The 45,312-nt window shown below is 60.3% G+C and carries 40 protein-coding genes and 2 tRNA genes; 22 read left to right on the forward strand and 20 right to left on the reverse strand.

The window, feature by feature from the left end; all coding sequences use genetic code 11:
• The first annotated feature begins 184 nt into the window (after nucleotides 1-184).
• The 3 genes from NW851_RS11260 to NW851_RS11270 all read left to right on the forward strand — a co-directional run bounded on the left by NW851_RS11260 (nucleotide 185) and on the right by NW851_RS11270 (nucleotide 3,723).
• Complete coding sequence (locus NW851_RS11260) at nucleotides 185-967, forward strand: TVP38/TMEM64 family protein (RefSeq protein WP_414338582.1); 783 nt, start codon at nucleotides 185-187, stop codon at nucleotides 965-967.
• A 139-nt stretch (nucleotides 968-1,106) separates the two neighbouring features.
• Nucleotides 1,107-2,837 (forward strand): DNA mismatch repair endonuclease MutL, encoded by a 1,731-nt coding sequence (gene mutL, locus NW851_RS11265; RefSeq protein WP_414335323.1) that lies wholly within the window; start codon nucleotides 1,107-1,109, stop codon nucleotides 2,835-2,837.
• A gap of 28 nt (nucleotides 2,838-2,865) precedes the next feature.
• The gene (locus tag NW851_RS11270) at nucleotides 2,866-3,723 is read left to right on the forward strand and encodes a vitamin K epoxide reductase family protein (protein ID WP_414338585.1); all 858 of its coding nucleotides are present in this window, start codon (nucleotides 2,866-2,868) and stop codon (nucleotides 3,721-3,723) included.
• Here the strand turns inward: NW851_RS11270 and NW851_RS11275 are convergent.
• The 10 genes from NW851_RS11275 to NW851_RS11320 form a co-directional block, all read right to left on the reverse strand.
• Entirely contained in the window at nucleotides 3,693-4,811 is a 1,119-nt protein-coding gene (locus NW851_RS11275) for a diguanylate cyclase (RefSeq protein WP_414338587.1), read from the reverse strand. The two genes, NW851_RS11270 and NW851_RS11275, sit on opposite strands and share 31 nt — an antisense overlap.
• A 49-nt stretch (nucleotides 4,812-4,860) precedes the next feature.
• On the reverse strand, nucleotides 4,861-5,748 hold the full coding sequence (gene btpA / locus NW851_RS11280; RefSeq protein WP_414335318.1) for a photosystem I biogenesis protein BtpA: 888 nt from the start codon (nucleotides 5,746-5,748) through the stop codon (nucleotides 4,861-4,863).
• A 31-nt stretch (nucleotides 5,749-5,779) separates the two neighbouring features.
• Nucleotides 5,780-6,913 (reverse strand): quinone-dependent dihydroorotate dehydrogenase, encoded by a 1,134-nt coding sequence (locus NW851_RS11285; protein ID WP_414338589.1) that lies wholly within the window; start codon nucleotides 6,911-6,913, stop codon nucleotides 5,780-5,782.
• A 111-nt stretch (nucleotides 6,914-7,024) separates the two neighbouring features.
• The gene (locus NW851_RS11290; protein ID WP_414338592.1) at nucleotides 7,025-8,326 is read right to left on the reverse strand and encodes an O-antigen ligase family protein; all 1,302 of its coding nucleotides are present in this window, start codon (nucleotides 8,324-8,326) and stop codon (nucleotides 7,025-7,027) included.
• On the reverse strand, nucleotides 8,323-8,706 hold the full coding sequence (locus tag NW851_RS11295) for a 2Fe-2S iron-sulfur cluster-binding protein (protein ID WP_414335312.1): 384 nt from the start codon (nucleotides 8,704-8,706) through the stop codon (nucleotides 8,323-8,325). Before NW851_RS11295 ends, NW851_RS11290 begins: the two co-directional genes overlap by 4 nt.
• 85 nt (nucleotides 8,707-8,791) lie before the next feature.
• Nucleotides 8,792-11,299, reverse strand: coding sequence for a sigma 54-interacting transcriptional regulator (locus tag NW851_RS11300; RefSeq protein WP_414338596.1), 2,508 nt, complete (start codon nucleotides 11,297-11,299; stop codon nucleotides 8,792-8,794).
• Between the two features lie 104 nt (nucleotides 11,300-11,403).
• Nucleotides 11,404-13,008 (reverse strand): DUF6930 domain-containing protein, encoded by a 1,605-nt coding sequence (locus tag NW851_RS11305; RefSeq protein WP_414335308.1) that lies wholly within the window; start codon nucleotides 13,006-13,008, stop codon nucleotides 11,404-11,406.
• 163 nt (nucleotides 13,009-13,171) lie between these two features.
• Nucleotides 13,172-13,244 (reverse strand) — tRNA-Thr (locus tag NW851_RS11310).
• A gap of 367 nt (nucleotides 13,245-13,611) precedes the next feature.
• The gene (locus NW851_RS11315; RefSeq protein ID WP_414333758.1) at nucleotides 13,612-14,307 is read right to left on the reverse strand and encodes a TPM domain-containing protein; all 696 of its coding nucleotides are present in this window, start codon (nucleotides 14,305-14,307) and stop codon (nucleotides 13,612-13,614) included.
• Between the two features lie 251 nt (nucleotides 14,308-14,558).
• Entirely contained in the window at nucleotides 14,559-15,713 is a 1,155-nt protein-coding gene (locus NW851_RS11320) for an FAD-binding oxidoreductase (protein ID WP_414333714.1), read from the reverse strand.
• Nucleotides 15,714-16,026: 313 nt separating this feature from the next.
• Here NW851_RS11320 and NW851_RS11325 point away from each other — a divergent pair, with 313 nt between their 5' ends.
• From NW851_RS11325 to NW851_RS11355, 7 genes are all read left to right on the forward strand, one after another.
• Entirely contained in the window at nucleotides 16,027-17,016 is a 990-nt protein-coding gene (locus tag NW851_RS11325; RefSeq protein ID WP_414338599.1) for a cytochrome c oxidase subunit II, read from the forward strand.
• A 56-nt stretch (nucleotides 17,017-17,072) separates the two neighbouring features.
• Complete coding sequence (gene ctaD / locus NW851_RS11330; protein WP_414338602.1) at nucleotides 17,073-18,773, forward strand: cytochrome c oxidase subunit I; 1,701 nt, start codon at nucleotides 17,073-17,075, stop codon at nucleotides 18,771-18,773.
• A gap of 131 nt (nucleotides 18,774-18,904) precedes the next feature.
• Nucleotides 18,905-19,516, forward strand: coding sequence for a cytochrome c oxidase subunit 3 (locus tag NW851_RS11335; RefSeq protein WP_414338605.1), 612 nt, complete (start codon nucleotides 18,905-18,907; stop codon nucleotides 19,514-19,516).
• A complete protein-coding gene (locus NW851_RS11340) occupies nucleotides 19,516-19,665 on the forward strand; it encodes a hypothetical protein (RefSeq protein WP_414333721.1) in 150 nt (49 codons plus the stop codon). The genes NW851_RS11335 and NW851_RS11340 overlap by 1 nt, the downstream gene beginning before the upstream one ends.
• A 121-nt stretch (nucleotides 19,666-19,786) precedes the next feature.
• On the forward strand, nucleotides 19,787-20,365 hold the full coding sequence (locus tag NW851_RS11345) for a DUF2062 domain-containing protein (RefSeq protein WP_414338607.1): 579 nt from the start codon (nucleotides 19,787-19,789) through the stop codon (nucleotides 20,363-20,365).
• A gap of 191 nt (nucleotides 20,366-20,556) precedes the next feature.
• A complete protein-coding gene (gene map / locus NW851_RS11350; protein WP_414333759.1) occupies nucleotides 20,557-21,345 on the forward strand; it encodes a type I methionyl aminopeptidase in 789 nt (262 codons plus the stop codon).
• 7 nt (nucleotides 21,346-21,352) lie between these two features.
• A complete protein-coding gene (locus NW851_RS11355) occupies nucleotides 21,353-23,167 on the forward strand; it encodes a chloride channel protein (protein ID WP_414338609.1) in 1,815 nt (604 codons plus the stop codon).
• 16 nt (nucleotides 23,168-23,183) lie between these two features.
• On the opposite strand, the gene NW851_RS11360 is transcribed toward NW851_RS11355, so the two are convergent.
• From NW851_RS11360 to NW851_RS11375, 4 genes are all read right to left on the reverse strand, one after another.
• The gene (locus NW851_RS11360; RefSeq protein ID WP_414338612.1) at nucleotides 23,184-23,834 is read right to left on the reverse strand and encodes an endonuclease III domain-containing protein; all 651 of its coding nucleotides are present in this window, start codon (nucleotides 23,832-23,834) and stop codon (nucleotides 23,184-23,186) included.
• A gap of 145 nt (nucleotides 23,835-23,979) precedes the next feature.
• A complete protein-coding gene (gene murG, locus NW851_RS11365; protein ID WP_414338615.1) occupies nucleotides 23,980-25,068 on the reverse strand; it encodes an undecaprenyldiphospho-muramoylpentapeptide beta-N-acetylglucosaminyltransferase in 1,089 nt (362 codons plus the stop codon).
• 30 nt (nucleotides 25,069-25,098) lie between these two features.
• On the reverse strand, nucleotides 25,099-26,097 hold the full coding sequence (locus NW851_RS11370) for a photosynthesis system II assembly factor Ycf48 (protein ID WP_414338618.1): 999 nt from the start codon (nucleotides 26,095-26,097) through the stop codon (nucleotides 25,099-25,101).
• The gene (locus tag NW851_RS11375; protein ID WP_414333732.1) at nucleotides 26,097-26,513 is read right to left on the reverse strand and encodes a rubredoxin; all 417 of its coding nucleotides are present in this window, start codon (nucleotides 26,511-26,513) and stop codon (nucleotides 26,097-26,099) included. Before NW851_RS11375 ends, NW851_RS11370 begins: the two co-directional genes overlap by 1 nt.
• A 195-nt stretch (nucleotides 26,514-26,708) precedes the next feature.
• Here NW851_RS11375 and NW851_RS11380 point away from each other — a divergent pair, with 195 nt between their 5' ends.
• The 3 genes from NW851_RS11380 (at nucleotide 26,709) to tpiA (ending at nucleotide 28,812) form a co-directional block, all read left to right on the forward strand.
• Nucleotides 26,709-27,119 (forward strand): FHA domain-containing protein, encoded by a 411-nt coding sequence (locus NW851_RS11380; RefSeq protein ID WP_414333734.1) that lies wholly within the window; start codon nucleotides 26,709-26,711, stop codon nucleotides 27,117-27,119.
• 85 nt (nucleotides 27,120-27,204) lie between these two features.
• Nucleotides 27,205-27,888, forward strand: coding sequence for a hypothetical protein (locus NW851_RS11385; RefSeq protein ID WP_414333735.1), 684 nt, complete (start codon nucleotides 27,205-27,207; stop codon nucleotides 27,886-27,888).
• A gap of 159 nt (nucleotides 27,889-28,047) precedes the next feature.
• On the forward strand, nucleotides 28,048-28,812 hold the full coding sequence (gene tpiA, locus NW851_RS11390) for a triose-phosphate isomerase (protein ID WP_414338621.1): 765 nt from the start codon (nucleotides 28,048-28,050) through the stop codon (nucleotides 28,810-28,812).
• Here tpiA and treY read toward each other — a convergent pair.
• Nucleotides 28,798-31,611, reverse strand: coding sequence for a malto-oligosyltrehalose synthase (gene treY / locus NW851_RS11395; RefSeq protein ID WP_414338624.1), 2,814 nt, complete (start codon nucleotides 31,609-31,611; stop codon nucleotides 28,798-28,800). The two genes, tpiA and treY, sit on opposite strands and share 15 nt — an antisense overlap.
• Nucleotides 31,612-31,886: 275 nt before the next feature.
• Here treY and NW851_RS11400 point away from each other — a divergent pair, with 275 nt between their 5' ends.
• Entirely contained in the window at nucleotides 31,887-32,732 is an 846-nt protein-coding gene (locus tag NW851_RS11400) for a M48 family metallopeptidase (protein WP_414333740.1), read from the forward strand.
• A 6-nt stretch (nucleotides 32,733-32,738) separates the two neighbouring features.
• The gene (locus tag NW851_RS11405) at nucleotides 32,739-33,644 is read left to right on the forward strand and encodes a carbohydrate kinase family protein (RefSeq protein ID WP_414338628.1); all 906 of its coding nucleotides are present in this window, start codon (nucleotides 32,739-32,741) and stop codon (nucleotides 33,642-33,644) included.
• A gap of 3 nt (nucleotides 33,645-33,647) precedes the next feature.
• On the opposite strand, the gene NW851_RS11410 is transcribed toward NW851_RS11405, so the two are convergent.
• Nucleotides 33,648-35,372 (reverse strand): ABC transporter ATP-binding protein, encoded by a 1,725-nt coding sequence (locus NW851_RS11410; RefSeq protein WP_414333744.1) that lies wholly within the window; start codon nucleotides 35,370-35,372, stop codon nucleotides 33,648-33,650.
• Nucleotides 35,373-35,408: 36 nt separating this feature from the next.
• On the reverse strand, nucleotides 35,409-35,558 hold the full coding sequence (locus NW851_RS11415) for a hypothetical protein (RefSeq protein WP_414338631.1): 150 nt from the start codon (nucleotides 35,556-35,558) through the stop codon (nucleotides 35,409-35,411).
• Between the two features lie 335 nt (nucleotides 35,559-35,893).
• Here NW851_RS11415 and NW851_RS11420 point away from each other — a divergent pair, with 335 nt between their 5' ends.
• The 4 genes from NW851_RS11420 (at nucleotide 35,894) to NW851_RS11435 (ending at nucleotide 39,782) form a co-directional block, all read left to right on the forward strand.
• A complete protein-coding gene (locus NW851_RS11420) occupies nucleotides 35,894-36,244 on the forward strand; it encodes a hypothetical protein (protein ID WP_414333746.1) in 351 nt (116 codons plus the stop codon).
• Nucleotides 36,245-36,389: 145 nt separating this feature from the next.
• Nucleotides 36,390-37,310: an L-lactate dehydrogenase gene (locus NW851_RS11425; protein ID WP_414338647.1), complete on the forward strand. Its 921-nt coding sequence runs from the start codon at nucleotides 36,390-36,392 to the stop codon at nucleotides 37,308-37,310.
• Between the two features lie 89 nt (nucleotides 37,311-37,399).
• Complete coding sequence (gene trmB, locus NW851_RS11430) at nucleotides 37,400-38,107, forward strand: tRNA (guanosine(46)-N7)-methyltransferase TrmB (protein WP_414338634.1); 708 nt, start codon at nucleotides 37,400-37,402, stop codon at nucleotides 38,105-38,107.
• 67 nt (nucleotides 38,108-38,174) lie between these two features.
• Nucleotides 38,175-39,782 (forward strand): type II CAAX prenyl endopeptidase Rce1 family protein, encoded by a 1,608-nt coding sequence (locus NW851_RS11435; RefSeq protein WP_414333750.1) that lies wholly within the window; start codon nucleotides 38,175-38,177, stop codon nucleotides 39,780-39,782.
• Nucleotides 39,783-39,794: 12 nt separating this feature from the next.
• Here the strand turns inward: NW851_RS11435 and NW851_RS11440 are convergent, their stop codons facing one another.
• The 3 genes from NW851_RS11440 to NW851_RS11450 are packed head-to-tail and all read right to left on the reverse strand — an operon-like array spanning nucleotide 39,795 to nucleotide 42,605.
• On the reverse strand, nucleotides 39,795-40,817 hold the full coding sequence (locus NW851_RS11440; RefSeq protein WP_414338638.1) for a J domain-containing protein: 1,023 nt from the start codon (nucleotides 40,815-40,817) through the stop codon (nucleotides 39,795-39,797).
• Nucleotides 40,775-41,701, reverse strand: coding sequence for an ABC transporter substrate-binding protein (locus NW851_RS11445; protein ID WP_414333753.1), 927 nt, complete (start codon nucleotides 41,699-41,701; stop codon nucleotides 40,775-40,777). Before NW851_RS11445 ends, NW851_RS11440 begins: the two co-directional genes overlap by 43 nt.
• Nucleotides 41,702-41,753: 52 nt before the next feature.
• Nucleotides 41,754-42,605, reverse strand: a complete 852-nt coding sequence (locus tag NW851_RS11450; RefSeq protein ID WP_414333754.1) for an inositol monophosphatase family protein — start codon at nucleotides 42,603-42,605, stop codon at nucleotides 41,754-41,756.
• 280 nt (nucleotides 42,606-42,885) lie between these two features.
• Between NW851_RS11450 and NW851_RS11455 the strand changes: the two genes are divergently transcribed.
• The 3 genes from NW851_RS11455 (at nucleotide 42,886) to NW851_RS11465 (ending at nucleotide 45,224) form a co-directional block, all read left to right on the forward strand.
• Nucleotides 42,886-43,464, forward strand: a complete 579-nt coding sequence (locus NW851_RS11455; protein ID WP_414338643.1) for an FHA domain-containing protein — start codon at nucleotides 42,886-42,888, stop codon at nucleotides 43,462-43,464.
• 52 nt (nucleotides 43,465-43,516) lie between these two features.
• Nucleotides 43,517-43,588: transfer RNA gene (locus NW851_RS11460), tRNA-Gln, on the forward strand.
• Nucleotides 43,589-43,766: 178 nt separating this feature from the next.
• A complete protein-coding gene (locus NW851_RS11465; RefSeq protein WP_414333762.1) occupies nucleotides 43,767-45,224 on the forward strand; it encodes a cobyric acid synthase in 1,458 nt (485 codons plus the stop codon).
• Nucleotides 45,225-45,312: the final 88 nt, after the last annotated feature.

A 45,312-nucleotide genomic window follows, 5' to 3' on the forward strand; every position in this document is an offset into this window, starting at 1 on the left:
CTGATCAATCCATCCTGCTTCCGAAGTTGGTTTGCTAAGTGTTGCTACTGTACCCCTTGATTACTTAACAGGCTGTATCTGGCAGAGAAAGTAGAAACCCTTGGTGTTCCTTTGCCCTATGCAGCCACCTTCAGGTATTCGACAAAGAGAGCTTTGCAAGCTACTGGGCCTAGACTATAAAACCGTGGCCGAAGAAGCAAGGCACCTGGGACTGAGCACGCATGCCTACTTACAGCAAAAAACAGGCTGGATTTTGAGGAATGAGCTCTACTATCCCCCCGGCACTGCCTTTGGCGAGTCAGCAGGATCGTCTCCTACCTCCTCAGAAAAGCTACCCTCCAGCAGCAGAACCAATTCTAGGAAAAGGAAGGATATCCTCTCACTGCTGTTGTTGCTTGTTGTCCTGGTAGCTGCTATCTTGCTGGCCCGTCGCTTAGATCCAGACACAACTCGAGAATTTATAGCAAAACTAGGCCCATGGGCACCCCTTGCTCTGATCGGATTACGCTCCTTGAGTATTATTATTCCTGCCATACCTAGCACTGTTTACTCCATCCTGGCAGGAGCACTCTTTGGATTTGGGGCAGGAATCCTTTACATTGCAATTGCCGATTTTACCTCTTGTACACTTAACTTTTATCTGGCCAGAAAGTTCGGTAGAGGCCTAGTACAGCGAATGGTTGGGCGACAATGGATGTATAAAGTCGATGCCCTTTCAGCCAACTATCTGGAAAACAATATTTTCCTTACGGCCGGGTTTTTAATGACGGGCCTATTCGACTTTGTCGCCTACGCTGCCGGCCTAACCCAAATGAAATGGCAGAACTTTCTTCTCGCGCTAGCTTTGGGCATTGCCGTCTCTACACCCCCAGTAGTAGCTCTGGGGGCAGGGATCCTAGAGCAGGGAAGGTGGCTGCTGGGCTTTGCTCTGCTGGGAATGTTTGCTTTAATCCTTCCCTTTGCCTGAGAGGGCCCTTGAAGTTAATGAAAATTATTAGCAAGGCGCTGTCCACCGGCAACAGAGAGAGAGCTAAGCTAAAGCTCGACGCTGTTGGCCTTTCGGCGACAGGCTGGCAGGAAGAGGGTCTGCTTTCTCAACTCACTCCATGTCCAAAATCCAGCCCCTGAACCCAGAGCGGATCGCCCAAATGGCGGCGGGAGAGGTGATCGACTCGCTGGGGGCTGCTCTGCGGGAATTGCTGGAAAATGCCCTCGATGCTCAGGCCACCCGCATTCAGGTGGAGATTTGGCCCAGTCGCTGGCAGGTGCGGGTGGCCGATAATGGGCAAGGGATCCCAGGTTCGGAGCTGGAGCAGGTGGCTCGCCGCCACACCACCAGCAAGTTGGACGGTTGCAGCCTGGGATTTCGTGGGGAAGCGCTGCACAGCCTGGCCCGCTTGGGATCCTTGACCATTCAGACCCGCCATGCTGACGATGCCCACGGCTGGCTGGCCGCCTACAACCGACAGGGGGAGCTGGCCCACCAGCAGCCGGCGGCCACTGCCTTGGGAACGGTGGTGACGGTGGCGGATTTGTTTGCCGACTGGCCTCTGCGCCGTCGAGGTGTGCCCCCTATTGCCCCGCTTCTAACCCTGGTGCAGAATGCGGCTTTGGCCCATCCTTGGGTCAGTTGGCAGGTGCATCGGGAGGGACAACTGCTGCTCAGCCTCTGGCCGGGAACATCTCTGCAAGATCTGCTGCTGCAGGTGTTGCCGCAGTTGGATCTTTCGGATCTGCGCTATCAGCGGATCCAGGAGGGGGATAGCGATTGGGAAGTGGTGCTGGGCCTACCGGATCGTCTGCATCGCCCCCGCCCCGATTGGATCCGCCTGGCCGTCAACGGGCGATTTGTGCAGATGCCAGACTGGCAACGGGTGATCCAGTCAGTCTTTCAGCATGCCTTGCCCCGCCACCGCCATCCTCTAGTGGTGGTACATCTGCGCCTGCCACCTGAGCAGGTGGACTGGAATCGCCATCCTGCCAAGAGTGAGCTCTATCTACGGGATCCGGAGATCCGACAGGAGCAGTTGCGCCAACACCTACACGCTCTTCTGCAATCGGGATCCGGGCAAGCCAGCCGCCGCTCTGTGCATCTCATCCGCGCCAGCGAGGCCAAGTCGATCTACAGGGTTTCCTCCCTGCAAAGTCCGGCTCTCCCCGCTGCCGGTTGCTCCCTGCCGCCTCTGAAGGCCCTGGCCCAACTGCACCGGATTTACATTTTGGCGGAACACCCTCAGGGGCTGTGGCTGGTGGAGCAGCACCTGGCCCACGAGCGGGTGCGCTACGAGTACATCCAACAGCATTGGCAGCCGGTGGAGCTGGAGACGCCGGTCATGCTGGAGGGATTATCCTCCCAAGCAATGGAGCAATTGGGTCTGGAGCTGGAGCCCTTTGGCCCCAACACCTATCTGGTGCGCCGCGTGCCTCTGGCCCTGTGGTCGGAAGACCCCAAGGAGATTCAGGGATCCCTGCGAGAATTGAGCCGCTGTGCTGACCTCGAATCAGCTCAAGTGGCGGTGGCCTGTCGCGGCGCCCTGCGCAACGGGATCCCTCTGACCCTGGAGCAGATGCAACAGTTGCTGGAGGCCTGGCAGCGCACCGCCAATCCCCACACCTGCCCTCATGGCCGGCCAGTGTATCTGGCTCTGGCCGAAAAAGATCTGGCCCGTTACTTTCGTCGCCGCTGGGGGATCTGCGACCGGCCCATCTCCGACTCCAAGATGGGATCTTTTTGGGAGCTGGAGCCGCTGGGAGACAGGTTTGCCGCCCAAGTGCGGCGCTCGAGCAGCGCTTCTGCCTCGGAGCCCAGGGACGAGACCCGCTCCGCCCCACTATAATCGGGGATGTCCAACTGCTGACCCCCCCATGGCCTCTTATCTCAAACTCAAAGCCCAAGAAGAGACCTGGCTGCAGCGCCATGCCCGTCTGATCTTGGCAACCTTGGCCAGCTTGGGATCCCTGTTGACGGCCTACCTCACCTACACCAAGCTGACCGATCAGCCTGCCGCTTTCTGCACAGGGGATGGGGGGTGCGACCTGGTGCTCTCCAGCCGTTGGGCAGAGTTTTTGGGGATCCCGACGGCAACAGTTGGCCTGCTGGGCTTTTTGGGGGTCTTGGCGCTGGCGGTGCTGCCGGATGGGATCCCGCTGGTGAAGCGGTGGCGCTGGCCGGCCCTGTTTGGTCTGGTTTCCGCCATGACCGCCTTTGAAATGTACATGCTCTACCTGATGGTGGGGGTGCTGCGGCAATTTTGTCTGTATTGCACCACCGCCATAGTCTTGGTGGCCAGCCTGTGGGCGGTAACCCTGCTGGGCCACCGCTGGCTGGATGGGGGCAAGCTGGCCTTCAGCTACATTCTCGTGAGCTTTCTCACCTTGGTGACCACCATTGGGGTGTATGCCAACCAAGTTCCTCCCCCCAGCCCCCTGGCGGCAGGGTTGGCGGCCCACCTGCGGCAGATCGGCGGCACCATGTACGGGGCCTACTGGTGCCCCCATTGTCAGGAGCAGAAAGAGCTGTTTGGGTCGGCCTTTGCCCAAGTGCCCTACGTGGAGTGCTCCCCCAACGGTCCCGGTACGCCCCAAGCCCAGGCATGCACAGAAGCAGGGATCACCAGCTATCCCACCTGGATCATCAACGGCCGCACCTACGTGGGGCTGCGCTCGCTGGAAGCCTTGGCGGCAGCTTCCGGCTACCCTCTCGAGTCCGGCGGAGGACAGTAGTTCTCCAGGAGCGATGGCAGGAAGAGGCGTACACAGTTTCGCCCGGCTTGCTTGGCCTGGTAGAGGGCCTCGTCCGCTCGCTGGAGAGCAGCTTCTGGATCTAAGGGGTCATCTTCGCTGATAACGATCCCGCCAATGCTAATGGTGACAGGCAGGCTGCGTTTGGGCGAAACGTCAATTGGCCGGCTGGCGATGGCCCGGCGCAGAGACTCGGCGTAGCGGTGGCAGTGGGCGGGGTTGAGCCCAGGGGTGACGCAGACAAATTCTTCGCCGCCGTAGCGGTAGAGCAGGCTGGAGGGACGCAGTTGATTGTGCAGCCGCCCAACGAGGGCCTGCAACACGCAGTCGCCGATGAAGTGGCCGTAGGTGTCGTTGACCTGCTTGAAGTAATCCACATCCATCATCAGCAGGCAGAGATAGCGATAGCGGGCTTGCCCACGGGGCCCCACCTGCTTGAGCAAATGGGGCAACGCCTGGTCGAGAGCGCGGCGGTTCAAGGCTCCGGTCAAGGGATCCGTCAAAGACAGAGACTCCAACAGCTCGTTGCGGGCCCGCAGTTGCCGGTTGGCCTGGGCCAAAGCTCGGGTGAGCCGCTGCAGGCGCAGCCCCGCCCGTATCCGGGCCCGCAGCTCCTCAGCCTCGACCGGCTTAACGATAAACTCGTCCGCCCCTGCATCCAGCCCCTGCACCCGATCCTCAACTTCGGAGCGGGCGGTGAGCAAAAGGAAGTAGACAAACTGGCCGGCAGCGGAGTTCTTCAGACGGCGACAGAACTCTACTCCAGACAAACCCGGCATGACCCAGTCGCAGATGATCAAATCCGGCCATTCGCTTTCATCCAGGGTCTGCAGGTGCTCCCAGGCCAACTGGTCGCTTTCCCAGCTTTCCACCCGGTAGTTGGAGCTTTTGAGGACTTCGCCGATGTAGCGACGGCTCACCGGGTCGTCGTCGATGACCCAAATGCAGGGAACCTGAGCCGGCACCTGGCTCCACGAAACTTCCTCCAAGGGCAAGGGCTCCGTCCCACCAACGGGAGCGGAAACCAAGCTGGGGGAAGGCTGCCAGCCTTCGAGTTCAGCCGACAACATGAGGAGAAACCCTGATACGGCGAAGTAATGCCAATTCTATCCCCGAGGTCTAGCTGCAGCTAGAGCTGGGAGTGGCCAGGCAAGCCGGATTGGCGGGCTGTTCGCCCAGGCCAAGGTGCAATGCTTCCACAAACTGCCGCACCCGGATGGGGTCAATGAGGGGAAAGGGATCCGCACAGCGCACCGGCATGCCGGCGGAACGGGCCGGCCGTTTCAGAGAACTGGCCACAATCACGCCATCCGCATGGCGGATCAGGGTGCCGATGTTTTCGGCGGTGGCCCCTGAGCCAATCAACAGGGGTACCTGAGGGGCAACCTGGCGGGCCAGCTCCAGCTCCTCCAGAAGGGGTGGCTTGCCGGTGGCCCAGCCGGAGAGAATGATGGCATCGGCCAGGCCGCGCTCCACCGTGTCGGCGATGGCTGCATCCAGACGGATGGGACTCAGGGGCTGAGCGTGTTTCACCAGCACATCGGCGAAAATCTTGATGTCGGCCCCCAACTCGCGGCGATAGCGCAGCAGGCGGTGGGCATTCCCCTCAATAATGCCTTGGTCGGTTATCATCGCCCCGCAGAGCACATTCACCCGGATAAACTGCGCTCCCACGCTGGCGGCGATGGCCAGAGCACTGTAGCCATCGTTGCGCAAGACGTTGATCCCGATGGGCAGGGAGACCAGCATTTTGATCCGCTGGACAACCACGGTCATGGCGCTCACCACCGCCGCGTCTACCCGCTCCTTGGCAAAAGGGGCATCGTAAAAGTTCTCGACGAGGATCCCGTCCACCCCGCCTGCCGCCAAGGCCGTGGCAGCCTGTTCTGCCTGAGCGATCACCCACTCCAAGTCCCCTCCCCAACGGGGGGAGGTGGGCAGCGGCAACAGATGAACCACCCCAATAACTGGATGGGGGGTCTTGAACAGGTGTTGCAGCAGGTTCACCGGCGAGCTTCCTCAGGGATCCCTAACGATCTTACGCCTGGATCTGACCCATGGCGGTATTCTGCGAGGGAAGTGTAACATCAGGGCGGGGCGGAGAAGAGCTGGCCAGGCCTCGGAGCAGTTGTGGCACCATACCCGGCCCTTCGTAAACCCAGCCGGTATAGACTTGCAGCAGGCTGGCTCCGGCTTCCAGCTTCTCCACAGCATCGGCCAAGGTGAAGATGCCCCCCACTCCGATGATGGGCAATTTTCCTTGGGTGGAGCGGTGGATGTAGCGAATGACTTGGGTGGAACGCTCCCGCAGGGGGGCACCGCTGATCCCGCCGGCTTCTGCCAGAATTAGCCTGGGTTCTGAGATGCCGTGGCCAGGTAGAAAACGGGTTTTCAGGTTGTCGCGGCGCAGCGTGGTGTTGGTGGCCACAATCCCGGCCAGTGCATAGGTTTGGGCCAGTTCCAGGAGGCTGTCGATTTCAGGCCAGTCCAAGTCGGGGGAGATCTTCACCAAAAGAGGTTTTCGCCCTTGATTTTCCTGCTGTAAGGCAGACAGGATGGGCTCCAGTTGCTCAGCAGCCTGCAGGGATCGCAGGCCTGGGGTGTTGGGGGAACTGACGTTGACCACGAAGTAGTCCCCCAGCTCCTGGAGTAGCCGGAAGCTGGCCAGGTAATCGGCAGCCGCTTCTTCTAGGGGGGTGATTTTGGCTTTGCCCAGGTTAATCCCGATGGGAATAGGACGCCGACGCAACCGGCGCAACCGTTCAGCCAGAGCCGCTGCCCCCTGGTTGTTAAAGCCCATACGATTGAGAGCGGCACGATCTTGGGGCAGTTGAAACAGGCGCGGTTTGGGGTTGCCCGGCTGCGGCCCAGGAGTGACGGTGCCCACCTCCACAAAGCCAAATCCCAAGCTGGGCCAGACGGCCAGAGCCAGGCCATCTTTGTCAAAGCCCGCAGCCAAGCCAAGGGGATTGGGAAAGGTGAGGCCCCATAGTGACACCGAGAGCCGGGGATCCCGGTAGCAAAACAGTCGCTCCAGAGCCGACAGGATCCCGGTGGCCTGGGTAGTGTCGATCCAATGGAGGGCACGCAACAGCCCCACCTTGACCGTTTCTGGATCGGCTCTCAGTCCAGAAAAAAGCAAAGGCCACACCACATCTCGGTACAGGTTCACCGCAAAGATCCCCTAAACTCCCCCTTGACTGTAGCTGGCTTCCGCGTTGCAAACCGTCGGCGTGATGGATTCTGGACTCATTGCCGGCCAAGGGATATTCCACGGCAGCATTCAGTAGTGGCTCCTCTGGGCTTGCTCTTTGCCGGCGACGGGGTCGTCTTGCTGCTCAAGGCCGGCTCCCCAAACGGCCCCCAAGAGCAACGTTATCAACAGGTGCACGCGGCCATCCAACATCACCACATCCAAAAGCCCTGAGACAAAAAACGCTGTCAAAGCCAGCAGCATCCCCAACAGGACACTTTCTTGAGAGCGCCGCCAGGCTTGCCACCCCCGCGCCAAAATCCAGCCCCACAGGATCAGATGGCCCAGCAGCAGCGGGATCCCGCCCTCAGCCGCCAGATGTAGGTACAAATTGTGGCAGTGGCCCAGCAGCTCCGGCGGATCCTGAGCATTGTAAAGAGCGGCAAAGCTCTGCCAGCCCCAGCCGGTCAAGGGTCGCTCCCGTGCCATCTGCAGGGCAAAATGCCAGGCATCCAAGCGGTTGGCGGTGGAACTAAAATAGAGGGCTTGAGGATCGAAGGTGTCTGCCAGACGGCTCCAAATCAATCGGGGCACAACGGCCCGCCAGCCCGGCCAATCCCAAGCGGCGGCCAAGCTGGCCAACCCCAAGCCGCTCAAGAGCCCGATTCCCCACCAACAGCGCCGCAGCGCCAACCCTATCACCAGCGCCAGCCCCCCCACTCCCCAGCCGTTGCGAGAGGCCGTCAGCAGCAGCAGCAGGGATCCCAGCCCCAGCATCGCCCCCAGCCCTGCTCTTCCCAGCCAGGATCGTCCCACCCCTTCCCACCCCAGCCCCGCCGCCAAGCAGAGATGGATCACCAAGTAAACGGCCAAGATATTGGGAGAGGTAAAAGCTGCCGCCGGTCGCTCGCCTCCGGCCACCCCCGTGATCCAAAGCGGCCCCAAAACGAGATGCCCCTGCCACCCCCACAGCACCTCTCCCCAGCCCAGAAGCAGCATCAGCCCGCTGCCCAGAACCAGCACCTGGGCCAAACGACGACGGCCCCCAGGAGAACCACAATCGGCCAGCACCGCTGCAAAGGCCGGCAGCATCAACAAAAAAGGCCAGTAGTTGAACATCCCCGGCAGGCTCAGCCGCCAATCCTCACCCACAAAGGCCACGCCCACCGCAGCCAAGCTCAGGAGAGCTGCCAGCCCAAATAGAGGATCGCGAAGGATCCTTTTACCGCAGCAGGTATAGCCCTGGATTGTCCCCACCAAAGCCAACAGCAAGCTGGGGGCCAAATTCACCGGGAGCAGCGCCGCCGCCCCCAGCAGCCAGCCCCGCGGCCGAGAGGGCAAGGGATGCGGCGGCAACTCTTGAGACACAACCGGTGCAGAAAAAAACATCATTCATCCTCAAGGGGGATCCCCGGCCTGACCCGTCCCTGGCCGAAGTAGCGCCCAAATTGCAGCTCATACACCTCATCTTCATCTTGGGTTTCCACCCAGAGCTCCGAACGGGCATAGCCCACACACAGCAGCCCATACCCCTGCTCCTTCAGCTCGCGCGAGAGGCCCATCGCCTCCGGCTGGTACAGAGATCCCCGACGCACTCGCACCGCGCAGGTGGTACAGGCGCCGTTGCGGCAAGCAAAGGGCAGTTGGATCCCTTGGGCCTCGGCACTGGCCAAGATGTATTGATTCGCCGGTACCTGGATCAGATAGTGGGTGTCCCGTTGGCGGTCGTGGATGTGAACCGGGTAAGAGGGGACAGAAAAAGGAGAAGGCATGGAGAAAGTGGCCCCTTTCCTAGAGTAGGAGACTTCTTCATGATCCCACAGGATTTCCACAGCCCGAGGTCTGGGATCTCGACTATCAAATCCCCAGCACCTGCCACAAGCTCGCCCCCAACCCCAGAGCGCCCAGATGGTAGGGCCACTGCAAGCTCTGGCGGGCAATTTTGCCCGTGAGGGCCCAAGAGAGAAGCACTGCCAGGATCAGCGTGGATCCCTGGAGAAACTGAACTACCGCCGGGTGCGCCTGCCACAGCACGGGAAGAGCAGATCCCGTCTGGGAAAAAGTTGCCCAGGTTACCGGCAGCACCTGCCCCGCCTCCGTTAAAAACAGGGGCCAGTAGAAAGCCAACGTTCCCCCCAAAACCAAGGGCAGATAGCCGTAGATCATCTCCGCAAAGGGTCGGGGTCGCGCCCCCCGGCCCAGCCGATGCCACAACCAAGCCAATCCCCAAGCTGCCAAAGGCACCAAGCTGGGAAACCCCAAAGCCAGCAAAGCGGCCCCCAGATGGGGCCAAAACTGCCGTAGATCCCAGCTCAGACCCCATTGGGCCATCTGTTCTGCCAACCGCGGCAGACAGTGTAGGTAGATGCCTCCCAGCAACAACAGCAGCAAAGCAATTTCGGCAGCGCGCGGCGTATGGGTAGTCCACAGCTCGATCCCAGGTGGGCGCAGGTTGAACTCCACCGAGCGATGGGGACAGGCTTTGAGGCAAGTCATACAAAGGACGCAATCTTTGTTGTCTTGCAGTTGCGCCGGATGGGAGTAGAGGGGACAGCCTCCCGTCGCCATGCCTTCCCCCTTCTCGGGCCCTCCTTTGTAGCACTGGTAGGTGGTGCATTCTGCCGAACAGGTGCCCTGCTGCGCCCGCAGCTCCGTCATCGAGAGCTTGGCATAAAGGCCGTTCATGCCCCCAATCGGGCAGAGGTAGCGGCACCAAAACCGCCGCTCAAACACCAGTGAGCAGGCCACCGCTCCACCAGTAATCAGCAGCAGCAGCCACCCCGACAGGTAAGCCGTGTTGGGCAGATCCCAGATCTCCTCCCACAGGAAAATCAACGCAAACCCGGCAAACAGCACCCAGCCGCCCCAGCGCTCCGCCGGCTGTCGCGGCCATTTCTGCAACTGCCGCGGCCAAAGCCATAACGACAGCCTCTGGATCAACTCCCCATAGATCATGAAAGGACAGACGGCACACCACACCCGTCCCAAGAAGGGAAACACCAGCAGCACCAGCGGCCACCACCAGGCCCAGAAAAGATTCAACCCCACATTGTGGGCCCGATCCTGAGGCCCCCAAAAGAGGAGAAACACCACCAGGGTATAGAGGGGCAACACCAGGCCGTAGTTGAGGCGATCCGGCCACCAAGGGCTGCGCAGCAGGCGACGCAAGCGGGGATAGACGTTGAGCAGGTTGAGGCGAAACCGCTTGCCCCGAGGCTGGGAAGCCCAAAACACCTCTTCCCCCAGCACGCTCGCCCCCGCGGCCTGCACTGCCGCCCGCTCGACCAGGCTGCGCAGCTCCCGCGAGTTGCCGGGAAAGTCGTAGCTCTGCAAGCGGCGCAGCGCCTCCGGCGAGAGCTTGGGCTTGGGGATCCCGCGCCGGCGGCTGTAGAGGCTGAGAAAATAGTCGGCCATGGCTTTGATATCGGCCTTGCGCACCCGCAGCGGCGGCACTTTGATGGCCATCGCCCAAGGGTCAAGGGCGGGGATGGGCCGTTCTGACACCATCAGCAGACGACAGCGACAGGGGCGCTCCTCTCCCGGCTCCCCTTCCCCCCGCTGCACAGGGGTGTAGGATCCCGTCTCCAGCAGGCGCAGCAACTTGGGCATCAGCTCGGCGGGCAGCTCGTGCAGGTTGTTCAACAGCAGCGTGCCCTCTCCCAGCCACTCCAGCAACCCCGGCTTGCCCCCCGTCCGCCCGAACAGATCCGCCCCACTGGCCTGCAGGGCGCTGCAATCCACCTTGATCATGGGCTGGCGCCGCCGCGGGGATCCAAAATGGATCAGGGCGGCGACGTTGTCTTTTTCCAGGCCCGGCTCCCCGAAGATCAACACCGGCTTGCTGCTCTGGGCTGCCTCTTTAATCTGCTGCCGCAGGCGCACCGCGTAGCGGCTGGAGCCGACGATCCCCCGCTCCACCTTCGGCACCAAGTAGGGGCGCAAAGCCACTTGCCGCTCCTGCTCATAGCTGAGGCGCTCTTGAGCCTGGGCCAGCGCCTCGGCCAATTGCCCCGAGTGCTCTGCCAGCCAACGGCGCACCACCGCAGCCGGGATCCAACCCCGGATCCCGGCGGAAACGGCCACCAGATCCCGCCGCAGGGGCTGCTCCGCCAGGACTTCCCCCAGATGAGCCACCGCGCCAGGCAGCAGGTTGAGAACCTCCCCGGAATGGGGATCTCGCTCTTCCCAGCGTCCCTCCAGCAAAATCTGGATCCCAGCCGGGGTGGTTCCCGCCTCTGCCAAAACCTCTCCCTGGCCAAAGGGATGATCTTGCATTTGCTCTGCCAGAGGATACAAGCTCTCCGACGTCAGGCTTTGAAACAACGTCTGCGCTTTCAGCCAGCGGGCACGCTCAACAGGAGTCATCTGCAGTGCCTCTGTTGTCTTGGGATCCCTTAGCTGCATTATCTTGCCTCTTTTGAGCAGCTTCCAGCCTGTTGGGATCCTTAATTTGAACAACCTCTGGCCAGTCAAGGCAAATGCAACTGCCGGCCGATGCGCACCATCGGCCCCAGCCCCAATCCCGTCGGGTTGAGCGCCTGCATCTCAAATAGGGCCAGAATGTGGCGCACTTGCAGCTCTGGAGTCACAGAATTCACCCCCATCGCCACCACCAAGCCGCAATAGCCACCCGTCGCCCGGCACCACCGTTCCCAGCGCTTGCGGGCCATGGAGTGAACGGGATCATCTTCGGGAAACTCCCCGAACAGGTGCAGGTCGCGATTGCCCGTTTGCACAATTTCCAGGTCGTAGCGATCGCCATCGAAGGGATCTACCCCTGTGTTGAAACAAACGCCCTGGGGCCCGCCTTCTCCACGCAAATTCTCGATCAACTGCTTCGCTTTGGAGCGGGAAGTGCGCACGATCACCACCGGCAGCCCTTCTCCCCTTTGCACCAGCTTGCTTTGCGGGAGTGGATGCCACTGCCCCGTGCGACGCAGCATTTCCACCGTTGTCCACGGCAACACCCCCAGGCCCAGTTGGGCACCCTCAGGCACCAAATCATCCCGCAGCAGGGTTTGGGTGTGCTCCTCCTCCTCTTCGTCTCCTTCCAGCTCCAGAAGCTCTGCAGCCAAGTCTGGCAAGGTGCGCACTTGCACCGAGAGGGTTTCCCCTTCCGCCTGGGGGTTGGGAATGCGGTACCGACCCTGATAGGGTTGAAAGTCCTCTTCCAGCCTGCGGTGGTACTGCTTGAAGAAGCGATGCAAGGCTTCCAGGGCCACCGCCAAGACCGCCGCCTCATCCTCCTGCAAAGTCACGCGCAAGCCTTCCAGAGGGTGAATGGTGCCGAAGTTCGGCTCAATTTCATCGGGATCCAACTCTGCCAAGTCCAGATCCGGCAGTTCGTTGAGCTCAGGATGGCGAGCTTGAAAGGTGAGATAGAGACAATCTTGCCTGAGGAAGGCCTCTTCCATCTCTTCGGGAGTATCCGGCTGCCCCGCATCCTGGCGAAACTGTTTGAGGGAAGGCAGCGAGCGATAAAAAAGCACCCCATACTCCATGCCCAATCGCCCCATCACCGAGACGTAAAGGGTTTGGATATCCCAGTGGTTGAGGTCGAGCGCTAAGATTTGGTGATCCTCTAGGTAATTCCAGGGAGCATCTCGCCAGAGGGTGAGGGCTCTGCCGGCCAGCAGCTCAGCATAGTTTTCTGGCAGCGGGGGAGGGATCCGCCCGTTGGCCTCTTGAAAGCTCTGCAGGATCTCGTCGATCAAGGGCAATGCCGGCTGGCATTCCACCTTGATGTCCAGCTCGTGCAGAATGCCGCGCAAGAAAAACTGCACCTCTCGATCCCGCACGACGATCTTTTGGGGACGAGCGGGCGAAGCAGCATGGGGCTGCTCCATAGCCATGATCAAGGTTCGCACCATCGGCTCAACACCCGAGCCAGCGGGCACCACTTCCATGGCCCGTACCACTCCCTGGATGCCATCCACCCACAGGATGCACTCCCCTTCCGTTTGCGATCCCAGGGGCGGCAATCCCAAGAGGGTGTGGCGATCCCCTTCCCACACCGAGGGCACCTGGGGCAACTTTTGCAATCGACGAATCGTGGCGGCTGGGAGACCGGACATAGACATCCAAGCAAGAATTCAGGAGAACAACCCAAGCGGCTGAGTGGATAGGCCCAACCAAGCAGGGATCCCGCTGCAGCCATCTAACCACCAGTGTAGAAGCTGAGTTCCGCTTCAGCGAGAGGACAGACATGGCAGAGTCAAGCCCTACAGCGGCCAAGAAAGCTGATGGTCAGACTCGAACTGACGACCGCTCGATTACAAGTCGAGTGCTCTACCAACTGAGCTACACCAGCAGTTTAGGCTTGTCGATTCTAGCATTTTCCAGCCTTGCCCCCCAAGTGGCAGGCTCGGACGGGGAGATATAGTCGTTTCCAACAAGATTAAGATACTTTGCCGCCAGCCCAAGCGCTCCGCGTCGCTGCCCTCACCCCCAGCCCCTCTCCCAGCCCTCACCCCCAGCCCCTCTCCCAGAGGGAGCAGCCCTCACCCCCAGCCCCTCTCCCAGAGGGAGAGGGGAGTTATAAGCACCGCTGCAAGGACTTCGTCCGAGGAGCGCCAGCGGAATGGCCGACCAGACTGCTCGCACAAGCGGGCCGTAAGCTTTATAAGTGCCGTTGGAAAACCGCTGATCCTCGATGCTGGGAGTCTGTCAAGAGTCGGCTATTGCTGATCCACTGCCGGGCGAGCAATGGGAGCTAGGTAGATCACCAAGGCCCCTGCCAGAAACCCCAAGACATTGCGCAGCAAGGGGATCCAGTCCTGGGTGCGCGTGACCACCGGGCCAATACCGAAAGCCCCAAACAAAATGAACCACAGAGGAGAAATGAGCAAAGCCCAGCGCCAGTTAAACAGCTCCTCCGCATGGCGGGGCTTGCCGGCAAACCCGAACACGATCCCTCCCAAAATCGAGGTCACCAACGTCAGGATCCACTGCTCTTGAGGCAGGCCGGGCACCACCCGGCAGCCCCCCTGGTGAAAACAGCGATCCAAGACGTCGACGGTCTCCAGGATGGCGCGCTGAGTACCGTGCTCCCGCACGTAGAATTGGTTGCCAAAGCGAGATTGCAGCTCAATCCAAAAGGTGCGCGGCAAGATCTCTCGCACGGCATCCCCCACATTAAACGCCAGCAAGTTGCCGCCCCTGGGATCCGCCACCATCAAAACGCTGCGCTCATTCAGGCCCCAATACTCTTTCACTTGCCGGCCCGGCGTTTGGTCAAACTGAGTCAGCACCCGCAGCTTCCAACCGGTGTCTTGCTCTAGCTTGTTCAGGTGCTGCGCCAGTTGGGCTTCTTGGCTGCTGGTCAACTGATCCGCTAAGTCCAAAACCGGCAGAGGCGGCTGAGGCAGCTCCATCGGCACCACCGGCAGGGCCGGTTGCGCCCAGGTCAGGGATCCTCCGCCGACCCCAATCAACAACCCAATGCAAAAAATCACCCCAATGCGGAGTATCCGTTGCCACTCAATGCTCATGCTGACCTCTTTTTTGGCTTTGACGCTGAGATCCCGAGAAGTGATATTAAGAAATGTTTCAAGTTCTTATAGATCTATAATGCACCGGAACCAGCCGTTTGGCCAGCAGGATGCCGGGGAAGAAGCGGTGGCCTTCATATCCAACTGGGGCTAAAGGTGCCGGTGGGGTCGAATTGCTGCTTCAGCCTGCGCATCAAGCTGGTGGCTGGGCCAAAGTCGGGGGGAAGAGCCCGCTTCAGGGCCGGTGGGGCTTCCAGAAGCAGGAGAAATCCGCCCACAGACTTGAGGTGGCGCTGCAGTTGCAGCAGGGATCCCACTTCTGGCTGAACCAGCCAAGCCCGTCCCAGCCCACAGCCGCGGTGCAGTTGCACCTGCGCCTCGGGAAACAGAGCTTGAAACTGCTCCAATGTGGCCAGGCTCTGGTTGGGCAGGCACCCAAACTTGGCCAGCACCGCCTCTGAGCCGGGTTGAGGCAGGGGCAGAGAGCTGGGACTCACTTCCTGCAAAGTTAGCCCTGCGGGGGCCAGCCGCCGCATTTGGGTCATCTGTTGGGCAACCGCTCGCTGCGAGCCATGAAAGCTGAGCCAGGCCTGAGCTCCCCCTGCCCTCAGCCAGAGATCCACTCCCACAGGGTTAACCGGGCCGGTCAGCGCCTGCCGACACAAGACCTCCAACTCCGGCAGGGATCCCGTAGCCAGCAACGCAGACTGGGCTGCTGGCAAAGGATAAAGCCGCAGGGTTACCTGGGTCAGAATCCCCAAACTGCCCAGGGATCCGGTGAACAGCTTCATCAGGTCGTAGCCGGCAACATTCTTGACAACCCGCCCGCCTGCTTTGGCCACCTCCCCATCCGCCCGCACCCAGGTTATGCCCAGCAGCAAGTCGCGGATCCCACCGTAGCGCCAGCGCAGAGAACCTGTATCGGCGGTGGCGATGATGCCCCCTAGGGTGGCCCGATCTGGATAGAGGGGATCCACCGGCCACCATTGCCCCCGCTCTGCCAAGATGGGTTGCAGTTCTGCCAGGGTCATACCGGCTTCCACCGTGACGGTGAGATCGGCAGCCGCATGGTCGATAAGCCGGCGTAAGCCAGAGGTGCTGAGAGCCAGATCCACCGGCTCGGCAACCTGGGCCCAGCTCCACTTGCTCCCCTGCCCCAGCGGCAGCACCTTCCGCCCCTGGCACTCCTTGAGGATGCCGGCCAACTCCGAGACGGTCGATGGGGTTTGGATCGGCAGGGGATCCCCTAAGCCAGATAGAAAGGTCGCCGATGAATGGGGAAAAGACATTGGCGAAACAACGGTGCAGAATCTCTCTAACCCCCCAACTGGCGGGGTTATCCCACGCTACCTCAGGCTACGGGCAACGAGAACCTCTGTTCGGAGAGATGCCTCTCCACCAGAGTCGTGTAGTACGGCCCCTGCGCAGGTCTGCCGAAACTGCCGATCCCTGGAAGATCCTGAAGAGATCCATAAGCCTGAGCCATCCTCTCCGATTCCTGTGAGCTAGCATCTGAGAGGTATAAAAAGCCAAGTTCAATCCGGCAGGCCCTATTGGGCAATCTGCTGGAGTAAGCCTTTCTTGCAGTGGGGAAAAGCAGTCGTGAGTGCCCTGAGCAACATCCTTTTGGTGGGTATCGGAGTTCTGCTGACCCTGGCCAGTCTCTGGTATGGCCAAAATCACCATCTGCTTCCGGAAGCGGCTGCCAACTCGGCTCCCTTGTTCGATAGCCTCTTCAACAGCACGATCACCATCGCCACCGGGATCTTCTTGGTGGTGCAAGGGGTACTCCTCTACTGCATTATCCGCTACCGTAAGCGGCGGGGCGATCGAGGAGATGGGGATCCCAACCACGGCAACGTGCTGCTGGAGATCGTGTGGACGGCGGTGCCGGCGGTGATCATCCTCTGGTTGGGCCTGGCCAGTCTCGATGTCTATCAAGCGGTGTATGGGGGCGCCGATGTTGGCGGCCACGTCCACGCGGCCATGGCGATGGGGTCTGCCTACGAGGCAGAAGCCGGGGATCCGGGCTATGCTTACACCCCTGCAGTGCTGCCCGGAAAAGAAACAGGCCGGCCAGAGCTGGTGGTTCAAGTTCAGGGCATGCAATATGCCTGGATGTTCACCTATCCGGAGTCGGGTTTGGTGGCCGGTGAGCTGCACCTGCCTCTTAACAAGCGGGTGCGCTTGAACATGACGGCTATGGATGTCAACCACGCTTTCTGGGTGCCGCAATTTCGCCTCAAGCAGGATCTGATCCCTGGCCGAGAGACTCACCTAGAGTTTGTGCCCACGCAGCTAGGAACCTATCCCATCATCTGTGCCGAGCTATGCGGCCCCTACCATGGGGTGATGGCTGGGCAACTGATTGTGGAGACGCCGGAAGAGTTCGAGCGCTGGCAGCAGGAGCAAATTGTGGCTGCTCGGGGCGGAACCGGCGCCCTGGCCTTGGCTGAGCGCCACCCTCACCCACAATCTGCCTTTGTCCAAGTTCACCAGCAGCGTTTGGGCCTCTCGCCTGCTGATCTACTCCAACTGCCCAAGGACTCCCTCTCGCTGACGCAAACGGGATCCCTTCCCTCAGCGGGCTAGAGAGATCCCTTTCCCCTTGACGGACGTTCTGGTGACGCCAGTAGGAGCCTTTTGCCATGACCCAGCTACAGGACAATCCCACCTTTGCCGCCGCCCCCAAAGCCAGCCTGGAGCCTGCCGCCGAGCCCTGGTGGCGCTTTTTTACCTTCTCCACCGACCACAAGGTGATCGGGATCCAGTATTTGGTGACCACCTTTTTCTTCTACTTGGTGGGGGGAGCGCTGGCTACAGCCGTGCGGGCCGAGCTGGCCACCCCCGAAGCCGACTTTCTCGGTTTTGAGCGCTACAACGGCGCCTTTACCTTGCACGCCACAATCATGATCTTTTTGTGGATTGTCCCGGCTTTGATGGGGGGCTTTGGCAACTACCTGGTGCCGCTGATGATCGGGGCGCGGGACATGGCTTTTCCTAGGCTAAACGCCGTCGCCTTTTGGCTAATTCCACCCAGCGGCCTTTTGCTGCTGGCCAGCCTCTTCCTCGAGGCCCCGGCAGCGGGTTGGACCTCGTATCCGCCGCTGAGCCTCATCAGTGGCAAAGTGGGAGAAGAACTCTGGATCCTGAGCATTTTGTTAGGCGGAACCTCTTCCATTCTGGGGGCCGTGAACTTTATTACAACCATCCTCAAGATGCGCATGCCCGGCATGAAGATGGAGGATATGCCTCTGTTTTGCTGGGCGATGCTGGCTGCTTCCATCATCACTCTCATCGCGACGCCGGTTCTGGCTGGGGCGCTGATCCTGCTTAGCTTTGACCTGTTGGCGGGCACGGCCTTCTTCAACCCCAGCGGCGGCGGGGATCCGGTGGTGTACCAGCACATGTTCTGGTTTTACTCCCACCCGGCGGTGTACATCATGGTTCTGCCGGTGTTCGGCATGATCTCGGAGATCTTGCCGGTGCATGCCCGCAAGCCCATCTTTGCCTACAAAGCCATTGCCTACTCCAGCTTGGCCATCTGCTTTTTGGGCTTGATTGTCTGGGTTCACCACATGTTTACCAGCGGTACCCCCGACTGGATGCGGGTGTTCTTCATGATCGCCACCATGGCCATTGCCGTTCCCACCGGGATCAAGGTGTTTAGCTGGCTGGCCACTCTCTGGGGCGGCAAGATCCACTACCGGACGGCCATGTTGTTTGGCATGGGCTTTATCTCCATGTTTGTCATCGGCGGCTTGAGCGGGATCATCCTTGCTTCGGTGCCGTTGGATATCCACGTCCACGACACCTACTTTGTGGTGGCCCACCTGCACTACGTGTTGTTTGGCGGCAGCGTGTTCGGCATCTATGCCGGCCTCTACCACTGGTTCCCCAAGATGACCGGCCGGCTGCTGAACGAGTTCTGGGGACGGGTGCATTTTGCGCTGACCTTTGTCGGCTTCAACATGTGCTTTTTGCCGATGCACAAGCTGGGTCTAATGGGCATGCCCCGCCGCGTGGCTCAGTACGACCCGCAATTTGCCGACCTCAACTGGATTAGCTCGGTGGGGGCTTTCATTCTGGCCATCTCCACGCTGCCCTTCTTGGTGAACGCCATCTACTCTTGGGTAGCTGGGCCCAAGGCCGGAGACAACCCCTGGCAGGCTCTAACTCTGGAGTGGACAACTTCTTCCCCACCGCCTGCCCACAACTTCTACGGGGATCCCATCCTGCTAACTGGCCCCTACGACTACGGCCTGCACAGCAAGGAGACTTTGGATTACTTGGCCGCCCAGTTGCAGAGCTTGCGGGAGCTGGCTGAGGCGGAGCCTACTTCTTCTTAGCAGGAGACTTGCCCGCTGGGTATCCATCCTCTGCTCGTCGGGTATTCCCGTCTTGATCTTGGCTGGGCTGCCCCTACAGTTTCGAGAAGTCTCTGGAATTTGGCGAAAATTGATTTTAAGTGGACAGGAATATGCAAGGATCCCTCGCTTCTGATGCCTTGATGGTCGGCCACACTAAGGCCCATGCCGCTCATGCCGAGCACCCAGATCATCGCGTTTTTGGTCTGCTGATGTTCCTGGTAGCGGAAGGCTGTCTGTTCTTGGGCCTGTTCATGGCCTATTTGGCCTACAGCCTCACGGCCCCGGTCTGGCCGCCGGAAGGGACGCCGGAGCGGGAATTGCTCTTGCCTGGGATCAACACGGCAATTTTGCTCGCCAGCAGCTTGGTTATCCACCAGGCCAAGCCTGCCATCCAGGCCAATAACGTCAAGGGATTGCGGCTGTGGTTTGCCCTCACTGCCCTGATGGGGGCCATCTTCCTGGCCGGGCAGCTCTACGAGTACAGCCACCTGGAGTTTGGCCTCACCACCAACTTGTTTGCCAGTACCTTCTATGTCTTGACGGGGTTCCACGGGCTGCACGTGGCGGCGGGGTTGCTGTTTATTTTGGCGGTGCTCTGGCGATCCCTGAAGCCGGGCCACTACAGCGCCCAACACTACTTTGGCGTCGAGGCTGCTGAGATCTACTGGCACTTTGTGGACGGAGTTTGGATTGTGTTGTTTATCCTGCTCTACTTGCTCTGATGACAACTCCCCCCGAAAAGCCTGACCCCAAGAGAGAATGGGTCGCCCTGCGATCTGGGCTGAGCATTGCCCTGTTCCTGTTTTTGGTGGCGCTGGTTTCCTACTTGAGTCTTCACTTCGTGCTGGCCTTGGTGGACAAGCTCAGCTAGCGCCCTTCAATGGATCCTCCAGCCTCATCCTGTTGCTGCCGACCTGGATTTGCCGACGGCAGGAAAGATACACTGGATTTACAGGAGTTAACACCTTCCCTCCGTTGCCCTTTTTGCCACCATGAGCCCCCTCTTTTGGTTGAGGTTGCCCTCTTTCTCTGAACCTTCGTCGGGATCCCCTGGGCTTTATTCCCGCTCCTACTCTGGATCTCAACTGGGGCCGACCTCGGCCCGCCAGGGTTCTGCCTGGAAGCGTTGGCTGCGCTATCTTTACCTGCGGCTGTTGCGGCTGCAATCGTCGCCCAAGGAAATTGCCCGCGGCTTGGCGGTAGGGGTTTTTGCCGGCTGCTTCCCGATTTTTGGCTTTCAAACCCTGGCTGCTCTGGTGCTGGCCATTCCATTTCGAGGCAATAAGTTAGTAGCGGCAGCAGGAACCTGGGTGAGCAATCCCCTCACCTATGTGCCCATCTATGCCTTTAACTATCAGGTGGGAGAATGGCTGCTGGGATCCCGGACTGTCCTTCCCACCACAGAGCTGGTGGCGGCCACTTGGCGAAACTGGATGCAGTGGGGCCTGGAGGTGTCGGGCACGCTGTTTGTCGGTTGTGCGTTTGTCGGCTTTTGGGGAGCTCTCGTCAGCTATTTTCTGGGGCTGTGGTTGGTGCAGCGGATTCGTCGGCGGCAGAGAATCTGTGAGTGAGTACCTCAACTCAAACCCATCCTGGACGGGGGCAGAGGTTCGAGGTGCTACACGCCGCTGACGCGAACAATTTTCACAGATTAAGTCTAATCTAAGGTCTGATCATGGAAGACATGCGAGCGTTGTTAACAGATCTCAGCCGTCGCTCTCAGCGATGGGGAGAGCAGTTGGGATCCGCTTTGCAGACGGGCATGAGCCAGCTCGCGCAAGCTCCCCAGCCCATTGTGTTGCTCTCGGCGCGGGAACTGGAGAAGATGCGGCGGGCTTGTCGCCTGGCGGCAGATCTGCTCAAGCACCTAGAGCCGCTGGTGCGGCCGGGGATTACCACTCAAGAGCTCAACGACGAGGCGGAGCGCTGGACACGGGCCCATGGGGCCAGAAGCGCCCCTCTGGGCTACCACGGCTTTCCCAAGTCCATCTGCACCAGCGTCAACCACGTGGTCTGCCACGGCATTCCCAGCCCCAAGCAGGTTTTGCGAGAAGGCGACATCATCAACATCGATGTGACGCCGGTTTTGGATGGCTACCACGGCGATACCTCCAAAACGTTCTTTGTCGGACAGCCTTCTGAGCGGGCGCGGCGCTTGGTGGAGGTAACCGAAGAATGTCTGCGGCGGGGCATTGCCGCCGTCAAGCCGGGGGGGAGGGTCGGCGACATTGGCGCTGCCATTCAAGAATATGCCGAATCCCAGGGCTACAGCGTGGTGCGGGATTTTGTCGGGCATGGGGTGGGACGGCAGTTTCACACGGCCCCCCAGATCCCCCACTACGGCGAACGAGGGAAAGGGGAGAAGCTCCGCCCCGGCATGGTGTTCACCATCGAGCCGATGATCAACGAGGGCACTTGGGAGGTGAAGGTGCTCCCCGACAAGTGGACGGCTGTTACTTTGGACGGCAAGCTTTCGGCGCAATTCGAACATACGGTTGCCGTCACCGAAACTGGCGTAGAGATCTTGACCCTGCCTTCCCCAAGCCCTTGAGCCGATCATGAGCAGCGCCCTCGCTCTCCGCCTGCGCCTCTCTTCTGAGAACCTTCTTCTGCTGCTGGCGGCGGCAGTGGGGCTATGCACGGGGCTGTTGGTGGTCGGGTTTCGCTATCTGATCGGCTGGTGTCGCTATCTGCTGCAAGACGTCTTTGTCGATGGCATCGGCAGAGCCGCAGAACACCATGGCCTGTGGCTGCCGGGATCCTGGTCTCTGGCTTTGGCGCCGGTGCTGGGAGGTCTGCTGATCGGCGCTTTGGGAGCAGTCGTGCCCTTCCCCAACTCGAGCCTCTCCAGTCTGGTGAGCTCCGTTCGTCCTTTGGCGCCTCAGCCCTGGTGGATCCCGCTCAAGCTCCTGGCGGCTGCCATCTCGTTGGGCGCGGGGGCTTCCCTGGGCCCGGAAGCGCCCAGTGTGGAAAGTGGCGCTTTGTTGGGATCCCTGCTGGGGCAAAACCTGCGCCTCTCGCGGGAGCGGGTGCAACTGTTGCTGGCGGCGGGGGCGGCGGCGGGGCTGGCGGCGGGGTTTAATGCGCCGATTGCCGGAGTGTTTTTGGCGCTGGAGCTGGCTTTGGCCCGCACGTTCACCACTTCTGCCGTCAGTGTGGTGGTGTTGGCGGCAGTGGTGTCGGCCCTGGTCGCCCAGGTGGGGTTGGGGGCGCAGCCGGCTTTTCTCTTGCCCACCATTACGCAGCCGGCTTTTGTCTTGCCGGACTACGAGATCCACAGCCTGCTGGAGGTGCCCCTCTATCTTGGCTTGGGCTTTTTGGCCAGCCTGGTTTCTCTGGCCTTCAGCTACGCTCTGGAGTGGGGCAAGCACCTGTTTGGCAGTGGCCCCCTGGCCGCTTGGCCGGCTTGGAGCAAGCCCATTTTGGGAGGTGGGATCCTGGGCTGGGCGGGCTTGGGGATCCCGTTGGCGTTGGGGGTGGGCTATGAAACCGTTGAGTCGATCTTGCAGGCTGTGCCCTTTTCCCTTGGCCATCTGGGCCTGCTTTTGCTGGGCAAGCTGTTGCTGAGCGCTTTGAGCCTGGCCAGCGGCTTTGTGGGGGGAACCTTTGCGCCGGCTTTGTTCCTGGGGGCGGTGCTGGGGGCAGCCTACGGCCAGGTGTTGGGACAGGTGTTGCCCGCCATCGCCCTCTCTCCCCCTGCCGCTTACGCCATGGTGGGCATGGCGGCGGTGTTGGCGGCCAGTGTGCGGGCTCCGCTGACGGCCATTTTGCTGCTGTTTGAGATGACGCGGGACTACCACATCGCGCTGCCGGTGATGGCGGCGGTGGGTTTGAGCATTTGGCTGGCGGAGCAGTTGCACTCACCGGCCATCTACCCTTCCGCCCGTCGCGGCCAGGAGCCCAACAAGGGCCTGACGGTGCAAGAGGTGATGGTACCCCCTTCTCTGCTGTTGCAGCAGGATACGCCCCTGCGGGAGGCCCTGGAGCGTTTGCTGCAACAAAAGTGCCATAGCGCCTTGGTGGTGGATGGCCAGGAGCGGCTGCGAGGTATTCTCACCCTGGAAGACCTCGAGCGCGCTTTGGCTCACAGGGAAGCTGGGGAATTGGCCGAGCTGACAGTAGAGCAGGTCAGCCAATCGGCGGTGCTCACCACCTTTCCCGATGAGGCGGTGGCAGTGGCTGCCGAGCCGATGTACGAATACGATTTGCGCCAGTTGCCGGTGGTCTCGCGGGAGGATCCGGAGCATGTGGTCGGCCTCTTGGAGCGGGATCGGGTGTTGCTCTCCCAAGAGATCGAATCTGTGCGGCAAGTCCTGGAGCCGGAAGTTCCTCCAGCCCAGGGCAACGGACAAGAGGGGATCCCCTCTGCGTAGAACTCTGCTGCGGGGATCAACGTTGCCGCAAGGGGGCAGAGGGGCAGGTGCGACGCAGCGGGCAGCGGCTACACTCGGGCATACGCGCTTTGCAGATGCGCTTGCCCAGCCGGATGAAGTTGACATGCAGGGAGTAGGCTTTGCCCTTGGGGATCTGCGGGGAAAGCTGAGCAAAGGTGTCGTCGGGATGTTTGGCCCGCACCAAGCCCAGACGGTTGGCCACTCGATGCACGTGGGTATCTACCGGGCAGAGATCCCGACCTAGCCCGAACAACAACACACAGGTGGCGGTCTTCAGCCCTACCCCTTTTAGGGAGAGCAGAAAGTCGAGGGCGCTGGCGTCGTCCAGGTCTCTTAGAAAGTCAAGACTGAGGGATCCCCGTCGCTCGCCAATGGCGGCCAGGATCTCCTGAATGCGGGCTGCCTTGAGGTGGGCTAAGCCGCCGGGCCGGATCACCTGGGCCAGCTCCGCCAGGTCGGCAGCCAAGACGGCCTCCCAGGTGGGAAAGGCAGCTTTGAGGGCGCGGAAGGCACGGCTGCTGTTGTAATCGGTGGTGTTTTGGGAGAGAACCGTGCCCACCAACTCGTCCAGGAGATCGGGATAGAGGGGAAGGCCGTCGGGGGTGTGGGGGCGCTGAGGGATCCCGAAGCACTGCTCTAGCTGCATCAACAGCGATTCCGTCCTGTCGGCGAGCCGGAGCTCTGGCAGCGGGGTTGACGGCTCCGTCCGAGGAGCGCAAACGGCGGGCTCAGGCGGACATTGGGAAAGACCATCCACTCTCGGCTGTACCACGGCTGGCCCTCTGGGGGAGTTAACGGGCAGAACTTTGGCAGATCTCCTGCAACAGGTGGGCTACGGCCTTGCTGGCATTGGGGGGAGCTGTGGCTTGCAAGTGGGCAGCCATTTGGGCAACCACCTGCGGCTGAGCCAACCAGGTCAACACCGTTTGCCGCAGCAAGTCCACATGCTCTTCGGATTCTCGCATGACCACACCCCCACCGCGCCCCACAAAGGCTAGGGCATTCTGATACTGATGATCCTCGGCGGCAAAAGGATAGGGGATCAAAATGGCCGGAGTGGCGGTGGCCCACAACTCCGCCAGGCTCATGGCTCCGGCCCGGCTGATGGCAAACGTTGCCCGCTGCAGCAGGGCAGCCACATCGGTGCGGAAAGGAAAGGGCCGGTAGCGGGGATGGATGGGGATCCCGGCCTCGCTGCCGCCCGTCAGATGCACAATCCAAGCCCCCGCCTCCAACCAAGCTTCGGCACAGGCGGCCACCATGCGGTTGAGGCCCCGTGCCCCTTGGCTCCCCCCTATCACCACGATCAGCGGATCCCCGTCGGGGATGGGGAGATCGGCGGGCAGGGGCTGGGGCCGATAGAACTCGGCCCGCACCGGCGTGCCCACCACTTGGGCGGCCACCCCCGGCAAATGCTCTGCCGCCTCCGCCATGCCCAGCGCCACCACGTGGCAAAATCTTCCCAGCCAACGGGTGACTTTGCCGGGGATGCGGTTGGACTCGTGCAGCAACACCGGCACCCGCAGCGAACGGGCGGCCAAGATGGTCGGGGCGGAGATGTAGCCACCGGTGGTCAGGACGATATCAAACCGTCCCGACTTGAGGAGTTGGCGTACCTGCAGGGTCGCCCGCGCCAGTTGAGCCAAGGCTCGCAGCTTGTGGAGAGGGGATCCCTGCCAGCCAGACATGGCAACCCGGTGCAAAGGGTAGCGCTCCTGCACCAGCTTCCCTTCCATCCGATCCGGCACCCCCAGCCATTCGATCTGCCAATCGGGCAACTGCTCGGCAATGGCCAAAGCCGGAAAAACGTGCCCGCCAGTACCGCTGGCAGCAACCAGCAGCCGCGGAAGCGAAACTGTGGCCCTGGCGCGTGTATCCACCCGCGTACCGGCTAGGGATCCCTGAGATCGTCAGGAGTTGTTGGAGCTGACATAGCGCAAGAGGGTGCCCCGTTGCCCCAAGATAAACCCTCGGTCGGGGCCGAAAAACTCGATGCTGTAGAAATTGGCGGGGATATCGCTGACTTGCTTAGCCTGCTCCCAGGTTTTGCCACCGTCGGGGCTGTGGATCAGGGTGGCGCCACCCCCCACCACCCACAGGTCGTGGTCGTTTTGATAGGCCGCATTCAAATAGCCAAAGCTGAGGGCCCGACCCGGACGCAGCGGCGACGCCCACTCGCCAGAGGTGAAGTCCTCCGTGAAGGCAATCTCTGCCCCTTGGTTCAGTTTCCAGGCGCTGCCGTTGGGGCCAAAACCCATGTTTTGAATGCGGCGGGAGCTCTCCCGCGGATAAGGCTTCCAGGCGCGGCTTTCTGGCGTGTAGAGAAAATAAAAGCTGCCCCGCGACGACACCGCCAGGTATTCTCCCCCAGGGCCGCGGGCGATGTTTTTGATGGCCCCAATCGGCTCCTCCACCTGAGCGCGCCAGGTCTGCCCGCCATCTTCCGTGCGGTAGATGGCGCCCACATTGGTCACCATCTCGGCAGCCCCAGGGCCCAAAGCCTGGATTAAGATCGGCTCACCCGGCAGTTGGGTGTTGAGGCGAATGGAAGTCCAGTCGGATCCCTCGTTCAGGGTGTGAAGGAGGATCTTCGGCTGCCCGGCCACCCAGCCTTCTGCCCCGGCAAAGCTGATCGAGGCAAGGTAGGCTTCTGGCTCCAAGCTCGACAGCTCCCGCACCTGCCAGTGCAAACCGCCATCGTGGGATTCCAGCAGTGTCGCCTTGTCTCCCACCAGCCAGCCGTGTGTAGGGGTGGTGCCGGTGAAGGCGATGTCCAGCAGAATGTTTTGGGTAGGCACCTCCACCTGCTGCCAGGGCACCACCTGCATATTCGGCATCCGCGCCGCCATCAGCAGCAGGGAGCAAGCAGCCAACAGCGCCAGTCTCAAGAGCTTCAACATCTTGGCCATCACTCGACGAAATAAAAACTCATCAAAAATAAAAACCCCAGCGCCAATCCCAAGAAAATGAGCAGGTTCTTTTGGGCAGGGGTCATCACGTTCACCCCCAGGCCGTAGCGCAAGTTCTCTTGAAAACCCGAAGGCTTGCCTTTGGCTCCCACTGCTTGGAAGAAGCGCTGGTCGGCTCGGCACACCGGACATTTCCAATCGGCGGGCAATTCCTCAAACGGCACACCCGCCGGGATCCGATTGAGTTGATCCCCCTTGGCCGGCTCGTAAACGTAGCCACAGGAACGGCATTCGTAGCGCTGCATGCGCAGGGGATCGCCAAGCTGCGCATCGGTTTCATCTTCCGGTAGCTCAATCAGCCTCGGTGTCTGGGGAGGACGGGGTTGGACACCGGGATCCGGTTGCGAGCCATTCATGGTCAGGGATCCATGTGCATCGTTAATCCCATTATGAGAGGAGTTGTTACAAAAATCTACTCGCTGCTCAGGGTGATGTGCCAATCCTGCCCATCCCAGTGAGACTCATCCGGTGGATATGGGGATCCAACTGGGGGATTCCGTATGTTATGTTTTGGGTATACTGCCCTCAGTGTTGTGCAAGTGGGTGGCTTTATGACCACGCCCCCTCGCCGACCGGCCCTCAATCATGTGCTAATTGTCAAAGATCGACAGGGGCCAAAGGCCTACTGGTTGACAGCCGAGCTCTACTCATTGGGCCGGGATCCGCGCAACAGTATTCGCATTGACTCGCAGTACGCCTCTCGCTACCACGCTATTTTGGTTAAAACCGAATCTCCTTCTTCTCCCGACGGGTTCACCTACCAAATTATCGACGGCGACATTCAGGGCAATCCTAGCACCAATGGCCTTTACGTGGGTGGGCAGCGGGTGGAATTTCGGGATCTTGAGGATGGGGACGAGATCCAGTTTGGCAGCGATGCCACTGCCACCTACTCACTGCAGAGCAAAGATCTGGATGCAATTCTCGCCACCTTTGAAAACACCCAGATTGTCGGGTTGTGAAAGCCCGGCTTTCCTGTTGGGTTTTGGCGCGTAAGCTGTTATGGGATCCTCCCTTCAGCTGGTTGGTTAAGGGGGTAGCTAGCCGATGTCAGAAGCTGGAGTTACTCGCGCTGCTTGGGTGGTGGCAGCTTTGGTTTTGTCGGCGGTGCTGGGGCCGCGGGTTGCCATGCCCCTGGTAGGACTGGTGGGGCTGGTCATCGTCGAGCAAGTGGCCTTTGGGGGGCGGATTTCAGGGTTGCTGGGCGGGCTGCTGGATTGGGCTTCGCCGGCCTACCGGCAGCGGGTCATCCGCCACGAAGCGGGGCACATTTTGGTGGCCCATCTGCTCGGGATCCCGTTGTTGGGCTATGTGCTTAGTCCCTGGCAAGCCTTTCGACGGGGGATGCCTGGCTACGGCGGGGTGGAGTTGGATCGGGCCCCGATGCACACTTGGCAGGCTCAGGGAAGGATCCCTTGGGCAGAGGTGGAGCGCTACGGCACGTTCTGGATGGCGGGGGCAGCCGCAGAATCGTTGCACTACAGCCAAATTACGGGCGATACAGAGGATCGGCAGCAGTTGGCAACGCTGTTGGCAGCGCAGCCCTTGACCTCTCCAGCCAAAATGAAGGTCCAAATCAACCGCTTCTTGCGCCAGGGACGAGCGCTGTTGCAGGCCCACCCCCAGACCTATGCCGTCGCCGTCCAATCTCTGGAGCAGGGAGCCGCCTGGGAAGACTGCCTGGCGGCCATCGCTGCCAGCCTGGAACAAGAGACGGCCCAGGAGGGTTAACCGGGGCCCGGATCCCATCGCCGTATTCTGGAGCCGCTTGCTGATAAACTGTGACATACGAAAAAACAAAAGCTGGGATCCCTGCCTATCCATTTGGGTTTCTGCTTTGGGATCCCCTTCTTTAGTTGTCTTCTGAGCGTCTTTTAGGGAGGATCCACCTTGCGTCCCATCCTCATCGCCGGCAACTGGAAGATGTACAAAACCCAGGCTGAGGCCCGCCAGTTTCTGCGGGAGTTTGCTCCGGCTCTGCAAGCGTCGTCCTTAGGAGCGGCTTCACAACGGCAGATCATCCTGTGTGTGCCCTTCACAGACCTGGCCGTGGTGGCAGAGCAAACGCTGGGATCCGGCATCGCCGTGGGAGCACAAAACCTGCATTGGGAGGATCAGGGGGCGTTTACCGGGGAGATCTCCGGCCCCATGCTGGCGGAATTGGGGGTGCGCTACGTGATCGTCGGCCACAGTGAACGGCGGCAATACTTCGGCGAGACAGATGAAACCGTGAATCGGCGCTTGGCAGCGGCGCAGCGGCATGGCCTCACCCCCATCTTGTGCGTGGGCGAAAGCCAGGAGCAGCGACGGCAGGGCTTGATCGAGTCTTGGATCCTAGGGCAGTTGGATCGCGCCTTGGCAGGGATCGATCTGGAGAACCTGGTGATTGCCTACGAGCCGATCTGGGCCATCGGCACCGGCGACACCTGTGCAGCCGCAGAGGCCAATCGGGTCATCGGCTTGATCCGCCAGCACCTGGGCGCCGACCAACTGCCCCTCCTGTATGGCGGCTCGGTCAAAGCCGGCAACATCGACGAGCTGATGGCCCAACCCCAGATCGACGGAGTGCTGGTGGGCGGGGCCAGCCTCGATCCGCGGGAGTTTGCCCGCATCGCCAACTTTCAGGCCCTGACCCCGGCCTCAATTGCTCAGTAGGTTCTTCTGCCCCCACAGCAGGGCCACCGGAAAAGACTTGAGGAGGATGCCCACCGGCAAGGTTTCGCCGGCAGGGATCCCTTCTTGGGTCAGCCCGTTCACCCACTCCAGCCGCCTCCAGCGGGGCAGATGAATTTCAGTATCTTTCCAAACGGCTTCTCCCAGGGGATCCTGCGTCTCGTCGATCAACGAGGTCAAAAAGCGGGGTGACACCGTAATCAAAACCTGCTTCTCGTGCTGGCGGGCAAAAGCCACCACGTGGGCAGCATGGGATCCGCTCACCTGCAGGGGAATGTAATTTCCGCCAAGAAACAACTGCGGCTGTTCCTGACGGGCCTTGAGCACAAGATGAATGAGAAACAGCTTAATGCGTCCGTCGCGGCGGTGGGACAGCAGATCTTCGACAAGCTGTAGAGGATCCTGTTTGACTCGCCGTTGAATTTCTTCTAGGTAGGCGAGGCGACGAGAAAAATCTACAGGCCGACGATTGTCGGGATCCACCATACTTAGATCCCATAGCTCGGTACCTTGGTAAATATCCGGGATCCCAGGGCTGGTGAGCTTGATCAGCGTTTGCGAGAGGGAATTCAAGATGCCAAAGTGGGCAATTTTGCGTTGGAAAGGCAAGAAGGACTCCAAAAAGGGGCTTGAAGTCTGTAGGATCTGATCGATAAAAGCGAGGGTGGCTTCTTCATACTCGGTATCGGGGCGAAGCCAAGCGGTGTGAACTTTGGCTTCCCGCACAGCTTTGATGGCATAGTCCTTAACCCGCTGCACGAACTGGGGCACCTCTTCCGCTTGGAAGGGATAAGAGCCGAGCAAAGTCTGGTAGAGCAGATACTCATCGTTGCGATCTGGCAGTTCCGAGCGCTTGGCTTGATTGCTGCGGACCTTGTAACCGAGGTTCAGCTCATGCCAAAGGTTGATGTGTTTTTTCCATTCAGCAGGGATTTCAGACAGCACATTCAGGCGGGCTCGTACATCTTCGCCGCGTTTGGTATCGTGGGTAGAGGAAGCATTCATCGAAAAAGGCCACTCGGCTGCTCGTTCTTGGTTAAAGCGGTGAAACTCCTGCAGAGAAAAGCCAAAACGGCAGGGATCCCCGCCCACTTCGTTTAAGGATAGTAGCCGGTTATAAACATAGAAGGCCGTATCCTCTACCCCTTTGGCCATGAGAGGGCCGGCCAACTGTTGCAGGCGCATGGCAAAGTAGATCTGCTCGTTTCTCTCTTGCTCTGACAAATTGTCGAGAGACTCCAGGCAGAGAAAACGCTGCAGAAAATTTAGTTCGTTTACCAAGATGGGCAGGTTCTCCTTGGCTTTCTCTACAGCTTTACGGATAACCTGCTGACCTTCTGGGCTGAGGATCCCTTGGTGGATGTAAACTCGATAAACCGGGAAGCACACCAAAACTTCCACCAGGGCTCGGCGCAAGCTGTAGAGGGTAAAGTCGTTAGCGTAGCGGTGATGGCTGGTGATCTGCTTGAGCAAAAAAGCAAGATTATCCATATCACCTGCCAGGTTGCGCTCGATGATCAAACGTTTTTTGTCTTCAATCACCTGTTCTGGGGAATGTCGTAGGTTCGTAAAGTCTTGATAAAGAGAGTCAAAAGCCTCTGCATTTTCTTCCTGGCAAAAAAGACCATTGAGCTTGGCTAAAAAGTCGTATCCTGTTGTGCCTTGAATCGGCCATTGCTGAGGCAGTTTCTCATCGGCTTCTAGGATTTTCTCTACCACGATGTAGAGATCTGGGCAGCGTTCCCGCAGGCGATGGAGATATTCTTCCGGGTTAAACAGGCCGTCGATGTGGTCGATACGTAAGCCTGTAAAGCGCTCTTGTTCTGCCAGCTTAAGGATAAGCTGATGTGTTTTGCGAAAGACCTCGCGATCCTCCATCCGCAGCGAGATCAGCTCGTTAATGGTGAAGAAGCGACGGTAGTTGATTTCCTCGGCGCCCACTTTCCAGAAGGAAAGGCGGAAATTCTGCCGCGCCAAAAGGTCGTCCAACAAGTCAAAGCTTGAGGGATCCCCCGGCTTGCCGTTAAAGATGGCAATGTTCTCGTCAAAGAAGTTTTGAATAGATTGGCTAGACGTGTAAAGCTCCCAAAGGGAGTGCTTAGCAAAGTTAATTTGATCGGTGCGTTCTAGGAGATCTTCCTTGCTGGGTATAAATCTCAGGCTGAAGAGGATCCCGAGTAACTTGATGTAGTCGGGGTGGCTTCGCCCTAACTTCCGCCGCAATTTACCTAAGTTGTAGGTAAAAACATCGGCATAGGTATCGATATTCAGAGGAAATCTCAGGTTATAGTAGTTGATGCTGAGGCCATCGGCATCGTAACGAAGCTGAATTTGACCAGACTCCAAACATTTATCGTAGAAATCTCCCAAAAAGGGTGCCAAGATCCTGCCTTTAATACCCAGATAGGAGTGGTTCCAGTTGACATCAAAGTAATCGATAAAGTCTGAGTTGGGCCCACTTTCTAGAACATCCATCAACATTTGGTTTTGGCCGTCATAGGCCATGTGGTTGGGCACGATGTCTTGGATCCAGCCGATTCCCTGCTGATTGAGGGTTTCCCACAAGAGCTCAAACTTTTCACTTCCCCCCAGTTCCTGGTTAATCTGCCTCGGATCCACCACGTCGTAGCCGTGGGTGCTACCGCTGCGGGCTTGGAAGATGGGAGAGGCATACAAGTCGCTGATGCCCAGCAACTTCAGGTAGGGAACCATTTGCCGTGCTGCCTCGAAGTCAAACCCAGCATGAAACTGAATGCGATAGGTGGAAGTCGGGATCCGCATGATGACCTTAGAACGACGACAAAGGGGTCTAGCTTGCAAACGGACTAGGGTCGAGAGAAGAGATGTTTCCAGAGTAGCGGCTAAAATCAAGAAACCATGTAGGGAAGGGCGGAGTCTGCCGAGGCAACAGTTGGAGGGGGTTCACAGCCCTCAGTTGCAGGTCAGCCCGGACATGCCCAGCTCTCTTGGTCTCCATCCCTTGACGGCCGACAGCAGGGATCCCCAAGCTCCAGCCGCCCGCCTGCTTTTGAAGCCTTTTTCTCCCCATCTTGTCTATGTCATCCATTCAACAAGAACCTCGCATTCTGCTGGGCCTGCGGGCCGACCAGTTTCGCCATCCTGTGGATCTGCAGGCAACCCGCTCTCTGCAGCAGGTGCCGGGGCTGGGCCTGCTGATTCAAAACTGGCTCGGCTCAACAGCAGGACAGGTCTTTTATCTGGATAACATCGCTTCCAGTATTCAAATTAACGAGCATCAGCTGCCGGAGATTCACCAGCTTTTGGTGCAGGCCTGTCGCATCTTGGATCTGGACGTGCCCCAGCTCTATGTGCGGCAGAACCCCACGCCCAATGCCTATACCTTTGCCATGCAGGGGAAAAAGCCTTTTATCGTTTTGCACAGCTCTCTGCTGGATCTGTTGGAGCCGCCGGAAATTCAAGCCGTGATCGCCCATGAATTGGGCCATTTGAAATGTAATCACGGCGTCTACTTGACGATGGCCAACATCCTCATGCTCTCCACCAGCTTGCTCCCCTTCGGCGGGCTGTTTTATCAGGCGTTGCAGGAGCAACTGATGCACTGGCTGCGGTGCGCCGAGTTTACCTGTGACCGGGCGGCGCTGTTGGTCACCCAAGACGCCAAGACGGTGATCTCGGTGTTGATGAAGTTGTGCGGTGGATCCCCGCAATTGGCCTCTAAGCTGAATGTGGACGCCTTTTTGGAGCAGGCCCGCGCTTACGACGAGCTGGACGGGGATCTGTGGCAGATGGAGCTGAAGCAGATGCAAACGGTGGGGCGCACCCATCCGCTGCCGGTCCTGCGGGCCAGAGAAATCGAGCGTTGGTTCCGCAGCAACACCTACCAGCAAATCCTGGAGCTGCAGGGAGCGGCTGCTTCCTAAGTGCCGATGATGGATCCCCCCGATGTGCCCCAGGGCTTGCCTCTCATTTTGGGGGAGGTGCTTTTCGACTGCTTCCCCAGCCAGGTGGTGCTGGGCGGTGCGGCTTTGAACGTGGCTTGGAACCTCAAGGGGTTAGGATCCGATCCCCTCTTGCTTAGCCGCATCGGCCAAGACGAAGCGGCAGAAAAGTTGTTGGCGGCGCTGCGGCGGCAGGGGCTGCGCCTGGAAGGTTTGCAACGGGATCCGATTCACCCCACCGGCCAAGTCCAAGTCACGCTGGATGCAGAGGGGATCCCAAGCTTTGCCATCTTGCCCGACCAAGCCTACGACTACATTCAGTTGGATATCGGGGTTCTCCAGCCCAGCCTGCTCTATCGGGGCAGCTTGGCGGCGCGACGGGAAGCGGCCCATCGCCACTTTCAGGAGACGATCCCCGCCCTTCGCTGTCCGGTGTTTTTGGATCTCAACCTGCGGGATCCCTGGTGGCAGCCGGATCCCATCCGGGAGATGCTGCGCACCTGCGATTGGCTGAAGCTAAACCAGGCGGAGCTGGAGCAGGTGGCGCGGCTAGAAGGGATCCCTGCCAAAGAGGTGCGGGAGCAAGGGCAGATCCTGCGGGCGCAGTTGAACCTGAAAGGTCTATTTTTGACTCTAGGGGCCGCAGGTGCGCTCCTGATCACCCCCGCCCAGGTTTATCAGGCCGACCCGGTTTCCGTACCTCAGATGGTGGATACGGTGGGCGCTGGAGATGGCTTCAGTGCCGTGGCCATCCTGGGCCTGCTGCGGGGATGGCCAGAGGAGGTGTTGCTGCAGCGGGCGGTGCAATTTGCCTCGGCCATCTGCGGGATCGCGGGGGGTGCGCCTCAGGATCCGGAGTTCTATCGGCCTTTCCGGCAGGAGTGGCGGCTCTGAAGCCTACTGAAACTGGCGCAGGTGAAACTGGGCGTAGCGCCCCCCTTTGCCCAGCAGCTCGCGGTGATTTCCTTGCTCCAGCAGTTGCCCTTGCTCCAAGACAAAAATGCGGTGGGCGGTGCGCACTGTCGAGAGGCGGTGGGCGATAACAAAAACGGTGCAGCGTTGCATCAGCCGTTGCAGCGCCTCCTGCACCAACGCTTCCGACTCGTTGTCCAAAGCAGAGGTGGCCTCGTCCAGGATCAAGATCTTGGGGTTGAGCAACACGGCGCGGGCAATGGCCAGCCGTTGCCGTTGTCCGCCGGAAAGGGTGACCCCGCGTTCTCCCACGCGGGTGGCGTAGCCATCGGGTAAGCTCTCGATAAAGGTGTCGATGTTGGCCACCTGGGCCGCCTGGCGTACCGCTTCCAGGTCAAACTGCTCTTGTCCGTAGGCGATGTTGCTGGCAATGGTTCCCGAAAACAGGGTGATCTCCTGCGGCACAATGCCAATCTGGCGGCGCAGGCTCTTGAGGGTGACGGTGCGGATGTCGATGCCGTCGATGCGGATGCAGCCCTGCTGCGGATCGTAAAAGCGGGGAATCAAGCTCACCAGGGTGGATTTGCCGGCACCGGAGGATCCCACCAAGGCCACGATCTCGCCGGGAGACACCTGAAAGCTGATTTCCTTGAGCACCGGCTGATCCGGTTTGTAGGCAAAGGAAACTTGCTCGAACTCCACCCAGCCCTGAATGGGGGGCATAGGCCGAGCGCCGGGCAGCTCCCGGATCTGCGAGCGAGTGTTCAGCAGCTCGAAAATCCGCTCCACCGAAGCCTCACCCTGTTTCAGCTCGCTGTAGTTGTTGGTGATGTGCACAATGGGGTCGATCAACATGGCAACACCGGCAATAAAGCCGAGAAACTGGCTGCCGGTCAGGTTGCCCTGGCTAATTTGCCAGCCGCCCACCCAAAACACCCCCAACACGCTCATGGCGTACAGGAAACCCACCACCGGGTCTTGGATGGCTTTCACCTGCTCGGTCTGAAACCGGGCCAGGCGGTTGCTTTCGGCAATGGCACTGAAGCGGCGAATTTCGTAGTCCTCGGCCGCAAAGGCGCGAGTGAGACTGATGCCGGCAAACACTTCTGTCAAGAGGGCGGCCAAATCCGACATCTTCTCTTGGTTGAGGCGGGAGCGAAACAAGAGGCGATCCCCAAACCAACTGATCAAAGCGGCCATCAGGGGGGCGATCAGCAGGGTGGTCAAGGTGAGAATGCCGTTGAGATAAAACAGGTAGGCCACCACCGCCAAGATGGTGAGCACGCTGGGGATGAAACGGTGGAAAAAGCGTTGCACCACCTCTCCCACCCGATCCAGATCCCCTGTCAGGCGATAGACCAGATCGCCGGTGCGGCTGCCGGAAAAATAATCCACATCCAGCGCTTGCAAATGGGCATAGATCTGTTGGCGCAATTCCAACACCATTTGCAAGGAAGCCCTCGCCATCAGGGTGTCTTGGCCGTACTGGAAGGCGCCACGCACCAAGAAAAACACCACTCCAATCAGGGCCAGCGTCCGCAATTGCCCCAGATCCCCGGCGCCGATGGAGCGGGCCACCCACTCGATCAAGTAGGCAAGCGCGGGCATGGTCAGGACAAAGCCAAGAGTGCAGGTCAGCCCCAACAACAACATCCACAGATGGGGCCGGATAAAAGGGATGAGACGGCGATAGCTACGACCCGGATGCACCAATCCCAAACCAGAAGGGCCTCTGACTCAACCAGCTTACAGGATACTGTTGCCCACTGCTGCCGGGATCCTTGAAACTGGCCGGTCGAGTTGAAAGCCGCTGCGGCCATTTTCTTTGACCGCTGTTACCTGGAAGCCGGCCAGTAGGTGCTGGGAGCATAACCGGGCATCAACACGATCAGCCATACTCTTGCTAGTTAGAATTACTTGCATTAGCAAAGAACCTCAACCAGGCCCGGAGAAGACGCAGATGACCCACATCCTGCCGCCGCGGGATCCCCGCTGTTTCCACAACATAGAGAGATAGAGAGTCAGACTGAGGGATATAACTCCACCACTTAACTCAGCTACAGGATATCTCTATTGCAACTACTTTCAATAAATTAGGGGCATGGTAGGGGTTTTCTTTGATAAAGAGTTGCATCAAGCTGGGAAGGTCTGGTAAAGTGCTTACCCAAATGGCAATTGCTAAAGATTTGCAGTTAAGCCTTCTCAGGAGAACGGGTCGCGGAGTGGCAAGCATGACATGGCAACAGGTGCAGGCGGGCGTGTGGTGTCGGCAGTTGGGGCAACTGGCGCCCCAGTGGTGGCTGGGGTGGAGCCCTGAGCAGGGCTTCCAGCTCTACCGCCAAGAGTCCCTGCCTTCTCTCTCTGCTTTGCGGATGCGCTACCAGGAGCAGGATGGCTGGCTGGATGTGTTTTTGGGAGAAGCCGAGCAACATCCCCAGCGGCGGCGCAGTCTCCTCGATGCAACGGCGCGGGTGGCTTTGCACTACTTGCCGGAAGATCTGGCTCAGATTCGGTCCCTGAAGTGTCCTCACGAGCGCATTCCTCTGGAGCTTTGGCAACGGCTAACCCAGCAACGGAGTTGAGGACTACCCAATGCTATTTTGCTCTCCGCTTGGCCAGGCTTAAGCTGGGAAGGGAAGCGTAGCGGCTGAAGCCATGACCGTTTCTGAGCGCCAACCCAAGCAACCCTTTGAGCAGCAAGCCAGTGGGCTGACTTCTCGCCGCCTTTTGAAGGGATCCATCATCGGCGCCGGGCAGGTGGGCATGGCCTGTGCCTACTCGATGGTGATCCAGAACACCCTCGATGAGCTGGTTCTTCACGACATCGACCGCGCCAAGCTGGAAGGGGAAGTGATGGATCTGGTGCACGGGATCCCTTTTGTGGAGCCGACGCGGATCTGGGCGGGAGAGCTGGCCGATTGCGCCGGCTCAGACGTCGTGATTGTGACGGCGGGAGCCAAGCAGCGGCCTGGCGAAACCCGTTTGGATCTGGTTCACCGCAACGTTGAGATTTTCAAAAGCTTGATCCCGGCCTTGATGGAGCATTGCCCCAGCGCCATTTTCCTGGTGGTGAGCAACCCCGTCGATATCATGACCTATGTTTCCCTGAAGGTGTCGGGGCTGCCGGCGGGGCAGGTGCTGGGATCGGGCACGGTGTTGGATACGGCCCGCTTCCGCTATCTTTTGGCCCGGCGGCTGGGGGTGGATCCGCGCAGCCTGCACGCCTACATTATCGGCGAACACGGAGATAGCGAGGTGGCCGTCTGGAGCAAGGTGAACATTGCCGGCACGCCGATTGGCCAGCTCTCGCCGGAGTGGGATCCCGCCCAATTGGGGGATATTTTCGAGCAGGTGCGCAATGCCGCCTATGAGATCATCCGCCGCAAAGGGGCCACCAGCTATGCCATTGGTCTGGGGGTGACGCAAATTGTCCAGGCCCTGGTACGGGATCAGCGGCGCGTTTTAACCGTGAGCAGCCTCACCCAGGGGGAGTATGGTCTGCCGGAGGTCTGCCTCAGTTTGCCGAGAGTGGTCGGTCGGCAGGGGGTGGAGCGCACGCTGGCCATGTCCCTCACCGAGAGCGAGCAACAGCAACTGCACCACTCGGCCCAGATCCTGCGGCAAGTCATCGACAGCATCCGGTGGTAGCCTAGAGCTCCTCTACCTTTCCATCCCAACTGGGGGATCTTTTGGGATCCCTTGGGGGGAGGGCTGAAGCTAGCGGCAGGAGGTGGTCTATGGAAACAGACGTGCAACGGGCACAGCAGGTAACCCAACCTGAGAAGGACTCCCCCGCTTGGGCAGGGATCCCGCTGCAGAAAGGTCTTGGCCAGCGGCTGCGGCAACACGTCAACCCCCTACAGGCGCAATACCAGCAGCCCACCCCCCCGCCCCACTGGGAACGGGTGTACCGGCGGCTGGGGCAACCCTTTCATTTGGATATCGGCAGCGGGAGCGGACGCTTTTTGCTGCGCATCGCCCAGGAGCAGCCCGACTGGAACTTTTTGGGCGTGGAGATTCGACAGCCGCTGGTGGAGCGGGCCAATGCTTGGCGGGACGAGCTGGGGCTGGATAACGTCCATTTCCTCTTTGCCAACATCAACGTCTCGCTGCGGCATCTATTTGCCCCGGGGGATCTCAGCCGAGTCACCATCCAATTTCCGGATCCCTGGTTTAAAAAGCGCCATCACAAACGGCGGATCGTCCAACCGCAACTGGTGGCGGATCTGGCCCTGCTGCTGCAACCGGGCAGCCCCGTCTTCCTGCAGTCGGACGTGCGGGAAGTGGCCGAGGAAATGGCAGCTCGATTTTTAGACCATCCGCAGTTTTGGGATCCCTGCCAGGGGCCCATCGATTACAACCCCTTCGGTATTCCTACCGAGCGGGAGTGGCAGTGTCTGCAGTTGGGGCTGCCCATCTACCGTTATTGGCTAGAGCGCCGCTGACCCCTTCATCCTGCCGAAGCCAATAGAAGCTAGGATATAACCCGCTGGAGTTGCCTCTGTTGCCGTCATGTCTCCCTCTGACGCCACGGCCTCGGTCGATCCCCATTGGCTTTCTGTTCGCCGTGGGATCCTCAACCTGCTGAGCCTATTGGCCCTTTTGATTGTCGGGCTTTCGCTTTCCAGCAGTTGGTTTCAGCCGCCGCCCCAAACGCGGTTGGATCTGTTGCAAACCCATCTCGCCCTGCAGGCTGCCCGCACCCTCGACGATCCCCGCTATCAGGATCTGGCGCGGGCTTTGCTGGGGCAGAACGTTTTCGAGCTGGCCCACAATCGCTACCGGCAGGTGGCCGACAACTACGCCGAACGCCTGCAGCGCCTCAAACGGATGGCACGGCTGGAAAGGGCGACTCCCTCGGAGGCGGGCAGATCCGAATTGGCCAGCCTCTCGGATGCGGTGGGGCCGGCCTCAACTCCAGAAGAAGTGGATCCCGTTCTGCTGGCTTCTGTCCAGGAGCTGCAGGCGGAGCTGGACGCCCTGCGGCTGCGCCTGGGCCTGCTCTCCGCCTACCAGGAGGATCTGGAGGCAGCCCAGCAGCAGTGGCAGCAGGTGATCGATCCAGAACGTCCCTTGGAGCTGGAATCCCGCCAAAAAGGGGTGGCGCGGCTCTTGCAAGGGCTGTGGGGAACGCCACGGCGCATCTTGCCGGAGGCCGAGGTGCAGATCCGCAACCACCTGGACGGCTGGTTTGAGGCAGTGGCCCTGCAGCAGCTCTACCGGCTGCAACAGCGCAGCGACAGCCTCAATGCCCTCAACCAGGAGCAGGAAAAATTGGCCTTGGCAGCTCTGTTCCGGCTGGCAGTGGTGGGCGGGATCCCGATGCTGGGGGCGCTGCTGGGGCTAATCCTCCTGTTGGGTTGGCTGGGCTGGAGCTTCTGGCGCCAACGTCCGCTCCTCGGCCCGCCGTGGGAGGTGCCTTGGCAGGGGATCGGAGCGCAGGCGGTGCTGACCGGTTGGTTTTTGGGGTTTATTCTCCTCAATACCTTGGTGCCTCGCCTTTACATGGTTCTGCTCGGCTTGGGGGCACAACAGCTCAGCCCTTGGCATCAGGCGGTGGCCTTGTTTCTCACCTACAACGCCGGCGCTCTGCTGGGGGCGGCGCTGTTGTACCGGCTTCTTCGGATCTATCCCGGTTGGCAGAAGGCGTTGCAGGTGCGGCTGTGGGGCCCTTGGCCGCTCTGGGGCCTATGCGGCTACTGGGTGGCCCTACCTTTGGTGGTGCTGGCAGCAGCGCTGTCGCAGTTGCTGCTGCCCCAAGCAGGGGGTGGGAACCCCATCTTGCCGCTGCTGCTGGACAGCCACGGCTGGGGGGCGCGCTTGCTGTTTTTGGCCGTGGTGTCTGTCTGTGCCCCCGTTTTTGAGGAGGTGCTGTTCCGGGGCTTTTGGCTGCCTACGCTGAGCCGCTACTTGCCGATGGGGGCTGCCATCTTGCTCAGCGCCTTCACTTTTGCCCTTGCCCACCTCAACCTTTCCGATCTGCTGCCGCTGACCATGCTAGGGGTGGTGCTGGGGGTGGTGTACAGCCACAGCCGCAACCTGCTGGCCCCCATCCTGCTGCACAGCCTCTGGAATACGGGATCCCTGGTCACGCTGCTGGTGCTGGGGGGCGCTTCCTGAGCGGAGTTTGGCCTACTTTTTCTTGCCAAAGAGGCGGCTCCAGAAGCCGCCGTTGTCTTCTTTGCGCGGCGGTGGCACGATTTTCTGGGCTTGGGACGTCTGGCGGCTGGCGGCAGGGACGGGAACCGGCTGCTGGGTGGTGACCTGCTGCAACCAGCGGCGCACCTCCGCCATCAACTCGGCGTTGGCCGGCTCGAGGCGGCTGGCCTGCAGGAAGTCGGCCTTGGCCATGCCGGCGTTGCCCTGCTTGAGGTGGGCGATACCCCGGTGCAGATAGTAGCGGGCCACGTTGGGCTGGGCGCTGATGGCGAAGTTCAGATACTGCACCGCATCCCGGTATTGCTTGCGCTCGATCATGTCCAGCGCCTGCAGGAAGCGAGTCTCAGCGGGGCTGAGTTGCGGAGTTGGGGGCGGGGTGGGCGGGGCAGTAGGAGACGGAACGGGGGAGCTGGCCGGGATCCCACCCAAGGTGGTGCGGCTGGGGGAAGGGGTTGGGATCCCAGTCAGGGTGGTGGTTCTGGCGGCAGGGGCGGGGATCCCTTTGTAGCCGGCTTTGAGCAGCAGGTAGGCCAGGTTCAGCTCGCTCAGTTGCTCGGTTTTCTCCAGCAGCGTGGCCATGGAGCTGTATTGCTCTTTGGCCAGCTTCTCCACTCGCCGGACGTATTCTTCCTGCCAATCAGAGCGCTCGGCCAGGCCTTTGACGGCTTCTCCAGTGGGCCACAGATCGGGGGGCGGCGACTCCAGCAGGCGTTGAACGCGCAGCTTGAGCACAGTCTCGTATTCTGACCGTTCCTGCTCCTTGGTCAGCACTTCGTTGGCCGGGCTGACCAGCTTGGCAAAGAGGACGTTGGCCCGCTCTGCCCCTTCCGGATCCCCGACAAAGCGATCCGGGTGCAGGGCCTTGGCCGCCTGCAAGTAGCCGCGCCGGATCCCCTTGGAGTCGGCGGTGAGGGGTACGCCCAAGATGGCGAAATGGTCCGTCTCGTAGCGGGCTAGTCCTCGGCTGAGGCGGGGGACATCAGAGTTGGATCCCATAGTTGCCACTTCTCCAAGATGCGTTGCAAAGTTCCGTTCTCGGTCAGGATTGCGATTGCCCCATCCACGGCTTCCTTCAGAGAAGGATGCTGCGAGGATACCACGCCCACCAGAGGAATCGGGAACAGAGGCGGCCCCGCCAGGCGCAGTCGGGATCCTGCCTGGCGCAGGCTCAGGGCGGCAACGGGCTGATCGACGAGTACGGCATCCAACTGGCCGGCCTGGAGCTGAGCAAACAGGCGCTCCGGGTTGCTGGTGGCAAAAAGACGAATGGCGTTGCCCCGCCTCTCGTTGTACGCCTCCAACAGAGCTGCTCCCGTACTGTTAACTACAATGCCCACTTTGCGGCCAAATAATTGCGACAGCGCCTCAATGGGAGTTTCCCCTGGCCCCGGATCCCGTACCACCAAGCGCTGGGGGCTGAGGTAGTAGGGTCGGGTGGCGAGAAATTGCTGTGGATCCAAGCCCAAAGCTTCCCGCGCCCCCCAGATGAGATCCACCTCATCCGCTTGCAAAGCCGCCAACTGCTGACTCCAAGCCACGTAGACGGGCTCCACCTGCACCTGCAGCGTCTGGGCAAGCGCCTCGAGGATATCCCACTCAAAGCCGGCGTAGGTTTGCCGCTCTAGGTCGGTGTAGAGGTAAGCCGGGCCCAGGCTGGGATCCAGGCCAACCCGGATGCGCCCCCGCGCCTGAATTTCGGCCCAACGGGAATCGGGGGGCTGGGCTCGCTCGCCGGCAGGAGCGGGCAGGGCCGGTTTTTGGGCAGGCTGAGGGTAGGCCGGGATCCCCAAGAGAAGTGCCAGGCCAAACCCTGCCGCCCAACAACAACGCCGGAGTGTTTTCCCGGCCAAGCTATCTCTCTGACCTTGGGAAGGAGCCATAAGGGCCTGTGCGTAAAGCTTACCCAATTTTTGCCTGAACTTTACCTCATCTTTATCTTTGGCCGTTTCGCTCTCGAGGCCGCCGCATGGGGAAGGAGACCGGCAGGGGGCTGACCTGGGCCAGTTCTTCCTGAAGAGCAGCGTGTAACCAGCCGTTGCTGGCCAGCAGGCGGCCACTGTACACATCCACCGGGCTGCCATCGTAGGCAGTGACCTTGCCGCCGGCCTCTCGCACCAAGACAATCCCGGCGGCAATGTCCCAGGGGGAGAGACCTCGCTCCCAATAGCCATCCAACTGGCCGGTGGCCACGTAGGCCAAGTCCAGGGCAGCCGATCCGCCCCGGCGCACTCCCTGGGTGAGGTGGGTGAAGTGGCAGAACTCAGCGTAGTTGTTGTCGGGGGTTTCGCGCCGGTCATAGGCAAAGCCGGTTACCAAGAGGCTGCGGGAGAGTTCGGTAGTAGAGGAGACGCGGATGGGCTGGCGGTTGCGGGTGGCTCCCATCCCCTGCACAGCGCGAAAGAGATCCCCGCGAAAGATGTCGCAGACCACTCCTAGCACCGGCTCCCGCCCCTCCAGCAGACCAATAGAAACGGCAGCAAAGGGATAGCCGTGGGCAAAGTTGGTGGTGCCATCGAGGGGATCGATCATCCAGGCGTAGGTGCCCTGCGGGGATCCCTGTTGGCCGGATTCTTCCGTCAAGATCACGTCTTCGGGGAAGTGCCGCCTCAAGATTTTTATGATCAGCTCCTCGGAAGCGCGATCCGCTGTCGTCACCAGGTCGCCCGGGCGTTTCTCCTCAATGGCAAGGTTGCCCCCCACGTAACTGCGCAGCAAAGCCCCTGCCTCCAGAGCCGCCTCTGTGGCCACATCCAACCGACGCAACAGGGCCTCCGTCACACCCACACCTCAAGGCTACAAACCTGCTACCCAGAATAGCCCGCCCGCGGCCAAGGCTGTGGCTCCCAAGGGATCCCTGACAACAGGAGCAGGCCCAACCTGAGCTCCCATTTTTGGAGAAATGGAGCATCTCCAAAACCGCCTGTGGTGTATAGTAGAGTACATAAGGCTTGTGGGTTTTCCGACAGCCTGCCGAGGCCGAGTTTTTTGGAAGTGGTACAAAGGGTAGGGTTTTGAGGAACTCTAAGGTTTAAGGGCTTAGACTTGAAGAGCTAGGCTGCCGGGCATGCGGTTGAGCGTCGAGGAGGAAACGCTGTTGCCACAGAGCTACGACGACTTTTTGACCTCCATCACAGAGGTGGGCGGGGGGAGTTCTCTTTCCAGCCAAGGCTTTGACCTGCCGCTGGATCTGTTCGACCAAGTCCCTGAGCAGCCGTTGTCTCACCCGGAGTTTACCCTGTCCGTTTGCCATCCTGTGCGGCCCTGCAGCTACATCCTGCGGGAGAACATCTACACGGTTGGCCGGGATCCCTCCAACGCCATTCAGATCGTCAACCGGTTTGTCTCGCGTCGCCATGCTTACCTGGTGCGGGTGTCCACCCAGTCCAGCCGGACAGGGTTTACCTACTGCCTGATCGACGGCAACCGCAAGGGGCAGGCCAGTGCCAATGGGGTGTTTGTCAACGGCAAGCGGGTGGCTACCCACTACCTGAAGAGTGGGGATGTCATCTACTTTGGGCCGGAGATCCGTGCCTATTTCTTCGAGGTGGCTCGCATTCTCTCTGTGAACCCCTTTGACGCTGGCTCTGGCCTTGGCGAAGAGCTGCCGCTTCCCCACGACACAGGAGGCCAGCGCAACCGTTGACAGACCCAAACCTGCATCGCTACATTAATTAAGCCGGTTAAGCAATGTGAATTGGGGCATCGCCAAGCGGTAAGGCAGCGGGTTTTGGTCCCGCCATTCGGTGGTTCGAATCCATCTGCCCCAGCTCAAAATCCGTTGAGAGCACAGAGGCACCAGGCCTTGGAGCAGACCTGGGGTTTCGGCTTCTTGCCTCGGCGACGCGCTTTGGCCACCTGTCTGGGCGCGACTTTCTGCGGAGAGAATAGCAACAGCCAGCAACCAAGGGTGAGGGATCCGGGGTGAGCCGTTCAGGTCGAGCCTTGATGGTGGTGGGAACTTCTTCCCATGTGGGCAAAACCCTTTTGGTAACGGCCCTCTGTCGCCTTCTCAAGAAAGCAGGAAAAAGGGTTGCCCCTTTCAAAGCTCAGAATATGTCCCTCAACGCCTATGTCACCGCCGAGGGCAAAGAGATCGCCTACGCGCAGGCTCTGCAAGCCTGGGCCGCCGGGATCCCGCCTGCGGTGGAGATGAACCCGATCCTGTTGAAGCCCCAGGGCAACCTGACTTCCCAGATCGTCTTGAATGGAGTGGCGGTGGGCACCTGCCGCGCCGGCGAGTATTACGAACGCTGGTTTGCGCCGGCCTGGCAAGCGGTCAAAGAAGCCCTGGCCCGCTTACAACAGCAGTACGACTGGATCGTTTGCGAGGGGGCAGGCAGCCCGGCGGAGGTGAATCTCAAGCATCGGGATTTGGCAAATATGCGGGTCGCCTTGCATTTGGGATCCCCCACTTGGCTGGTGGCGGACATCGACCGGGGTGGGGCGCTGGCCCATGTGGTGGGCACGCTGCAACTGCTGGAACCGGAAGAACGAGCCCTGATCCGCGGCATTGTTATCAACAAGTTTCGCGGCTCGCGGGAGCTGCTGCAGCCCGGCCTGGATTGGCTGGAGAGCTACACCGGGATCCCGGTGGTTGGGGTTCTGCCCTGGCTGGATTGGGTGCTGCCCCAGGAAGATTCGCTGGGCATCGAGGCCGGCCCCCAACTCTGGGAAAATCGCCGTCCCAGGCGGGAAGACTCCCTGGAAATCGCCGTGGTTCGCCTGCCCCAGGTGGCCAATTTCTCCGATTTCGACCCCTTGCTGGCCGAGCCCAGCGTCCATCTGCGCTGGATTCACCCCGGCCAAAGCCTGGGATCCCCCGATGTCGTCATCCTGCCCGGCAGCAAAACCACCCTCAAGGATCTGTTGGCATTGCAAAAGACCGGCCTGGCCGACCAACTGCGCCACTATTCCGGCCACATCGTCGGCATCTGCGGCGGACTGCAGATGTTGGGGGAAACCCTCGCCGATCCCGATGGCCTAGAGGGAGTTGCCGGCACCTACCCAGGGCTGGGCTTTCTCCCTCTGACCACTGTTTTGCACCCCACCAAAGTTACCCGGCAGGTGCAGACACAAAGCTGCTGGCCCGCTCCTGCTCCCGTTCAGGGGTACGAAATCCACCAGGGATCCACCCAGGCGGATCCCGCTGGCTGCCTGCCGATCTTCGACCAAGAGAACCTGGGCTGGCGGGATCCCACGGGCCGGATTTGGGGCAGCTATCTGCACGGCCTCTTCGACAATCACCGCTGGCGGCGACACTGGCTAAACGAGTTGCGCCGCCAAAAAGGCTGGGATCCCTTGCCGGAGCTGGAAGGCCACTATGCTCAGCAGCGGGAGCAATTGCTGGAGCGGCTGGCGGAGCGGTGGCGGCCCCACCTGGACTTGCGCCTGTTGCTGGAATAGCCCTCACCCCCGGCCCCACACCCAAACCAACCCCCACTGAAATATAAACAAAAGACGCAGCCGACGAAAAAGATAGTGTAGATATCGG

The organism is Synechococcus sp. H55.7 (assembly GCF_047462395.1).
GTDB lineage: Bacteria > Cyanobacteriota > Cyanobacteriia > Thermostichales > Thermostichaceae > Thermostichus.

Coding starts and splice junctions, on each gene's coding strand:
- mutL (WP_414335323.1), top strand. CDS start 1,107: ATGTCCAAAATCCAGCCCCTGAACCCAGAGCGGATCGCCCAAATGGCG.
- NW851_RS11270 (WP_414338585.1), top strand. CDS start 2,866: ATGGCCTCTTATCTCAAACTCAAAGCCCAAGAAGAGACCTGGCTGCAG.
- NW851_RS11275 (WP_414338587.1), bottom strand. CDS start 4,811: ATGTTGTCGGCTGAACTCGAAGGCTGGCAGCCTTCCCCCAGCTTGGTT.
- NW851_RS11290 (WP_414338592.1), bottom strand. CDS start 8,326: ATGATGTTTTTTTCTGCACCGGTTGTGTCTCAAGAGTTGCCGCCGCAT.
- NW851_RS11295 (WP_414335312.1), bottom strand. CDS start 8,706: ATGCCTTCTCCTTTTTCTGTCCCCTCTTACCCGGTTCACATCCACGAC.
- NW851_RS11300 (WP_414338596.1), bottom strand. CDS start 11,299: ATGACTCCTGTTGAGCGTGCCCGCTGGCTGAAAGCGCAGACGTTGTTT.
- NW851_RS11305 (WP_414335308.1), bottom strand. CDS start 13,008: ATGTCCGGTCTCCCAGCCGCCACGATTCGTCGATTGCAAAAGTTGCCC.
- NW851_RS11315 (WP_414333758.1), bottom strand. CDS start 14,307: ATGGAGCTGCCTCAGCCGCCTCTGCCGGTTTTGGACTTAGCGGATCAG.
- NW851_RS11320 (WP_414333714.1), bottom strand. CDS start 15,713: ATGTCTTTTCCCCATTCATCGGCGACCTTTCTATCTGGCTTAGGGGAT.
- ctaD (WP_414338602.1), top strand. CDS start 17,073: ATGACCCAGCTACAGGACAATCCCACCTTTGCCGCCGCCCCCAAAGCC.
- NW851_RS11335 (WP_414338605.1), top strand. CDS start 18,905: ATGCAAGGATCCCTCGCTTCTGATGCCTTGATGGTCGGCCACACTAAG.
- NW851_RS11340 (WP_414333721.1), top strand. CDS start 19,516: ATGACAACTCCCCCCGAAAAGCCTGACCCCAAGAGAGAATGGGTCGCC.
- NW851_RS11345 (WP_414338607.1), top strand. CDS start 19,787: ATGAGCCCCCTCTTTTGGTTGAGGTTGCCCTCTTTCTCTGAACCTTCG.
- map (WP_414333759.1), top strand. CDS start 20,557: ATGAGCCAGCTCGCGCAAGCTCCCCAGCCCATTGTGTTGCTCTCGGCG.
- NW851_RS11355 (WP_414338609.1), top strand. CDS start 21,353: ATGAGCAGCGCCCTCGCTCTCCGCCTGCGCCTCTCTTCTGAGAACCTT.
- NW851_RS11360 (WP_414338612.1), bottom strand. CDS start 23,834: ATGCAGCTAGAGCAGTGCTTCGGGATCCCTCAGCGCCCCCACACCCCC.
- NW851_RS11370 (WP_414338618.1), bottom strand. CDS start 26,097: ATGGCCAAGATGTTGAAGCTCTTGAGACTGGCGCTGTTGGCTGCTTGC.
- NW851_RS11375 (WP_414333732.1), bottom strand. CDS start 26,513: ATGAATGGCTCGCAACCGGATCCCGGTGTCCAACCCCGTCCTCCCCAG.
- NW851_RS11380 (WP_414333734.1), top strand. CDS start 26,709: ATGACCACGCCCCCTCGCCGACCGGCCCTCAATCATGTGCTAATTGTC.
- NW851_RS11385 (WP_414333735.1), top strand. CDS start 27,205: ATGTCAGAAGCTGGAGTTACTCGCGCTGCTTGGGTGGTGGCAGCTTTG.
- treY (WP_414338624.1), bottom strand. CDS start 31,611: ATGCGGATCCCGACTTCCACCTATCGCATTCAGTTTCATGCTGGGTTT.
- NW851_RS11400 (WP_414333740.1), top strand. CDS start 31,887: ATGTCATCCATTCAACAAGAACCTCGCATTCTGCTGGGCCTGCGGGCC.
- NW851_RS11405 (WP_414338628.1), top strand. CDS start 32,739: ATGATGGATCCCCCCGATGTGCCCCAGGGCTTGCCTCTCATTTTGGGG.
- NW851_RS11415 (WP_414338631.1), bottom strand. CDS start 35,558: ATGGCTGATCGTGTTGATGCCCGGTTATGCTCCCAGCACCTACTGGCC.
- NW851_RS11420 (WP_414333746.1), top strand. CDS start 35,894: ATGACATGGCAACAGGTGCAGGCGGGCGTGTGGTGTCGGCAGTTGGGG.
- trmB (WP_414338634.1), top strand. CDS start 37,400: ATGGAAACAGACGTGCAACGGGCACAGCAGGTAACCCAACCTGAGAAG.
- NW851_RS11435 (WP_414333750.1), top strand. CDS start 38,175: ATGTCTCCCTCTGACGCCACGGCCTCGGTCGATCCCCATTGGCTTTCT.
- NW851_RS11440 (WP_414338638.1), bottom strand. CDS start 40,817: ATGGGATCCAACTCTGATGTCCCCCGCCTCAGCCGAGGACTAGCCCGC.
- NW851_RS11445 (WP_414333753.1), bottom strand. CDS start 41,701: ATGGCTCCTTCCCAAGGTCAGAGAGATAGCTTGGCCGGGAAAACACTC.
- NW851_RS11455 (WP_414338643.1), top strand. CDS start 42,886: ATGCGGTTGAGCGTCGAGGAGGAAACGCTGTTGCCACAGAGCTACGAC.
- NW851_RS11465 (WP_414333762.1), top strand. CDS start 43,767: ATGGTGGTGGGAACTTCTTCCCATGTGGGCAAAACCCTTTTGGTAACG.